This is a genomic window from Thalassotalea litorea (assembly GCF_005843925.1).
Classification (GTDB): domain Bacteria; phylum Pseudomonadota; class Gammaproteobacteria; order Enterobacterales; family Alteromonadaceae; genus Thalassotalea_A; species Thalassotalea_A litorea_A.
The window spans coordinates 1-57,671 of sequence record NZ_VCBC01000001.1 but is presented as its reverse complement, the minus strand read 5'-3'; the positions used below and the strand labels follow the sequence as shown (position 1 = coordinate 57,671).

The following is a 57,671-nucleotide window of genomic DNA, read 5'->3' as shown; positions in this document are numbered from 1 at the left end:
CATCGTTGCAGGCTTTTATATATGCGTTTCGGTATTGTCGTCTTTGATAACGAGTCACCTGCTTATAAAACCGACCAATCGCCTGACGATTGCGAAACAGAACAATTAGTAACGAAATGATTAAAGCAACGCCAAATACTCGTTCCCAGGGAATTGTCGGTATCGGTGTTATTTGCTCATTTTTTCGGGGTTTGGCCTGCTGATTTGGATCACTTTCAATATGAATTGTGAAGCCCCTGAGTTTTCGGGTCTTAAGTCGTTTTTGGCTCGGATCCCAAAAGAAAAACTTCTGCTCTGGGATTTTATAATCGCCGGCTTGCTCGAAAATATACGTACGGGTTTGCTGACGACTACTGTTAAATTCGCCGCGTGATTGTTGATCGTTTAATACTGGCTCTTCGTCGAAAACACTGATCCCTTTGATGTCCACGTCTGTCAATTCGGGTAGCATCATTGCTGGCACCCGTTCGGCGTGCAATTCAACGTTTAGAGTGACACTGTCACCAATCTGGTAATTATTATTCTTGTTAAAGTCACTACGTTTCTTTATGCGAAACGTGTCCGTTACGACATAATGATCGACCAGCGCAAGTTGCTTTGGTTGGGACACAGAAAATTTAATGGGATCCAATTGCCAGTAACCTTCTACGGCCCCGGAATGTTCCGTATTAACGGATATAAACACGCGAATCTGCGATGATACGTATTCGCCTTCATCAAGCGGATAAATGGTGATATCTCTGGATTGTGTGGTCCAGGTAGCGCCATCAATCATCCGTGATGAATTAAATGCGAGGCCTTCAAAAGGTAAGATAATGGTATTTTCTAAATCAAATTCTTCGATGCGGGTTCCACGGGAAAACCAGCGATTCGTAGCCACTTCCACCTCAAATGTAATGGCTTGTCGGGCAATGGTTTGCGCGTCGTTCACTCGTTTTATGGTGATTTGTAGTTGGTTGGAAGCAACTAACGATTCGATGGTTTGAGTCGTGTTTTGATGATTGTCTTGCGCATCATCCTGCGCCATTGCGGTGAATGTCAACAAGGTAATAATGCATAAAACTGGCTTAATCTTCATCATCAAGACGCTCTTGATTTTCAGGTTTTGGCGGACGGTCAGTGGCATTGCCTTGCTGTAATTGCACCGCGAATTTTATTGCCAGAAATTTTGCTGGATCTTTTTGTACCTGTCGCAACCACATATTCGCCAGCTCCGGATCCTGAAGAATATCTTCAGCGCTGTATTGCTCGAGTTGCTCCACGGAAACGTTTCGTTCAGCGCCTTCTGCCGTCTGCGGGTCGTCCCCCAACTCCTTCGGGGCATCGCTATTTTCCTGTTGCTGACTTTCAGAAATCCGGTTCACCTCATCAATTATGCTTTGTACGATTTGCAGGTTTTTTTGCGCGGCTTCATTGTTGGGATATTGTTCTAGCAAAGCCTGATATACCCCTTTGGCTTTTACATACCTGCGGCCATGTGCATAGGCGTTTCCCCGGGCAAGCAAGTCCTGTGGTGAATTAAACTGGCTAAACAAATTGGCGGCGCTATCAAATTCTTCAGCACCGTAATAGCTGTAGGCTTGCCAGCGGCTATCGTTAAACTGCTCACCAGCTTTTTGATACTTTCCCATGCTGAATAGAATGGCACCTTGCTGGTCCTGGGTGAGCCATAGACTGACAAATTGTTGTGGTTTGACGCTAATATAGATGACCAATACCACCAAAAAGGCGATTAACAGGGTCTTACGCTTACTCACGATTTGTTGTTTACACCAAAGCCAATAGCGTTGCAGTCGGTGTAATAACCAACCCAGACCTTGCTCGGAATGGCTTTGAGGATCAATTACCATTGTAATGTCCACCCACGACGAAACCAGAATAAATAGCTAAATGCGATAACAAACACCAATGGGTAACCGGCATCTAGCCACGGGCGAGTGCCATCTTCAACAATCACCAGATTGTTTTCAATATAATCATTGACGGTACCGACATCCTCTTTGTTGTGACTAAATCGCACTACACGACCATTACTGGCTTTTGCGAGCTGCTCTAAAGAGTTGATCTGAAGAGGGAGGAAATTCGAGCCCGGTTTGGCTTTGACCTTGTCGTCGCCAATTGCCCAGATGATCAATTGATGCTGCTGTACCTCGAAAAAAGCCTGAAAATTTTGCTGAGCTTCACTGGAACTGCCATCCGTCATTAACAACAAAGTACCTGGAACATTTGTCGGGTTGAGTATTTGTGAGGTTAAGGGCAGAATATTGTCCGGCATTTTTCCCGCCCTGGGCATCATTTTCGGACTTAATGGTTTCATAAACTGGCGGATCATATTTCCGTCGTTAGTCAGTGGCATGACAATGTGGGCACTACCGGCATAGGCAATCAGGGCGGTATTGCTGTCGCCACGAATATCCAGTAGATCATTGACCTTTTGTTTGGCCCGTAACAATCGATTTGGTGCAAGATCACTTTGCTGCATGGTTTCAGAGACATCCACGGCAATCACAAGGCCGGCTTTGTCTTCATTAAACGGCGAGGGTACTTGCGTAAACGTCGGACCGGCTGCGACGATAATCGCCATCGTACCGACAACTGGCATAATTTTTGACGGTGAGAACCATTCAAAGTTACTGCCTTTAATCGTTAAGTGCTCCAGCACTTCGATTGACATGACTTGCTGCCAAAAATGTAAAGAATTATCCCTTTGACGCAAGGCAAAATAGAGGAAAATCAGCACCAGAAAGAGCAGTAAATATGCTGGTCGAATAAAATGAAAATTTTGCAGACTCACCCAGTCAATCATTCGCAAACTCCCGTTCTACTTTGCGCCGGTGATATAGATTGCGAATCGCGACGATGGTGAGAACCCCCATATACAATGCCAGTAAAATCACTATTGGAACAAAATGGATGCTGGTCTTTGGTCGATAGGAACGAGATGAGAATTTTTGTGGTTCCAGGGTATTTATTTGTTCATAGATGGCGTCCAACTGTTCGGCATTTACCGCTTCAAACATCTGTCCTTTGGTGGTATCTGCGATGTATTGTAGGACTTTCAAATCGATCGCTTCTTCACCAACCGTTTTGGGATCGCCAATCGCGATGGTATAGATTTTTATCTGGTAACTTGCCGCAACCTGTGCAGCATCGCGCGGTGGCACTTTAGAGCCGGTATCGTTACCATCGGTCAGTAAAATCAGCACACGCTCTTTGGTTTGGCTGTGCTCAAACACACTAATTGCTAAGCCGATGGCATCTCCTAAGGCCGTGGATTGTCCCGCCATACCAACTTCAGATTCAAAGAGCAAAGTCAGCCAGGTGTCCAAGTCCTGAGTAAAGGGCGCCTGTAAATAAGGGGCATCAGCAAACAGGATCAGGCCGAGACGATCGGCTTCTCTTTGTTCGGCAAAATCGGCCAATAGTTGTTGGACTCCGGTAAATCGATCCGTGTTGTTACCTGCAAGTGTTTGAAAGTCTTCTGTCATCATTGAGCCAGACAAATCAACAGCTATCATTAGATCCCGAGCAGATTTATCAAGCGTTATTGGCTTGCCAATATATTGTGGTTTTGCAAGTGCCGTACAGATCAAAATCCAACCACTAAGCAACAACAACTTTTGCAAAACGTAGCGATTTAAAATCACGGAGCCACTCGCGGGTTTTTCCCCCGTTAACTCAACCAGTCTTGAAAAGAACGGGACTTTCACCGAACTTTTTCGTTCTTTGTAGGCAGGCCAGAAGTAGTAGACTGCCAATGGCAATATCAATAGCGCGAAATTCCAAGGGTAAACAAACTCAATCATGACACTCACCAGAATGGAATTGTATCCATAATTGGATTTCCTGAAGCAGCTTGGTCAGTTGATGCGGATTTAAACTGTCAGCAGGGCCATACGCCAGCGCTTGCAGGTAATTTGGGCAATTGCCCAAAAAGTCTGATTGCTTACAATGATTGTCTAACCAACCCTCCCAACGCTTACTGGTGAGTCCTGCAACTTCGCTCCGGCCATAACCATGAATCGCAGTTGAGCGCAGCAACGCTGGCAGCTGTTGATAAATTTGATAGCGACTATTTACGGTATCGCGGGGAAGTGATTTGATAAAACGTAATGCTTCACGGCGATAAGCATTGCGTTTATAGTGAAGATATTGTCGATAAAGCCAGCGGCCCAACCAAATCACGATAACTCCAAAAAGCAAGTACCAGCCTGGCGTTTGCGGCCAATAATCAATCGCTGCTGGCGGTGGTGCTTCTGCTAAGTCTTTGAGAAGATAGTTGCCCCAGGGCATTTCAAATGGTGTCAATATACCCTCCCTAACGCTCGTCTGAGCTGTTGAACGGGGTCTTCAAGGGTATTAATCGGGATCAGTGGGATCCGGTATTTATTGGTAAAGTTACGATATTGGTCTAATTGACGTTGTAAATTTTCTCGAAAACGTCGTTGAGTGGTCGGGTTTTGTGAGGAAAATTGAATTTGCCATTTACCATCTGAGACAATCATTTGCGGCATGCGGGGCAAGTCTTGCTCAAGCGGGTCCGACACATGACAGGCGATAACTTCATTATGTTGGCGCAGAGTTTTTACGTAGCGTGTCGTTCTGGGATCCCAACCGTAACCATCGCTCACTAAAATTATCAACGCGTTATGTTGATTGAGAGCCGTCAATTTTTTCAACATATTGTTTAAAGAATCAAACTGACCCGCATCAGTATTGCCGGTGTTCAATTCATTATTGATTTTGCTTAGTTGATGTAAAAGTTGCGAGACATGGAGGTTACCGCGTTTGGCAGGGATCGCTTTGACCATCGAATCATTAAATATAAATGCACCGACACGATCACCACTACCGGTGATTTGCCAGGCGATAAGCGCCGATACTTCAGCGGCGATAACAGACTTCATTTTTCCTTTACTGCCGAAAAACATGGAGCTGCGTTGATCTATTGCAAGGTAGGTATTGCGCTCTTTCTCTTCAGTAAAAACTTTAACATGGGCCTTTCCGGTACGTTGCGTGACTTTCCAGTCGAGGGTACGAATATCATCGCCGGGACGGTAGTGGCGCAGTTCCTCAAAATTCAGACCACGGCCGCGCAGTCGGGATGAGTTTTTTCCGGACAATACGCTATTTACCGGCTGTTGTTCCGTGAAAGAGAAATATCTTGCCTGATATTTCAGTTTTTCAAGTTGTTGTAACGTGACGTGGATATTACTGCTGGTCATGATCACCCTCAGGCGCTCGCCACTTGTTTGAGTAATTCATTAATCACCTGATCGGCAGTAATGCCTTCCGCTAACGCTTCGTAGCTTAGTATCAAGCGATGTCGGAGCACGGAATACGCCATCGCTCGCACATGATCTGGTTCGACAAAGTCATTTTGATTTAACCAGGCGTAGGCTCGCGCGCACTTATCCAAGGCAATACTGGCACGAGGGCTCGAACCCACGTGTATCCAATCTTGCAATGGTGATTCCCGATAGCGCTCTGGGTGTCTTGTTGCCATTACCAAAGCGACAATATATTTGATCACTTCGTCGCTGACATGAAGTCGATTAATTTCCTGGCGGGCATTGAATATATGGTCGGGATCGACTCTGGAAAGCTGCTTGTCATCAGATATTTCTTCCGAGCGAACCAATGAAATAATGCTCGCTTCAGCCTCGTCATCCGGGTATTCAATATTGATTTTCATGATAAACCGATCCATCTGCGCCTCAGGAAGAGGGTAGGTGCCTTCTTGCTCAATCGGGTTTTGTGTCGCCAGAACCATAAATAGTCTAGGAAGTATGTGCGATTTGCCAGCAACGGTCACCTGGCGCTCTTCCATCGCCTCAAGCAGCGCCGCCTGAACTTTGGCTGGAGAGCGGTTGATTTCATCGGCAAGCAAAAGGTTATTGAAAATCGGGCCTTGTTGAAACGTCAGGGTAGGTTTGGAATCGACTTCCTGATAAATTTCGGTTCCAGTGATGTCAGACGGCAATAAATCTGGGGTAAACTGAACCCTGCCGAGACTCACTTGTAAGGTTTTCGCCAACGCTTTAATCGAGCGGGTTTTTGCGGTTCCAGGAAGCCCCTCTAACAGCACATTGCCATTAGTCAGAAGCGCTGTGATCAAGGTGTCAATGACATTTTCTTGACCGATTACTACCGTTTGCATTTGTTGCTTGAGCAACATAATTGCCTCGTGGGCCTGGCTCATAGGGGCACCTTTACAATGTTTAAATACAAGACCTTGTATTCGGGAACATCGCATGCCATTGCAACCCGGTTTTTTTCAGTATAAACCAAAGGTTGAATTTTTTTAGTGAAACAAATCAGTATATCGCGATATCGTCAATTTATTGTGCGCTTTGGCTGCCCGATTTTGTTAGTTTTTAGAAAAACACTCCACCCATAATTGGGTTAGCGGTTCATCTGTTGTTCCAACTGTTGAATCACTTCTGGCGTTACTAACGGGCGGAGTTGTTCAACGCATTGTTTTGCCGAATATTCCTGTTGCTGAATTTGAAACTCACAAAGTGCATATAAGTATTGAGGGTTCTGACTCAGAGTGTAGGCTTTGGACATTGCCTGTTGCGCTTGTTTCGGCTTAGTGTCTTTTAGGCTCAGGCCATATACAAATTGATATTGGGGGTTTTCGGGTTCGTCTGTCACCGCCTGGGCGAAATTATTTTGCGCGGCCAACGGTTGTTGTTGGCGGATATACGACAATCCTAGCTGATAGGAGAGGGCGGATGACGACGATACTTTGTTTTTACCTTGTTCTAATATGTTGATTACCTTAGTTTCATCACGCAGTTGTCGATAGACTTCAGACAGGTTCAAATAACTATTCGCATAATTGGGTTCGGTCTGGATCGCCTGTTGGTAGGTTTGTTCCGCTTTCGATAAATTTCCCTGATAAGCGTATAGGTTGGCAAGGTTGGTTAATGCAAAACCGCGGTCGGCATTATAGGACTGTACCTGAACATAATCATCAAGTGCTGCCTGCATTTTGGTTTGCTGATCCTTTGTCAATTGCTGCCAGTTGGAAAGCAACGCTCGGGCTACTTCTATCCGTACCACCAACACCGGGTCATCAATCAATGGCGACAGTAATCGCCAGCGTGCGTTAATCGGTAGGTTTTCAGTACCTCTGACGGCTCCTGTGCGAACCCAGGTATTTTTGGACTTTAAGCCACGGGATATCGCAACCAGAGTATTATTATCGGCAACAGTAGCACTACGTTGTAAGGCCGATGCTCGAATGATAGCGGGATAATTCACATCTTGAGCGATTTTTGATAGCCAGGTCGCCGATTGTGGATAGCCAATCTCCGCCCCTAAAAAGGCAGGGCCAAATTCCTGAGCCTGTTGCGATTGATTTTCGCCCCATGTCGCAACCTGAGAAATACTCCATTCACTCGATTTTTCATTATGGCAAGAAAGACAGACATCAGGGGTTTGCAGGTTTGCCGATTGTTGCGGGTTTGGCACATGCCATCGGTGGTCGCGTCGGGGATCAATTTGCATATACGTCGTTTGCGGCATATGACAATCAACACACTGACTGCCTTCGAGAGAATCAGGATGATTGTGATGAGTTGGCGTATCATAACTTTCCGCCAGATGACATTGATTGCACAGCGCATTGCCTTCGACCAGTAATTCACCGCTATGGGGTTGATGGCAATTGGTACAAACCACGCCTTGTTGATGCATTTTCGATTGCAGGTAGGAGCCATACACATAGACTTCATCATAAATCTGTCCATCGGGATGGTACGCACCGGGTTCAACCAGATTGAGTAGGTATTTATCACCAAGCTCATTGGTCTGAATGTGATCCTTATCCCCTAATTGTAATCGGCGACTATGGCATTGTGCACATACTAATGTTTGCTTACTGGAATCTGCATTGTCAGCCCTAACCGGTTGTAAAATTGCTGAATTTTCTCTTGGCTTCCATTGGCTTACTAACTTGTGCAAACTTCTGTCAAAGCCTTTAAATTGTTTGTGGGTGATGTTCGCCGATGCAGATTTGTTGCTGACAAACTGGACATGTTCAGCCCCAGGACCGTGGCAGGCTTCGCAGCCAACGCTGATTTCCGCAAAAGACGTGTTGTAACTGTCAGTTTCAGCTTGATAATTTTTTTTGATATCGGTTGAATGACAATCGGCGCACATGTAGTTCCAGTTCTGACCCTGATTGGTCCAGAAAAACTCATGTTTGGGATCTAGAGCCTGCGGGTACAGGTGAAACCAGCGCTTGCCACCGGTATCTTTTTCCCGGCTATCCCAAGCAAAAGGGATAAGTTGAATCTTGCCCTGACCAATATCAACCATGTATTGCTGCAAGGGGTACACACCAAATGTGTAAAGTATTTGATAACTTTGAAATTTACCTTCGGCATCTTTGATCCGGGCATAATAGTTATCGTCCTGCTGATAAAAACGATAAGTCTCATCGTTAAATTCAATTTTTGCATCGGCAAAGTCCCCTAATACCGATGTGCTATCCGCGTGGGCCATTGCTTTAGCATGGTGCGAGCCTTGCCAATCGGTAAAGGCTTGTTTATGACAGTTTTGACAGGCTTCAGAGCCAATGTATTGGTCTGATTTGGCGGCAACGATGCCAGAGAATAGGACGTTTAACAGGCAAGCTAATATAAGTACCCGCATCAGGGGCTGACGATTGATATTGTTTAAACGGGCTTGCAAGATTGTAAGGTTCGCGATATCCATAATGCCAATGCGCAGTTTGTCTCACGCATCGAATGTCCTGTTAACTTGTTGTTTTCAATAAAGCTTAGAACAAAAACACAGTCAAAGTAAGACCTAATGAGTAATTTTTAATCGATTGTGTTTTGTCCTGTGTCGTGAAAAGGGTATGCAACTGTGTACTTAGCTCAACGGCTCGCAAGCAAATATAAAGGCGGTTAGGGAATGTCGGAATATCGAGTGGCATATTGCGACGAAGTACTTCGAATTACACACGTGCATCAAACCGTCCATGTGATGCAGTGTACCTACATCCTTTCAGGCAAAAAAAAGGCCCGATACGATAAACGTTTCGGGCTCAGGGGAATGGCTCATCAGGAATGAGCCTGCGCTAATAAATCTTTACTTAACTGTTAGAGAAACGATGTTTAGCACGACCATTTCTCAAGTAATTTGTTACATGAATTAATAAGCATAGTGTAATTTTTAATAAATGCTAATATTTTGTTAAAAAAATATCCACAAGGTGTTACCGGCTGAAAATGCAGGAAACAAAGACCTGCAGTATATCCTTGCAAAAATAAACGTCGCATCTATTGATCTAGATCACAATATGTTCACAATTTATTCACAACTTTTGTGTGAAAATTCATTTTATCGACGTCCTGGTATTTACCATTCATGACAATGACACTTTCAATCTAGACATTTAATCCGCGGTAATGATCGCCTGTTGTATTTCGAAACCGTGAAGTACGTGCGTTTGCTGGCGGCATTTGGCACAGCGATTGTTGTTCATTACCCCCTCACTATTGTTCATTCGTGCTCTGGTAGGATTGTCGACACCTAGTGTCGACAATCCTGACGACATCTAGTTGACAACCGCTAAATATTAGTCGAGAATCAACTCTGCTTTATAAATTGTCGACAATTGGAGTGATTTTGACTCAGGAAAGCATACAGTCTTTGGTAAATAACCCCACCAAAACTCAAGCCGTAACTACGGCAGACAAAGTTTTTGAACAAATCCAGTACGCTATCGTTGAAGGTCATATTGCCGCAGGTAGCAAAATTAGTGAGCCGGAACTCGCCAAACAATATCAGGTTTCTCGTTCTACCCTTAGAGAGGCTCTGAATCGACTTGAAAAATGTCATTTGATTCATCGCAAGGCAAATGTCGGCAGTCGGGTCGTTGAATGCACGGTTCAAGGATTGTTGGAAATTTATCTGGTTCGAGAGGCGCTTGAAGGCATGGCCTGTCGGCTTGCCGCTGCAAGTATGACGGATCAGGAAATATCCGATCTTCAGGATGTGTTAACGACGCATGGTAATAGCCAGTCCGTGCAACAAGGTGTGGCCTATTATCAGGAAGAAGGGGATTTAGACTTTCACTATCGAGTGATTCAAGGATCGCATAATCAACAACTGATTAATATTTTATGTGGTGAGCTCTACCATTTAGTCCGCATGTATCGTTGCCAGTTTGGGATGAATTCGCCACGAGCCAGTCGCGCGTTTATTGAACATCAGGCCATATTAACGGCCATCGCTGATCGGGATGGTGAGTTGGCCGAAATGCTGATGCGACGCCATATTGCGGCATCAAGAAAAAACATCGAGAACAAATTACAGCTAGAAGGAAAATTATAATGGCAAATCGACTTTCGCCGGGCGCGAAATTTAGACAAGCATTAGCCGCCAATCAACCGCTGCAAATCGTAGGGACGATTAACGCCTACTGCGCAATGATGGCACAACAATTAGGCCATCAGGCGATTTATTTATCGGGTGGTGGGGTTGCTAATGCATCTTATGGTTTACCGGATCTTGGTATGACCTCGCTCAATGATGTGGTCGCCGACGTTCAGCGCATCACCAGTGCATGCGATTTACCTTTGATGGTTGATATTGATACGGGTTGGGGCGGTGCATTTAATATCGCCAAAACCATTCGCGATATGGAAAAGGCTGGCGCCGCTGCGGTGCATTTGGAAGATCAGGTTGCGCAAAAACGCTGTGGCCATCGTCCTAATAAAGAAATCGTGTCAACCGCTGAGATGGTTGATCGCATTAAAGCGGCAGTCGATGCACGTAGCGATCGTGACTTTTTTATTATGGCCCGCACTGACTCTTTTGCTCAGGAAGGTCTGGAAGCGGCAATAGAACGTGCTAAGGCCTATGTTGCTGCTGGTGCCGATGGTATTTTTGCAGAAGCGGTACAAACAGAAGAACACTACCGAGCGTTTTCCGAAGCACTGAATGTGCCAATTTTGGCCAATATTACCGAGTTTGGAAAAACCGAGTTGTGGAACAAAGAGCAACTTGGCGAATGGGGGTGCGCGATGGTGCTTTATCCATTGTCTGCGTTTCGCGCCATGAACAAGGCTGCGGAATTGGTTTACAAGACGCTGCTGGCGGACGGTGACCAAAAAGCGGTAATCGACACCATGCAAACGCGCATGGATTTATATGATTACCTCGGGTACCACGATTACGAACAGAAATTGGATTCACTCTTTGCTAAAGGCAAAAATAAATAAAAACAAAGTCAGCAACAGAGTCCAATTTTTGATTAATTATCCCGCTTTTTAGCAGGCGGGCTTCGATAAGTGATAACAACAAGATACAAAAACGGGAAGATAATTATGGTCGACAAGAAATTAGCTGGCGCAGGATTACGCGGTCAAAGTGCCGGAGAAACAAAACTGTGTACAGTCGGTAAATCCGGTACAGGGTTAACCTACGGTGGTTACGATGTTTCCGATTTGGCTGAGAATGCTACGTTTGAAGAAGTGGCTTTCCTATTGTTTAATGGCGAATTGCCGAATAAGAGTCAACTACAAGCATACAAATCTGAGCTGCAACCTATGCGCGATCTGCCGCAGGCATTAAAAGAAGTGCTGCAACGGATCCCAAAAGACACGCATCCGATGGATGTGATGCGCACCGGTTGTTCTTTTTTAGGGAACCTGGAGCCGGAACTTGATTTTAGTGAGCAAAATCGCGCCGCTAACCGTCTCTTGGCGGCATTTCCTGCGATCATGACCTACTGGTATCGATATTCACATCAAGGTGTGGAAATCGACTGTGTAACGGATGAAGACACGATAGGCGGTCACTTCCTTAAATTATTGACTGGCAAAACCCCCTCTGAGCTGCACCGTCGTGTTATCGATGTTTCATTAATTCTCTATGCTGAGCATGAATTTAACGCTTCGACCTTTACCGCTCGAGTCTGTGCCTCAACGCTATCGGATATGTTTTCCTGTGTCACCGGTGCGATTGGCTCGTTACGTGGGCCATTGCATGGCGGCGCCAATGAAGCGGCGATGGATATGATCCAAACCTTTAAATCGCCAGCAGATGCCAAGATTCAAATGGCGGGTATGCTTGAACGCAAAGAAAAGATCATGGGCTTTGGTCACGCGGTTTATCGCACCAGCGATCCACGAAATGTGATTATCAAGCAGTGGTCAGAAAAACTGGCGGAAGAATATGGTGACAGTAGCCTTTATGATATTTCCGTGGCCTGCGAAGAATATATGTGGGATAGCAAAAAGCTGTTTTGCAATGCCGATTTTTTCCATGCATCGGCCTATCACTTTATGGGAATTCCAACCAAGTTGTTTACGCCGATATTTGTCTGCTCAAGATTAACCGGTTGGGCAGCTCATGTGATGGAACAACGGGACAATAATCGCATTATTCGCCCAAGTGCCGATTATATTGGCCCAGAGCCTCGTACAGTCACGCCAATCGATGAACGATAACGCTGCGATCAAGCTTGATTTTGCGTAATTAAACGCAGTATCAAGCAACACCTGTCTGGGGAAGCGGTTGTTTCCCCAACATTTCTAATTTCTTGTGGATATTGATATGAATTACCAATTCCGAAAACCTTTACCCAATGCCAATATTGACTTTTTTGATAGCAAAGAAGCGATTGAAACGTTAAAACCCGGCAGTTATGCCACTTTACCGTATACCTCAAAAATACTTGCAGAGCAGTTGGTTCGTAAATGCGATCCAGACATTCTGAACGATTGTTTGTTACAGATCATCGAAAGAAAACGCGATTTGGACTTTCCCTGGTACCCGGCACGTGTCGTTTGTCACGATATCTTAGGGCAAACCGCGCTGGTCGATCTTGCTGGGTTGCGAGATGCGATTGCATTAAAAGGCGGTGATCCGGCCAAGGTAAACCCTGTGGTCCCCACCCAGTTGATCGTCGATCACTCGTTGGCGGTAGAAGCACCGGGGTTTGACCCCCAGGCGTTTGATAAAAACCGGGCAATTGAAGATAGACGTAATGAAGATAGATTTCACTTTATCGAATGGACAAAAACCGCCTTTGAAAATGTCGATGTGATCCCCGCAGGCAATGGCATCATGCACCAGATCAATCTGGAAAAAATGTCGCCGGTTATTCAAGCCCGAGATGGTGTCGCTTTCCCGGATACCTGTGTTGGTACCGACTCCCATACCCCCCACGTAGATGCCTTAGGGGTTATTGCGATTGGTGTTGGTGGTCTGGAAGCTGAAACGGTGATGTTAGGGCGTCCTTCGATGATGCGTTTACCGGACATTGTCGGGGTGAAGCTTACCGGAAAGCGCCAACCAGGCATTACGGCAACCGATATTGTTTTGGCCATTACCGAGTTTTTGCGCAACGAACGAGTCGTTTCCACCTATCTGGAGTTTTTCGGTGACGGCGCTCGTCAACTTACCATTGGCGATCGTGCGACGATTTCGAATATGACCCCGGAGTTTGGTGCATCGGCTGGCATGTTCTATATCGATGAGCAAACCATCGATTATCTAACCCTGACCGGTCGTGAACCCGAGCAGATCGCACTGGTCGAAAACTATGCCAAAACCATGGGGTTATGGGCCGATGATATGACCGGCGCCCAATACGAGCGGGTGCTTGAGTTTGACTTGTCCAGTGTTGTTCGCAATATGGCAGGTCCTTCTAACCCACATCGTCGCCTGCCAACCTCGGCGTTGGCAGAACGGCAGATCGCCTGCGAATGGCAACAACCGGATCTCGATAACTGGCAAGGGAATATGCCAGATGGCGCTTGTATTATTGCGGCAATTACCAGTTGTACCAATACCTCAAACCCTCGCAATGTCATTGCCGCGGCGCTTGTCGCCAAACGCGCCAATGAGTTGGGGTTGGTGCGCAAACCTTGGGTTAAAACCTCATTTGCTCCGGGCTCTAAAGTCATAAAATTGTATCTGGAAGAAGCGGGCTTACTCACAGAATTAGAACAGCTCGGCTTCGGTATTGTTGGCTATGCCTGTACAACCTGTAATGGTATGTCCGGTGCCCTAGATCCAAAAATACAACAGGAAGTGATTGAACGGGACTTATATTCCACCGCAGTCTTATCGGGGAATCGTAATTTTGATGGTCGTATTCACCCTTATGCGAAACAGGCCTTTTTGGCGTCTCCGCCGCTGGTCGTCGCCTATGCAATTGCCGGAACCATTCGATTTGATATTGAGCAGGATGTATTAGGGACTGATGATGCTGGCAACGACATACGCTTAAAAGACATCTGGCCAAGTGATGCAGAGATTGATGCCATTGTCTGCCGTGCGGTGAAACCCGAGCAGTTCAAAAAAGTGTACCAGCCTATGTTCGAAATTCGCAATGTCGACAGTGCCGAAAGCCCCTTATACGATTGGCGAGACATGAGTACTTATATTCGCCGTCCACCCTATTGGCAAGGGGCATTAGCCAAAGAACGCATGATGCGAGGTATGCGTCCGTTGGCGGTGTTGGGGGATAATATTACCACCGATCACTTGTCGCCATCCAACGCGATTCTGGCGTCATCTGCGGCGGGCGAGTACCTGGCGAAAATGGGCTTGCCGGAAGAAGATTTTAATTCCTATGCAACTCACCGAGGCGATCACTTAACGGCGCAGCGTGCAACCTTTGCCAACCCAAAACTGCTAAATGAAATGGTGCGCGATAACAACGGTGAAATCATACAGGGGTCGTTGGCACGTATTGAACCTGAAGGGCGACAATTACGAATGTGGGAAGCCATCGAAACCTATATGGAACGTGCGCAGCCGTTAATTATCATCGCAGGCGCGGATTATGGTCAGGGATCTTCTCGTGACTGGGCCGCGAAAGGCGTTCGGCTTGCTGGCGTAGAGGTGATTGTCGCCGAAGGGTTTGAGCGAATTCATCGCACGAATTTGGTGGGAATGGGGGTGTTACCGCTGGAATTTACAGCCCATGAGACTCGCCATACTTATGGCATTGATGGCAGTGAAACTTTTGATGTGACAGGTACACCAGCACCAGGCGCACGGATGACGGTACTTATGACCCGCAATAATGGCGAAACAGTTGAGATCCCTGTGACATGTCGGCTTGATACTGCAGAAGAAGTCTCGGTGTATGGTGCCGGCGGGGTATTACAAAAGTTTGCCGATGATTTTTTGAGCTCTAATACCTAGAGGTTCGTCAAGCGTGGCACTGCGAATGCTATATCTATCGTAATTGGCAAGGGTCACGCTGACAATAATTACAGGAGAGATTGATGACTCATCTTCCACAAATAAAAATTCCAGCCACCTATATGCGCGGCGGTACCAGTAAAGGTGTATTTTTCAATTTGAAAGATTTACCGCAAGCGGCACAACAGGCAGGCGCGGCCCGCGACGCGTTATTGCTGCGGGTAATTGGCAGCCCAGATCCTTACCAGAAACAGACTGACGGAATGGGGGGCGCGACGTCAAGTACCAGTAAAACCGTGATCCTCTCGCCGAGTGCTAAACCGGATCATGACGTTGACTATCTATTTGGCCAGGTGGCCATTGATAAACCTTTCGTTGACTGGAGTGGCAATTGCGGTAATTTGACCGCAGCGGTTGGCGCTTTTGCCATTGAACAAGGCATGTTGAGCGCATCCGCAATTCCCGAGAATGGCGTCGTTAAAGTCCGTATTTGGCAGGTAAATATAGAAAAAACCATCATTGCTCATGTGCCAGTGAGTAATTATCAGGTTCAGGAAACCGGTGATTTTGAACTCGATGGTGTAACGTTTGCTGCAGCGGAAGTCGTGATCGATTTTATTGACCCTGCGGCGAAAGACGGTTCTTTATTTCCAACCGATAATCTCGCAGACACCTTGTCGGTTCCTGATATTGGCAGCTTTGATGCGACGTTTATTAATGCCGGTATTCCGACCATTTTCATTCCGGCAGAGCAATTGGGTTTTTTGGGCACAGAACTCCAAGATGATATTAATAATGATGACGCGTTATTAGCACGGCTAGAAACCATCAGAGCACATGGTGCCATGAAAATGGGGTTAATTTCATCACTCGATGAAGCCAAAGTCAGACAGCATACGCCAAAACTGGCATTTGTGGCATCGCCTGCAACGTATGTTGCCTCCAGCGGTAAAACCATTACCGCTCAATCCATTGATATTTTGGTTCGTGCATTGTCGATGGGAAAACTACATCATGCAATGATGGGTACAGCGGCGGTCGCGATCGGTACCGCAGCGGCCATTCCAGGTACGATTGTCGCCAACGCATTATCGCAAAATAGTGCCGATTCCGTGGTGTTTGGACATCCGTCAGGCACACTTAAGGTTGGCGCTAGTACCTCCGTAAATGAGGGGGACTGGCAAGTTCACGCAGTTTCCATGAGTCGCAGCGCTCGAGTTCTTATGGAAGGGCAGGTTCGGATCCCCGGGCAAGTCATGACAAGCATAACCGACTGAGCGTGGCTAAACGCAGAACCTAATGGCAGGAATTATCCTGCCTTTTAATTTTATAAGTTAATGATTTTTTAACGGATTACCTTGTCTAAGGCGGCAATTGTCAGCTAAATTAAAAGGATACAGTAATAAAAAATCAATCGAGTATGAAAGCAATTCTTGGCAGCCTGTTTGTGCTGTTTTCTTTGGCAACACAGGCCGCACAACTAACCATCCCTGATACCTTTGAAGTTCTGTCTGTCGATGGCGAAGAACAAAGCAAATCCTATTTTACTAAGGAAACGACACTGGACTTAGCGTCTGGTAAGCATGCGGTACAAATTCAATATCGCGAAATGTTTGAGCATGATACCGAAGATCATCATGAAACGGTTCGCTCTGCGCCATTTGTGTTGATATTTACCGTTAATGGCAATGATGCGCTGCAGTTAAATCACCCGCAACAGTTAGGGATAGAGGCTGCCAGAGCGTATGCGAAATCGCCACAGGTTAAGTTGGTTGATGCCAATGGGGATCCGGTAAGGGCTGAGCAATTGTCACAAAAACAATATCAACAAGACCTGATGTCATTGCAACAACAAAAGCGTCAACAAGTGGTTAAGCAGAGCTTAAGTGATGATCCTGGGGAGTTTCGACCGCACGGGCCAGATACGGTCGAAATGCTTGAATACTGGTGGGAGCTCGCCACCGATAGTGAACGCCAGGAGTTTATCCGATATCTACAGGAGGAGCACAAATGAAACAAATTCTGATATTCATCATTGTCGCAACCTTGTTTTCAAGTCTTGTCCATGGTCAGTCTAACCAAGGCGCAAATCTTGGTGGTATTGAGGTGATTGGTAAAGGGGAGGTCGTCGTTAAACCCGATACGTTTATTTTTACGATCACCATTAGTGAGCGCTCCAAAACGGCGAATGAAGCGAAAAGTATCGTTGATAAAAAATCCCGAGAACTTTTGTCTCTGGCCGATACATTGTACATCGCCGATAAAGACATAGAATCATCTCAACTGCGAATTCGACCGATATTTGCTTCGGAAACGCCTCACCCGGTCGCTGCTACTGCCGAGGGAGAGCAAAATCCTCAACAACAACCCGGTTTGATTGAAGTCGCCCGCAATATAACCTTTACTCTGTTAAACTTTAATCACTATGATCAATTGTTAGAAAAAGGGATCCAGCTTGGTGTCTCAAGTGTTTCTCGATTGCGCTACGAAGTCAGCCGTGCGGACTATTTTTACCAGCAGGCTCTGGATGCCGCCATCGATGATGCCAAAATTAAGGCGCGTCGTATTGCCAAACAAGCGAATATATCCTTAGGGCCGGTGGTCTATTTGAAAGAGTCTGAAAGCTTTGCACCACGGCGCGTGTATGGCATGACAGCAGACGCGCCAAACTATCAGTCAATCCCCGCGGAGCAACAAATATCGGCGCAGGTGCGATTGATATTTGAGATAAACTAAGCTTTATTCGATAATTTACAACTAATGCTTTAACTTGGCTGAGTTACAGGGTATGTTATGCGCTTTTCTACTGGGCTGTTTACCCTTTACGACAATATCTGTGCAATTCGCTCAATATTTGACTCAAAGGACAAACTTACCCTGACAACGCAGCAATGTAGTGACCTTTAGCAAATATGGATAAACGCGAATTTTATCAGACCCTCGTCCAGCAGGTAGATGCTATCACTGCCGGAGAAACCGACGTTATTGCCAATATGGCCAATATTAGTGCCATCCTTTTCAATGCGCTGGATGATGTTAACTGGGTAGGCTTTTACCGTTTGGATAATAATGAACTGATCCTTGGCCCTTTTCAGGGGCAGGTAGCCTGTATTCGTATCCCTGTCGGCAAAGGTGTTTGCGGCAGTGCGGTAAGCGAAGGCAAAATTCAGGTGGTAGAAGATGTTCATCAGTTTAGCGGACATATCGCCTGTGATGCCGCGAGTAATTCGGAAATCGTCTTACCGGTTTATGTCGCCGACCAATGTATTGCGGTGTTAGATATCGATAGTACAGCGTTTGCGAAATTTGATCAGCACGACGCACAAGGTTTACAACAGATAGTGGATATTCTGCAAGAGCGTTGTCAGTCATGAAAGAGTTAGTCGTGATCCACGATTTTCTGGTATCAGAGGAAGTCGTTGGCGATTGGGATGGACAGGAAGAAGTCGCCGCAGAAAAATTAAATCTTATTTATCATACCGTTTATCAAATGGCGGAAGAGGATATTGATCCTCAACAATTAACTTTCTTGCTTGAATTAGTCTGGGATACCTGGATTGGGCAAGAACATCTGGCTGAAGTTGAAGAAGATGAAATCATCGATTGGTGTTACCACTTGTTGACGAATCGCGATCAATATCTGCAGTCTCAGCAAAATTAAATTACGAAGTAATATTATGGAAACCAAAAAAATCTCAAGCAAAGAAATCATTCAGCATTTGGCCGAGAAATTCCCGGCTTGCTTTACCTCTCAAGGTACGGTAAAACCCTTAAAGGTTGGTATTTTTCAAGAACTTGCTGAAGCCCTTCAAGAAGACGAAAAAGTGAGCAAAACACAACTTCGTCAAGCGTTACGTCACTACACTTCAAGCTGGCGTTATCTTAAGGCTATCAAGAAAGGTAGTCAGCGCGTTAACTTGCAAGGAGAAGCCGTTGCTGAGATAGATGAGGCGCAAGCTGAGTTTGCCGCAAATGCGCTGAAAGAGAGTCAGGAAAAATTTGCTAACAAAAAAGAAGCTGAAAATAAGCAAAATAAGTCCTATAAAGGAACTAAAGCAGCTGAAAAACGCTCTACTATACCGGGTCGTAATAAAAATACGCCGGTAAAAGCGAAGAAAGCGCCGAAAAAAGAACCCGTTAAATTAGTCCAAGCTGAAGCTAACACATTGAAAACTGGAATGAAGGTGTTAGTGCAAGTTGGGAATTCACCAATTGATGCTACTATTACAGAAGTAGCGGGTAAAGATGTCAGTGTGCAGTTGTTCTCCGGCATGGTAGTCAAAACTCGAGCGGATAAAATCTTTACCAAATAAACCAATGGAGTAGTTTTATGCAGAATATATCTCGAATAGCCCTGGCGGTAGCCTTTTCTTTTTCCTTATCGTCCTATGCCGTATTCGCAGAAGAACCTAAGATTGATCTGGATGATTTACCGCAGCTATCTCAAGAAATGCAGCATAAAACTGCCAGTAAACGCATTACCGCGACATACTCTCGTTCCCATTACAAACAGTTTGAACTCAATGATGAACTGTCGTCGCAAATTTTTGATTTGTATTTGAAGCAACTCGATTACAATCGCGCGGTATTTTTGCAGTCTGACATCGATGAGTTGGATAAATACCGCAATAAGTTTGATGACATGATTATGTCAGGCAAGCTTGATGATGCTTTTGATATTTATAATTTAAATGTTCAGCGTCGCTACGAACGCTATCAATATGCCTTAACCTTATTGGAAAAGGAATTTGATTTTGAGGCGGATGAAAGTTACGACTTCGACCGAGAAGAAGCCCCATATGCGACTTCTACCGAAGAATTAGACGAAATCTGGCGTAAGCGCGTAAAGTATGATGCGCTGAATTTGAAATTGGCCAAAAAAGAATGGCCGAAAATCCAAGAAATTCTGTCAAAACGTTATAACTATGCCATCAAACGCCTCAGTCAAGGCGAAAGCGAAGATGTTTTTCAGGTGGTGATGAATTCCTTTTCCCGCACTGTGGAACCTCACACGTCGTATTTATCGCCAAGAAATGCCGAACGTTTTCAAATGGAGATGAACTTGTCTCTGGAAGGCATTGGTGCAGTGCTGCGTGCGGAAGATGACTTTACTGTGATCCAAAGTGTGGTGACCGGTGGCCCTGCGGACAAGAGTAAGAAACTTAAGCCCAAAGATAAGGTCGTTGCGGTTGCTCAAGGTGATGAAGAGTTCGTCGATGTAGTTGGCTGGCGTCTTGATGATGTCGTTGATCTCATCAAAGGCCCAAAAGGTACGACGGTTCGCTTGCAGGTTCAAAAAGGCGAAGATGACCCACGTATGGTGGTGATTTCCATTGTTCGCGACAAAATCAAGCTGGAAGACAGAGCCGCGAAATCTGAAGTCTATATTGAAAAAGATGCGGATGGCGAGGTTGCCAATAATCCCAAGAAGCTTGGGGTGATCACGATTCCGAGTTTCTACAACAAGCTCTCCCGAGATGTTGCCAAAGAAATTGCCAAGCTTAAGGAAGATAAAGTTCAGGGCATTATTGTTGATTTGCGTGGCAATGGTGGTGGTTCACTAACGGAAGCAACGTTATTGACCGGCCTGTTTATCGATAAAGGCCCGGTTGTTCAGGTACGTGGCATCGATGATCGAATTGAGATCAACAAAGATACCGATGGTTTAAGCTATTACGATGGCCCGTTAACCGTTATTGTTGACCGATACAGTGCGTCAGCATCGGAAATTTTCGCGGCGGCGCTGCAAGATTACGGGCGTGCGTTGATAATCGGTGAGAATACATTTGGTAAAGGCACCGTGCAGCAACATCGTGGTTTAGGCCGAGTCTACGATTTATATGAAAATCCATTGGGTAGCATTCAGTTTACGATTGCGAAATTTTATCGCATTGATGGCGGCAGTACGCAACACAAAGGCGTTCAACCTGACATCGCATTCCCGTCGGCAATTGAGCCTGAAGAATGGGGTGAAAGCCAGGAAGATCACGCTTTAGTCTGGGACAAAATTAAAAAAGCCCCATATCGTCCGCTTTACGATTTCACTCAGGATATTTCTTACTTGCAGTCAATGCATGATGAGCGCATCAAGAAAAATGATGAATTCAAATACCTGCAAGAAGATATCGTTGAATATCAGCAGAAAAAGGACGACAAATCTATCTCGCTAAATTACGCCCAGCGTAAAAACGAGCGCGAAGAGAATAAAGCGAAACGTCTGGAAAGAGCCAATCTTCGTTTAAAAGCGATGGACAAAGAGCTAGTCACGTCGATAGACGATATTCCTGAAGAGCTGTCGGAATTGGATCCGTTTTTAGATGAGTCCGCTAATATCACCTTTGATTTAGTGGCGATTGGCAAACTTGCCAAAAAATAGCCGCTAAAATTCAACTGACTAATAAACCGCCATATTTGGCGGTTTTTTTATATCATCTCTCACAAAAGTGCCGCTTTATGCCTGTTTCAAAGGGGTAATTTAATTTTTTTTCCTTTATACTGCGTGGTAATTCCGGTTCGAAAAACTGACTGCATTCATTTTTCAAACCCTTGCAAAAAATAAAATAACAAACGCAATTAAATCTATACACGGATAAATGTTTTTATGACCACTCAACACTCTCCTAGGGATCCCAACGCTGTTGATGCGGCGATCCCCTTACTGGTAATGATTGGCTTACTGGTAGCTGCCGTACTTTATTTTGGCGAAGATTCCTCCTGGGGGCCAAACCAAATTGCACTATTAATGGCCACGGGCGTTGCCATTGGCATCGGCTTTAAAAATGGCCATAGCTGGCTTGATATGGAAAGGGCAATCGTTAAAGGGATCTCTATTTCTCTTGGCGCCGTGTTGATCCTGCTTGCGGTGGGGTCTCTGATTGGCACATGGTTGTTATCTGGTACCGTACCAACGATGATTTATTATGGCCTCAATATTCTTAACCCTTCCTGGTTTTACGCCGCGACATGTTTGATATGTGGCTTAGTGTCCATGTCTATAGGTAGTTCCTGGACCACAGCGGCAACGATCGGTGTCGCACTGATAGCCGTCGCCAATGGCCTTGACTTATCGGCTTCAATTACCGCAGGCGCCGTTATTTCCGGCGCGTATTTCGGCGATAAAATTTCACCATTATCGGAAACTACAAACCTGGCTCCTGCTGTTGCGGGTAGCGAATTGTTTGAACACATTCGTTACATGCTGTGGACGACCGTGCCATCGATAGTGACAGCGCTTTTACTATTTACTATTCTCGGCTTAACGGAAGATGTGGGAGCGATAGGCTCGAAGGGCACTGAGCTGAATCAGCTTATGACCGAGCATTTTGATATTTCCATCATTAATTTAGTGCCTTTGCTTGTATTACTGGTGTTAGCCATTAAAAAAGTACCGGCGTTTTTGTCCGTTTCTATTGGTGCAATTGTCGGGGCGATATGGGCGATTTTATTTCAACAAGACTTTATCATGTCGATTGCCAGTGAAGGTTTAAACACTGTCGATAGCAATGTAACGGTCGTTTGGACCGCCTTTTTTGACGGGGTGCGTGTTGACACCGGCAATGAAAACCTCGATAGCCTGTTGTCTCGAGGCGGTATGTCGAGCATGCTCAATACTGTATGGCTGATTGTCTGTGCATTAACCTTTGGTGCGGTACTCGAACATTTAGGCATGCTGAAGAAAATTATCAATGCCATTCTTAGCTTTGCTAAATCAACCGGCGCGTTGATTTCTGCAACCGTGGCGACATGTATCAGCACCAATATCGTGACCGCTGACCAATATATGTCGATTGTGATGCCCGGTCGTATGTTTAAAGAAGAGTATGAACGTCGTAATTTACACCCAGTTGTACTGAGCCGAACGTTAGAAGATTCAGGCACCATCACATCCCCGTTAATTCCCTGGAATACTTGCGGTGCCTATATGGCAAGCGTATTGGCGGTAAATCCGCTGGAATACATCTTTTATTGTTTCTTTAATCTAATAAATCCGGTACTGGCGGTAGTGTACGGATTTCTTGGGTTTCAAATTAAGACGTTGGCCGAAAAAGTAAAAGACGGCGTAACAACCACAGTAACAATGGAAAAGTAATAGCAAGCCATGACAGATCTTACTCCAATGTATTTGCGTGACTATCAGGAGTCTGTTTATCAGATCCCGAAGGTCGATTTAACAATTGAATTAGATGATGAACGCACTTTAGTGCGCAGTTCGATGACGGTTGAACGAAATACCAATCGCGTCGAACAAGACGTTTTGGTACTTGATGGTCATGATATGGAATTGGTCACGATACACATCGATGGCGTGTTATTGTCTACGGACCAATATCAGGTCAGTCAAGAATCGCTGATCATTAATCACTGTCCTGGGAATTTTGTTTTAACCATCGAGACAATGATTAACCCGAAAGCCAATACTGCGCTAGAAGGGATCTATAAATCCGGCGGTGCTTTTTGTTCTCAATGCGAAGCAGAAGGTTTTCGAAGAATTACGTATTTCCTTGATCGCCCAGATGTCATGTCGATATACACGACAACGATAATTGCCGATAAAGACAAATATCCATTCTTGCTGTCCAATGGTAATTGCATTGAACGCAAAGATCTTGAACACGGTAAGCATTTGGTAAGCTGGCATGATCCATTCCATAAACCTTGCTATTTGTTCGCGCTAGTCGCCGGTGACTTTGATCTGCTTGAGGATGCCTTTACCACGAAATCTGGCCGCAATGTTGATTTGCAACTGTTTGTGGATAAGGGAAATCTATTTAAAGCACATTATGCGATGCAAGCGTTAAAAGATTCGATGGCTTGGGATGAACAAGTCTTTGATCTTGAATATGACCTTGATATCTACATGATAGTCGCGGTGGATTTTTTCAATATGGGAGCAATGGAAAATAAAGGTCTAAATGTCTTTAATTCCAAATATGTTCTAGCCGATGAACGCAGTGCCACTGACGATGATTTTTTCAATATACAAGCGGTTATCGGCCATGAATACTTTCATAACTGGACCGGTAATCGAGTTACGTGCAGAGACTGGTTTCAATTAAGCCTAAAAGAAGGTTTAACGGTGTTTCGAGATCAGCAGTTTAGTGCCGATATGCATCAAAAAGATGTGACTCGAATTAATAATGTTCGCGTGCTTCGCGCCCACCAGTTTGCTGAAGATGCCGGTCCGATGGCGCATCCTATTCGCCCAGAAAAAGTCGTGGAAATGAATAATTTCTATACCTTGACGGTGTATGAAAAGGGTTCGGAAGTCATTCGAATGTTGCACACCTTGTTGGGTGAAACAGGCTTTCAGCGTGGCATAAAAGAATATATCGCCCGTCATGATGGTCAGGCGGTAACCTGTGATGACTTTATTAATGCCATGGCGGATGCCAATGACCGGGATTTAAGCCAGTTTTCCCTTTGGTATTCACAGGTCGGTACGCCTCAGGTACACGCGAATGCAACCTATGATCTGCAGTCAAAATCATTAAGTTTACGATTGAGCCAGACTCCGGGGGCAGGGCAGCAACATCCGCCATTATTGATCCCCATTGGTTTTGAATTGTTAAACCCAAAAACCGGTGAAACAATGAGACAGGGCGTATTGTCATTGTCTGATGCGGCGCAGACGTTTGAGTTTGAAGAGCTCGCTTTGCAACCGGTCATTGCTTTACTAACCGGGTTCTCGGCACCGGTAAAGCTGGACTTTCCTCAAAGCAACGATGACCTGCTGAGGATTATGACCTCGGCAAATGACGGTTTCTCCCGTTGGGAAGCCAGCCAAAGCTTATTCAGACAATGTATCGCCAACTATTATAAAGATACTGGCTATCGCTTACCGGATTCGTTGCAACAGGCTTTTGCAAACATCCTTGATGCAGACATTGAACCCGCATTCAAAGCGTTACAGATCACCCTGCCAGGTTTTGCTGAGATGACCGAGTTTTTGCAGGATGTCGAGCCACAGAGATTACTGGCTGCCTTGGAGCAATTCGAACAGGATCTGCTCAATAGTCAAACGGCGAAATTAACGTCAATATACCAACAATGCACAGAGCGCCTGTTTGGTGATAGCGAACAGGCGTCGGGCTTACGCGCATTGAAAAATGCCTGTTTACATTATTTGGCCGGTGATGAAGATTTTGACGGCGAGGTTGTTAGCCAGTTTCGCCAAGCTCGAAATATGACCGAGCAAATAGCCGCCCTGAATGCCGCCGCGCAATACAACCTGCCAAGCTTTGAAAACATCAACAACGCCTTTGCCGAACAATGGCAAGAGGATACGTTGGTAATGGACAAGTGGTTTGCTATCCAGGCCAAAGTGCAAGACGGCAATATTTTTGAACGGTTACAATCCTTATTAAGCCATCCCAAATTTTCAATGGAAAACCCAAATCGGGTGCGATCTTTGGTGGGCAGTTTTGCAAACAGCAATCCGAAATATTTTCATGATCCTAGCGGCAAGGGCTACGAATGGTTGGCGACACAAATTGCCATACTGGATAAAATTAACCCACAAGTTGCCTCTCGATTAATCACCGGATTAATACAGGGTCAGGGATTTTGCCAAGAAGTACAATCCCGCTTAAGAAAACAACTTGCTGGTTTGCAAAAATTGGAAAATATTAGCGCCGATATTGGCGAAAAAATCTCCGCAGCGCTTGCCAAGTAGCGCATTGAGAAAAATAATTTAAAGAAAGTTTAACGATTCTAGAGTTTCTACTTTAAACGTGGTCGGACCATTGTAATTAAAGTAGAGGCGCTTGAATTAACCAATACTATGCGCACCATTTACAATTTTACAGGTTTTAAACAAGCGTTTTAAACTGCGTTAGGTTGGTAGGTGATAAAAGCGTAATAATCATTAATTTAGAGTCAAGTAGTAATTTGTTTTAACGGTTGCCACGTTGAAAAAATGATGTAATCATTGTTTAACTGCTATACGTAGAAAGAAAAATAAAATTACTCGCGTATTTATTTGGGGAGAAATCATGAAGCAGAATGCTCTGGTTAAATTTTGCAAGAGTTCAGTAGCTAAAGGTATCGCTGCAGGACTGTTATCTTTAACTGCCACACAAGCACATGCCGTTAATTTTGATCTGGGAGATTTTGAAATCAGTTTTGATTCAACATTTTCTTATGGTGAAAGCTGGCGTACCGAAAACCGAAACTGGGATGACCATATCGGCAAATCAAACAATCTGAAAAATAATTTGGATTGGATCAACAATGATTACTCGCAGGAACAAATCTGGGCCTTGCCTGGTAGTTACTCTACCAATGGTGATATGGGTAACCTTAATTTTGATGCCGGTGAAGCCTTTTCACGGGTCTTTAAAGGTTCTCACGAGCTAGACATACGTTACGGTGATTTTGGTTTTTTCGCCCGTGGCTTGTATTTTTATGATTTCGAATTAATGGATGGTGCTCGCCCTTTCAATAATGTATTGGATGGCAGCACGTATCACCCTTGTGATGATAAAGACGCGAAAGAAGAAGTGTGTGCCGACGTGCGTTTGCTTGACGCATTTGTGTATGCCGATTTTGACATCGGTGATACCCCGGTTTCTGTCCGTGTCGGTCAGCAAGTCATCAGCTGGGGTGAATCAACCCTGATTTCTCATGGTATCAGTGAGATTAACCCGGTGGATATCGCCAGACTTCGTGCCCCAGGCGCAGAGTTAAAAGAAGCGTTTATTCCGTTTGGTGCCGTTTGGGCATCATTTGGTGTAACCGAAAACTTCAATGTCGAAGCGTATTACCAGTACCAGTGGGAAAATTCCATTCTGCCAGCTCCGGGCACCTATTTTTCAACCAATGATTTTGCCGGCTCTGGCGGTTATACCAATAACATTCAGCTAGGTTTCGGTTCTGCTCCGGATATGAACTTAGATACCCTATATGGCATGTTGCAACAGGCTGGTGAACTCGCACGAGCTGGCGATGCCGCTAACGCCGGTAATATGCTGGTTGGTTTGAGTCGTGCTGTTACGCTCCGTGCAACGGGCGATGGCGACCAAGCAGTCAACGCGGATGGTAGCCTTAATGGTAATGTATTACCGGAAGATGGCGGTCAGTACGGTCTGCGTTTGTCTTATTTTTTCCCAGAGCTTAATGATATGGAATTAAGCTTGTACTACATGAATTATCATTCTCGTCGACCGGTGATCTCGGGTGTAACCGCTAACTATACTATGTTAGGTCAGGATATTATGACCGTGGCAAATCCTGAATTTGGCATCGGTAACGTAACCGACTTAAATGTATTTTCTAAAGCTCAGCTTTTCTATCCCGAAGACATTAACCTTTATGGTTTGAGTTTCAATACCACAGTTGGCATTACTTCGGTTGCTGGTGAAGTGAGTTATCGTCAGGATGAGCCTCTGCAAATTGATGACGTGGAGCTATTGTTTGCTGCGGTTCCTCAACAATTGGCAAATGCCGGTTTAGCACCATTTTTAGATGGTATCTCGCAAATGAAGAAAGCCGATGGCAGCGAGTTCCAACAAGGTGAGACAGCGCAAGGTTGGGTTGAGTCCGATACGTTGCAGGCACAGGTTACCCTAACGCATTTATTTGGTCCTTCATTTGGCGCAAGTCAGATGACGGGTCTGATTGAGGTTGGTGGTATCAATATTATGGATATGCCAGACGAAGATGTTTTACGTTTGAACGGTCCTAATACCAGTCGCTCAGGAACATCTAGCGAAGATAACCCGTTTATCGGCCCATTATTCGGTGGCACAGAAACCAATATGTTCCCGACGGAATTTGCTTGGGGCTACCGTGTCGTTGGTAAACTGGATTATAACGATGTATTTGCCGGTGTGAACGTTTCACCGCGCGTGGTGTTCTCTCACGACGTGAAAGGGGTGACGCCAGATCCATTGTTCTTGTTTGTTGAAGACAGAAAATCAGTTGCTTTGACGGTTGCATTTGATTACCAAAGCCGTTGGTCTGCCGACATTAGCTATAATGCATTCTTCGGTGGTGCTGGTACGATAAACCAGGTTGAAGATCGTGACTTCGTGTCGTTTAACGTCAAGTATTCAATATAAGGTCAATAACATGAAAAAAATTGCATTTATTTCTATGGCAGTGACGCTGGCGTTAACGTCAGTCGGGGCTGCAGCGAAAGTAAGCGAAGCTGACGTCAAGAAACTTGGCACCGAACTTACACCTATGGGCGCTGAGAAAGCCGCCAATGCCGATGGCTCTATTCCAGCGTGGACGGGTGGAATCACTCAAGCGCCGGCGGGTTATAAGGTTGGAGATCATCATCCCGACCCTTTCCCTGAAGACAAAGTGCTTTACACCATCACCGCGAGCAATTACAGCGACTATGCCGATATATTGACGCCGGGTCAGCAAAAACTGTTTCAAACTTACCCTGAAACCTTCAAAATGAGTGTTTATCAAACTCGTCGTAGTGCTTCCTACCCTCAGCACGTTTATGATGAAACGATAAAAAATGCGACGCGTTCTGAACTTATTGAAGGCGGTAATGGTATCTCCAAGGCAGCGGTTGGTGTTCCATTTCCAATGCCAGCGACAGGTCTTGAAGTGATTTGGAATCACACGCTTCGTTATCGTGGCGAGCAGGTAACCCGTGAAGGTGGTCAGGCAGCACCTACCGCGCGTGGCGATTATACCTATCTGGGTTTTGATGAGTCACTTATCTTACCTTATGGTATAAAAGGTGCGTCGTATGAAGATCTGGAAAAGACTAATATCCTGTTTAAATTCAAACAGAAAGTCACGTCTCCAGCACGTCTTGCCGGTACTGCATTGCTCGTTCATGAAACCATGGACCAGATCAAAACGCCACGTCAGGCATGGACATACAATACTGGTCAACGCCGTGTTCGTCGTGCGCCTAATGTCGCCTATGATGCACCAGGTACAGCGTCTGATGGCTTACGTACAACCGATGATTTCGATATGTTTAACGGCGCTCCGGATCGTTACAATTGGAATCTGGTTGGTAAGCAGGAATTGCTGATCCCATACAATGACTACAAATTGCATTCCGATGCAGTCAAATATAAAGACATCTTGCAGCCAGGTCACATCAACCCTGATTTAGTGCGCTATGAAAAGCACCGTGTCTGGGTTGTTGAAGCAACATTGAAATCTGGCACCAGCCATATTTACAAGAAGCGTACCTTCTTTATTGATGAAGATTCGTGGCAGGTTTCTGTTGTCGATATCTATGATAACCGTAATGAGCTGTACCGAGTAGGTATGGCGCACGCAATCAACTACTACGAGTTACCAGCGCAATGGTCTACACTTGAAGTGTTCCATGATGTCCAGTCTCGCCGTTATATTGCGATGGGCTTGGATAACGAACATAAAATGTATGACTTCCAGACACCATTACGGGAGAAAGACTTTACCGCGTCAGCACTAAGACGTGAAGGTCGCCGCTAACCGTTATTTTCGACGTATACAACGGTTGGCTTAGGCCAACCGTTTTCATTTTTACCCATTGGAAACTGCATGTTGCGAACTATACTAATCTTATTCTCTATGCTGGTGTTTTCTTTCCAAAGCACCGCACAATCGGCTTCAACAAGCCAATCTGAGTCCACTCAATTCTCTGAACTTTCACCCTTAGCGAAAAATTCACTAATGCTTGATATCACCTCGGTGGGCGAACAAAAATTAATTGCCGTAGGTGAACGCGGTCATATATTAACGTCTGTTGACGGACTTGACTGGCAGCAAAAAACGGTTCCGACAGTGTCGACTCTGACCCGGGTGTTTTTTCTTGATGACAAGCTCGGTTGGGCGGTCGGACACGATTCGGTCATTTTAAAAACAGAAGATGGCGGTGAAAGTTGGGCAATACAGATGTATGCTCCAGAGTTAGAACGTCCGCTATTTGATGTGATTTTCACAAGCCCGAAACAGGGGGTTGCTGTTGGTGCCTATGGCCGATTTTTACGAACCGAAGATGGTGGTGAAAGCTGGCAAGAAGAGTTCCATGGCGAATTATTGATTGAAGATGATCAGCTGTATCTGCAAGAACTCAAAGACGAAGATGAAGAGCTGTACTTAGATGAAATTCGTAGCATCCTGCCACACTTCAATCGCATCAAGGTTGTTGGTGAACAGTGGTATCTGGTCGGCGAACTCGGATTAATGGCCAAAAGCGATGACCAAGGTCAGCAATGGCAACTTCTTGATGAAATTTATGCCGGTTCATTTTTTGATATCAACGCGACCGAAAAACAACATCTGATTGTTTCTGGTCTGCGTGGTAATTTATTTGTCTCTGATACCGCAGGGGATAACTGGCAACGTATTGCTTTGAGTACCAAAGCCTTATTAAACGGAGTCATTGTTGCTCCCAATGGTACTGTTTATGTGGTGGCAAACTCCGGCGTTATCTTAACCAGTAACGATCAAGGTAAAACCTTTACCAAGTCGACTCAATCCGATGGTAAGGCCATCTTGGCGGGCGTGTGGTTTAACGAACAATTAATACTGGCAACAGAAGTCGGACTTAAAGTCGTACAAGGTCAATAATACTAATGAGCAGATTATTTAATAAATTAGAAAGAAATATATTTCGATTCCGGTTTTTGGTTATCGGTGTATTTCTTGCGATCACAAGTTATTTGTTTGTGTATGCAACCCAGATTCGTCTGGATGCCTCATTCGAAAAGAATATCCCTCTGCAACATGAGTACATGCAGACCTATCTTAAGCACCAGAAAAACTTCGGTGGTGCCAATAATGTCCTGATTTCGGTGTGTAACAATGATGGGGAAATATTTACCTCGGACTTTTTCACGACGTTACGGGGTGTCCATGACCAATTGTTTTTCATTCCAGGCGTCGACCGAATTCAGGTCAATTCATTATTTTCACCTTCGACGCGTTTTGTCGAAGTGGTTGAGGATGGATTTGCCGGGGGACCGGTAATACCAGCAGATTTCGGTGGTAGCCAGGAAGATTTGCAAACGGTTAAAAGTAATATCGAAAAAGCCGGTATCGTCGGTAGTATTGTGTCTGACGATTACACCTGTTCGATGGTAAAAACCTCGTTACTGGAAATTGACCCACAAACCGGAGAAAAGCTTGATACGTTAAAGTTGGCAAAACAGTTAGAAGAAGAAATTCGCAGCAAGTATGAAAAAGATGGCATCAGCATTCATATTATCGGTTTTGCGAAAATGGTCGGTGATATCGCCGATGGCGCCAAAGGCGTGGTTACCTTCTTTGCTATCGCGATTGCCATTACGGCGTTGATGGTTTACCTGTTTTGTCGTTCTTTTACTTTAACTATTTTACCAATCGCAACATCATTAGTGGCGGTTGTCTGGCAAATGGGGGTCCTTTCTTGGTTAGGCTTTGGCCTTGATCCCATGTCAATTTTGGTACCATTTCTGGTCTTTGCTATCGGTGTCAGTCATGGCGTACAGATGATTAACTCGGTTTCCAGAGAAGTCGCCAAAGGCAATAATCCGAAACAGGCCGCACAGCTGAGTTTCAGGCGCTTATTGGTTCCCGGCGGCATTGCCTTGCTCTCGGATACCGTTGGCTTTTTAACCTTACTGGCAATCGATATCGGCATTATTCGGGAATTGGCAATTGCCGCCTCGTTAGGTGTTGCGTTAATTATCTTTACCAATTTGTTCCTGTTACCGGTGTTGGTTTCTTTCGTGCGCTTTGATCAGGAAGAGCAAAAACAAATTGTTGAGACGTCTGAGCATAAATTCATGGCACGTATGCTGTGGAAGAAAGCAGAAATTGTTACCGCACAAAAACCTGCGGCGATTATCATTGCGATTGCAGCATTATTGTTTTTCTGGGGCCAATATCAAGGTCAAAAACTGAAAATCGGTGAATTGCATGCCGGTGCTCCTTCCTTGCATGAAGATTCCCGTTACAATCAGGATACCTTCTTGATCACCGATAAATATGCCATCAGTGTTGATTATATGTCGGTGGTTGTCGAAACGTATGAGGATTCGTGTATTTATCACGAAGTGCTGGACGTCGTTGATACTATGCAATGGCGCATGGAAAATATTCCAGGGGTGCAATCGGCGGTTTCACTGGCCAGTATCGCCAAAGTCGTGAACTCGGGTTATAACGAAGGCAATAAAAAGTGGAAGGTGTTGTCACGAAATCAACAGTCATTAGTACAGTCTATTGCTCGGGTACCAACCACCAGTGGCTTGCTGAATCGCGATTGCTCGGCAATGCCGATCATTCTCTTTCTGGAAGATCACAAAGCCGAGACAATTGACCGGGTTGTGAGTGCAGTTAAAGCATACCGCGAAGAACTGGGTACCGATAAAATTCAGTTTAAACTGGCGTCAGGTCCTGTTGGGGTCATGGCGGCAACCAACGAAGCCGTTGCAGAAGCACAAACGCCGATGATGTTCTACGTCTATGGTGCAGTGATTTTACTTTGTTTAATCTCATTTCGTTCAATTAAAGCAACGATAGCGGTGATTGTACCTCTGTACGTGGTATCGACGTTAGCTCAGGCGCTGATGACCTTCCTGGATATCGGCCTTACGGTGTCGACCTTGCCTGTTATCGCACTCGGGGTTGGTATTGGTGTCGACTATGGTATATATATTCTGTCAACTATGAGTCAGCGCATTCGGGCGGGCGATAATGTACCACAAGCGTATCTTGCCGCACTCAAAGAGCGTGGTTCAGCGGTATTAATCACCGGTTTAACCTTGGCAATTGGTGTTTCGACCTGGTTTTTCTCGGCCCTTAAGTTCCAAGTGGATATGGGGATCATGTTAACCTTTATGTTCCTGGTCAACATGTTAGCGGCGATTATTTTATTGCCGGCGATTTCCGCATACCTATGGCGGGACGAGTTAAAGAAGTAAAATAACTGCAATTGCTTAAATTGCATAATTAATCAAGAAAATGGCCTCAGGGCCATTTTCTATTTAAGGCAGCTGAATAATTGCCTGATTTCCTCTCCAACCCCCGTCTAAATTGGTATTTTTACTCTAAAAAAGTGCTCGCAATCCCTTATTTTTCCTAATAGAATTCGCGCAATAGACTATTCTAAATACAAAAATAAGAAGAAAATTGACTTGCTAGCTGTAAGTTTTTGTAGTCAATTTCATTCGCGAACCAGAGGGTACTTAAGCATGGCGTCATTAGATAATAAATCTTCTGTGCTTTTTAAAAATGTGTCAGCGTTAATTCATGACAAAGTTCCATCCCACACCGCCCCGTTGCTCGATAAATTTACGAGCCTGTTGTATGCCAATATTTCCAAAGAAGATTTAGCTGGCCGTAACGAAAGCGACGTTTATGGCGCAACATTGAGCCTTTGGAAAGCGTTGAATGCCCAGGTCGATGATCAGGCGTTTATTCGGGTATTAAATCCACAAGTTTCGCAACATGGTTGGAAATCCAGCCATACGGTCATTGAAGTGATCATCAAAGATATGCCGTTTTTGGTCGATTCTACGCGCATCGCACTAAACCGCCTGAATATGTTTCCGCATCTAGTCCTCAATTGTCCGATGAATATCGTTCGTGATGAAAAAGGTCAGGTAACGGATATTGACGCCAGTGCCAAAAATCTTGCTAACAGCATTACTGAAACCGTGTTTTTTATTGAAATCGATCGCCTTACCGAACAGGCACAAGTTGATCAGCTTACCCAAGAGTTGCACTCCGTGTTTCAGGACGTTTCGGTAACGGTTGACGACTGGTTGCCGATGAAAAATCGTTTCGATGCCTGCATCCAGGAAATGGCAGAGTCGAAATCTGTTGTACAAGCTCAGGACTACCGTGAGTCGAAAGCCTTACTGTCGTGGCTTGCCAATGATAATTTCACCTTTATGGGCTATCGCGCCTATGACATTCACCGAGTTAAAGGCAATGTCTCTATAGAAGGGGATTTTGATTCGTCATTAGGTTTGTTGAGAAAGACAAAGTCCACGAAACCCATGCTCCTGTCCGATTTGAGCGAAACCGCGCGTGAAGTGGCAGTCGGAAAAAGTCTGTTAATTTTAACCAAGACCAATTCTCGCTCTCGCGTACACCGACCTGCGCACCTTGATTACATCGGCATCAAAAAATTTGATAAAGAAGGTAAAATCATTAAGGAAGAGCGCTTTCTCGGTTTATTTGGCTCGGCGTTTTACAATGACAGCGCATTAAATTTGCCTTTTATCGGTGACAAGGTGAAGCGTGTTTGTGATAAATCCGGCTATGCGCCGAGTTCGCACGCCTACAAAACGTTAATCAATATCCTTGAAACGTACCCTCGGGATGAAATTTTACAATCGAGTGAAGAGGAATTACTGCAAACGGTGCGTGGCGTTCTGCAAATGCAGGAGCGGGATTTAACTGGGCTGTTTTTGCGTCGTGATGCCTTTAATCGGTTCTATTCCTGTATGGTCTACGTACCCAGAGATCGTTACAACACTAAGCTTAGAGTTGAAACCCAACAGATATTAAAACAAGCCTTTGGTAGCGATGAAGAAGTTGAGTTTACGACGTTCTTTTCAGAGTCGGTACAGGCACGTACGCATTACATTGTCAGAGTTAAAAATACAAAAGCGGATATTGATGTGAAGGAAATAGAGCGTAATTTAAACGCCGCAGCACGCGGTTGGGACGACAAGTTGGCCAATGCACTAAATTTAAATAAGGGTGAAGCCAAAGGAAAAATGTTACGTCGCAAATATGCCGATTTTCCGCAAGCCTACAAAGACGAAGTGTTACCGGGTACTGCGATTGTCGATATTGATAAGTTAGAGAAAGTCACCGCAGATAATCCTCTGGAGATGTTGTTTTATCAGCCGTTAGAAGAAAAAGCGGATAGTCGTTTTGTTAAGCTTAAGCTTTTTCACAAGGGTGAACCTCTGCATTTATCCGATGTGTTGCCGATGTTGGAAAACTTTGGTTTACGGATTATTGGCGAGAGTCCATATTCGGTGATCAATACCGATGGTGAGATGTGCTGGATCCTCGATTTTTCGATGTTGCTAACCTCTGAAAAAGCGTTCGATCTGGAGCAGGTGCAAAACCTGTTTCAGGATGCGTTTGCCAAGGTTTGGCACGGTGAGCTCGAAGATGATGGTTTTAATCGTTTGATTCTTGGTGCGGGCCTGGCGGGTCGGGAAGTGTCAATTTTGCGAGCGCTGGCAAAATACCAGCAACAAATTGGCTCCACTTTCAGTCAGAGTTATATTGAAGATGCGTTTTCACGCTATCCTAGCTTTGCAGAATTATTGATCGAATTGTTTGAACTTAAGTTCACGCCGACCGATAAATCTAAGCAACGCGCGATGAATAAAGTACTGGAAACCATTGAATCGTCTCTGGATAATGTTGCCAGCCTTGATGACGATCGAATCATTCGCCGTTATGTGGAAATTATTAATGCTACTGTGCGCACCAACTATTTCCAACCAGATAGTGAAGGCAACACCAAGTCTTATATCTCATTTAAGCTCTTGCCTGAGCTGATCCCAGAGATGCCAAAACCATTACCTAAATTTGAAATTTTTGTTTATTCTCCGGATGTTGAAGGTGTGCACCTACGCGGCGGAAAGGTCGCCCGTGGTGGCTTGCGCTGGTCCGATCGTCGAGAAGATTTTCGCACCGAAGTGTTGGGGTTAGTAAAAGCCCAACAGGTAAAAAATACGGTTATCGTTCCTGTTGGTGCCAAAGGTGGCTTTTATTGTAAACGCTTGCCGGTCGGCGGTACCAGAGCAGAAATATTTGAGGCGGGTAAACAGTGTTACCGTACCTTTATCCGTGGCTTGCTCGATATAACCGACAATATTGTCGGGGGAGAAATCGTCCATCCTGAACAGGTGTTTCGTCATGATGAAGACGATACCTATTTGGTGGTTGCAGCCGATAAAGGCACGGCAACGTTTTCGGATATCGCCAATGCTATTTCCGAAGATTATAACTTCTGGTTAGGGGATGCGTTTGCCTCAGGCGGCAGTGTTGGTTATGACCACAAACAGATGGGGATCACCGCGAAAGGTGCATGGGAGTCGGTAAAACGTCATTTCCGTGAAATTGGTATCGACTGCCAAAGTACGGACTTTACCTGCCTTGCGGTTGGCGATATGGCTGGTGATGTCTTTGGTAACGGTATGTTGCTCTCCAAGCACACTGGTTTGCAGGTCGCATTTAACCATATGCATATTTTCATCGATCCGACCCCGGATGCAGCGAGCAGTTATGTCGAACGTCAGCGCTTATTTGACTTGCCGGGTTCCAGTTGGGATGACTACAATCGCGATTTGATTTCTGAGGGGGGAGGGATTTTTTCTCGGGCGGCTAAGTCGATTAAATTGACCCCGCAAATTAAGAAACTGCTCGGCACCAAAAAAGCGTCGATGGCACCGAATGAATTGATTCAAACCGCGTTGAAAATGCAGGTCGATCTATTCTGGAATGGTGGTATCGGAACCTACATTAAAGGTAGCGATGAAAGTCATCTCGAAGTTGGCGACAGAGCCAATGATGTGTTGCGCGTTAACGGGAATGAAGTCAAAGCCCGGATTATTGGCGAAGGTGGTAACTTAGGCTGTACTCAACTTGGACGCATCGAATATACCGCCAATGGCGGTCGAATGAATACCGACTTTGTTGATAACGTTGGTGGTGTGGATTGCTCCGATAACGAAGTTAACATTAAGATTTTACTTAATGGTTTGGTCACCAATGGTGATTTGACCTTGAAGCAACGGAATCAGTTGTTGTATGACATGACCGATGATGTTGAAGAGATTGTGCTGGAAGATTGTTATCGTCAAACCAATTCGATATCGATTTCTGAGTCTCGTGGTGGCAGCAAATTAAAAGAGCATCAGCGTTTCATCCAGTATCTTGAGCGTGAAGACAAGCTAGACCGGGCATTGGAGTTTATGCCCTCAGATGAAGAAATTAATGAACGTCTGGCCCAGGGTAAAGGCTTAACCCGTCCGGAACTGTCCGTGCTGGTTGCCTATGGCAAAATGGTGTTAAAAGAGCAATTGGTACATCCTGACATTACCAATGATCCATATTTAGGCCAGCTATTAACCGCTGCGTTCCCGCAACAGTTGCAGGCACGTTATGCAGAGCAAATGCAAAATCACCCACTAAAAGCAGAGATCATTGCCACCCAGTTGGCAAACCTGTTGTGTAACTTTATGGGGGCGAACTTTGTCTACCGGATGCAGGAAGAGACCGGCTCTGGCGTTGAAGAGATTGCCAAGTGCTTTGCCATGGCCAGTGCGGTTTTCGAAATGGAAGCGACCTGGGAACAAATCGAAGCGATGGACAACAAGGTGTCGGCCAAAGTTCAAAGCGAAATGCTATTTGAGTTACGTCGCACAATACGCCGCGCGACCCGTTGGTTCTTACGTCATCGCAATAAGTCGTTGAGCATTGAACAAGCCCTGGATTTCTATCAACCTACCTTTAAGGTGTTGAGCAATAAGCTGGAAGATTTCCTGGTCGATAAGGAAGCTCGTGAGTTAAATGACTTACAGTCTAAATTGTTAAAAGAGCATGTTCCAGGTGATTTGGCCACCCGAATATCGCAATTGAGTACCTTGTTCTCGACTATGGATATTGCTCAGGTAGCCTGTCAGGACGCCAGAGACATCGAATTGGTCGCGCAATTGTATTTCTCAATTGGAGTGCGCCTGCATCTGCATTGGTTCTTAGAGCAGATCACCATGCAACCGGTGGACAACCACTGGCAAGCGTTAGCACGGGCATCATTTAGAGAAGAGCTTGACTGGCAACAGCGTTCATTAACTTCAGTAGTGCTGCGCATGAACCCGGAAACGTCGGATATTGAACCGATGATAGATATTTGGGAACAACGCTCTGAACAACCGTTAGAACGCTGGCATCAGATTTTAGCCGATTTTCGAACCAGTAAAGTTCATGAGTTTGCAAAATTCTCGGTCGGTCTTCGGGAGTTAATGTTGTTGTCACATCATTGCGACCCGAATTTATAAGCCATTTTTACCATTTTTTACCGCTGGTAAAAGGCTGTCGAATGGGTGCAAATACTTGTACCCATTGGATTTAGTGTTAAACTCACCTCTTTAAGGTGAGTTTTTTGTATCTGAGGAATTATGTTTTACTCCATCGCCCGAAAATTACTATTCAAACTCGACGCTGAACAGGCCCATGATGTGGCAATTAACATGTTCAAATCGCCCGCCGCCAATGCCTTAAAGGGGTTATATGGTGCCAAAGTCGCCGATAAACCGGTTACGGTTATGGGGATTGAATTTCCCAATCCAGTCGGACTGGCAGCAGGGCTGGATAAAAATGGCCAATGTATTCGCGGTTTCTCGGCACTAGGGTTTGGTTTTGTTGAAGTCGGCACCGTAACGCCAAGGCCACAACCGGGCAATGAAAAACCGCGTATTTTCCGTATTACTGAGGCCGATGCCATTATTAACCGCATGGGATTTAACAACCATGGCGTCGATTATTTGGTTGATCAGGTTCGCAAAGCCAAACAAGCGGGTTTTGATGGTGTGTTAGGGATAAATATTGGCAAAAACAAAGATACCGAAGAAGACAATGCCAAAGATGACTACATTCATTGTATGCGCAAGGTTTATGAACACGCAGACTACATTACGGTCAATATTTCTTCGCCCAATACGCCAGGTTTACGTGCTTTGCAATATGGTGATGCATTAAATGAACTATTAGCGGCGCTCAAGGTTGAACAAGCGCAACTTGCCGAGACCCATGGTAAATATATTCCCCTGGCCGTGAAAATCGCCCCCGATCTCGATGAACAAGAAGTGCAGGGCATTGCTGACTGCCTGCTTAGCAATGATATCGACGCGGTGATTGCCACCAATACAACGTTAAGCCGGGAAGGGGTTGAACAATTGGCCCATGGTGATGAAATGGGCGGATTGAGCGGCGTGCCGGTTCAGGAAAAAAGTCTGCAGGTGATCAAACTCCTTGCTGACCGACTGGATGGGAAAATGCCGATAATCGGTGTTGGTGGTATCAATAGCGCTGCCGCCGCCAAAGAAAAACTGGCCGCGGGAGCATCTCTTGTTCAGGTGTACACCGGTTTTATCTATGAAGGTCCTGAACTAATTAAACGTATTGTTGACGAGCTTTAATCCAGAACAAACGGCTTACGCAATTGCTAAGCCGTTTTTGTTGATGGGCACCAGGGAAAGGAATCATGAAATTAGTTTCAATTACGGTATCCATTTTATTGCTAGTAGCTGGTATTGGCTGGTATGTGCTGCATGGCGATGAATGTTCTGCTCCGGGATATATTGGCGCTGGCACCACCGTATTTAAAAAGGATGACGAGGGAAGAGTCTTTTTATTATTAGCCTATGAGAGGGGACGAGGTTGGAGCACCTTTGGTGGTGGCCCCAAGAAACTGGATTTAAGTCAATCGGCGTCAGGTTGTGAAACCCCGGATCAGACCGCCGTTCGGGAAAGTGTGGAAGAGTCACGTACGTTATTGTCAGCAAAGCTTTTATCAGACGCGATTAATGATGCCAAATTCTACGCGAACCCAACATCACGGGGTGACTACATCACCTTTTTGATTGAATTAGACCAACCTATAGAGCTCAATCAATATTATTCCGCGCAACTACCCAATGATCCCGGATATTATGAAACCAGCGAAATTACCTGGATTGCATTAGATGACATCCTAACCCGAGGACGCTTTGTTGAAACCCCAAACGGTCAACCTTTGTGGGATGTATTTCATCAGCAGTTTGATGCCATGTTACAAAGCCAACCCGAACACTATTGGTTTAATCAGCAATAATCCTGGAGCCTTGCTGTTGCTCAGATAATCCCTGTTTGGCCTGGTAATGTTTGGCAAGGACTCGTAATTGCGCTTGATTGATATCCGGGAAATCAACACGGTATCGATAGTGTCGATGTAATGCGCTGAAGATGCTAGTTTTGCTTAGCTTATCTAATGTTGCTACAAGCTCACCGCCGGACATCGTTTTGCGAAGGCAGCAGTGGCTAAACCTTGCAATGATCTCGGTTAAATCTTTCCCTTTTTCAATCAGCTGCAAATCTGCTTCCATAAAGTATGCCGCGCCGCTCCAGTAAACTCGTTTAAATGCCCGTTGTTGCCACATATCAGCACTCACCTCATTTAATTTTCCGGGCTTTTCCTGAGTTTTATTCTTACCTCGCAACAACCCTTGTTCGATGCGTTCGACAAACTGACTTGAATTAATGATTTCGCCGCGGAACATGACAAGATATTGCATGTATGTAGCAAAGCCTTCACTTAGCCAGAAATTTTGATAATCCAGATAGGGGAAATACAAATGCGAAAGTTCGTGGTAGAGGGTCCAGTCATTGACAAAACTGCTCAATGGCATATTCGGATTTACATACAATAGCACTTCAATGGGGTGTTCCCGTAATATTTGCCCCCAGGGAACCGGCTCCATGGCATCTGGGTATCCCTTGACGGTGATTTTCAATTGAGCATGGGGGATCGGAGTAAGTGTCGACTCCACTACATTGACACCTGTGTTCAGCCAACTAGCGACTTTTTGCGACTGCTGCGCGTCGATATTTTGCGTGGTCAGGGAAATATTTTCAGCACAACTAGCCCAGGATATTAGTACGCTGACTAGCAATAATAAGATTTTCAAAACAAGGATCCGGTAATAGGGCATCTATACATCACTAGGGGGTAAGTATGGCTTGAGATCACAATTGCCTCCAATTTATCCTGCGTTGTATGGTTCATATTCCACAATTAATTTTTGAAATATAACATGGCGAAAATTTGCTGAGTGATCAGAAATTAATGTTGATTGGTATCAGACTTTTCAATTCTGCCTTTTGCTTACTAAGCTTATACCAGACTTTTCCATGAGAACGTAAATATGATATTGAGACTAATCTCGATTTTTCTAATTTGTTTATGTACTACCTTCTCCGCGGTTTCAAAACAAGCATCAATGTCCATATCCGCAGATGCCAAGGTAACAATCTTCACCGCAAAAAAAGTGATAACTATGGAGCCAGCATCACCTGAAGCTTACGCGATTGCGGTATCGGGTGATAAAATCGTTGGCATTGGTGATAAAGAAAGTCTCGAAGTCTGGAAGAAAAACTATAACGCCAAAATTGATGATCGATTTAAAGATAAAGTGATTATGCCGGGTTTGATAGACCCCCATGTGCATCCATCATTGCCTGCAGTACTGACTCAATTTGTGTTTCTTGCGCCCGATGACTGGGAGCTTCCGACAGGAACGTTTCCTGGCGCTAAAACGCCACAAGACTATAAAGCTATGCTCAGCAAACAGGTTGAGGCCTATTTTGACGATGCCAATCGTGACCCAAACGTGCCGTTTATTTCCTGGGGCTATCACGGTTTGTGGCACGGTGACGTGTATCGTCAGCAACTTAATGATTGGTTTGGCGACAAGCCAGTCATGATTTGGCACCGTTCTTTTCACGAAATCATCGGCAATGATGCTGCATTTAAGCTTCTGGGCATCGATGAGAGCATCGCCAAAGGTGAGAAAGATGTAGACTGGCAAAAAGGCCATTTCTGGGAAAATGGCTTTGTAAAAATGATCCCGAAAATGACGTTTTTACTAGCTCCAGACAGATATAAACAAGGTATGGAAACCTTTGTAACTATGATGCGAGAAGCCGGCGTTACCTCGGCCATGGATATGGGCGTCGGAATATTCGGTGACCCGATTGGTGAGGCGAAACTGATTCATACTGTGATGGACAGTACAAAGGCACCGGCGAGATTGGTTTTGACGCCAATTATTACTGACTTTATTGCCCGCGGGAAGTCTCCAGAGCAAGCGCTACAGGAGGTAGAACAATGGAACGCCAATAACAGCGAACGGGTAATGTTCGACAAACATTTTAAGCTGATGATGGATGGTGCAATTTACTCCGGTTTGTCGCAATACAAATTTCCAGGCTATATCGATGGTCATCAGGGACAATGGATGGCGCCAATGGAAGTGACCTATCAATACGCAGAAACATTCTGGAATGCGGGTTATCAACTACACGCCCATACTAACGGTGATGCCAGTGCTGACGCCCTTATTGATATTGTTCGTAAATTACAGGCCCAAGGACCACGATTTGACCACCGGGCTACGCTAGAGCATTTTGCCTATGTCACCGATGAACAAATTGCACAGATGCACGAACTGGGGATGACAATTTCAGCTAACCCTTATTATCAATACATTCTATCGGATATCTACGCCGAACAATGGTTGGGAGAAGATAGGGCACGTAATATGGTTCCTCTGGGAACCGCGAGAAAATATGGTATGAAAGTCGCGCTGCATTCTGATTGCCCAATGGCACCTTTAAGTCCATTGACATTGGCTTGGGCGGCGGTGAATCGTACTACCATTAATGACAATGAAAATAACCAATATCAGGCTTTATCCGTTGATGAAGCATTGCGAGCCATTACCATTGACGCCGCCTGGATGATGCGTAAAGAGTCACAAATTGGTTCTATTCGTACTGGTAAACAAGCCGATTTCACGATTCTTGAGGATGATCCATACAAAGTGGATCCAATGAAAATCAAAGATATTAATATATGGGGCGTGGTATTTTCCGGACAGGTATACCCGAATCAAAAACAGTAATAATTTAAAGAGACGCAGTAAACTATGAAACAAGCAATCGTCGGCTTTTTGCTTGATGAAGAAGAGCATTGGGTAGCTAAGCTATCCTGCGGTCATAATCAGCATGTAAGGCACAATCCGCCTTGGCAAAATCGCTCCTGGGTCGTGACGGAAGAGGGGCGCAAACGAAAAATCGGGTTTCGCATCAATTGTAAAAAGTGTGATTTAAATGCACCCAAAGATTGGCGCTAAATCGCTTATTAGTCACACTCTTATAAAGAAAAGTGATTTGAATTAAAGCGTTATCATTAAATTCTGCTAAGGTTTTATCAGGGCTGTAAATTTTGATACATGATAAGTAGTACATTTCGAAATTGAACAGTGGTTAACCGTGATGGCGAAACGTCAAATTGAGATACAGGGTTTTTTTATGAAAAAGATTTTATTAGCATTAGTAGCTGGCTTGTTTATCGTAGGCTGTCAGCCCAAAGTTGGCTCGGACGAGTGGTGTGCGAGTATGAAAGAAAAGCCGAAAGCAGACTGGAGCGCGAGTGAGGCAGCTGATTACGCAGAGCATTGCGTATTGGATCAGAAACCGGATGATGATGAATAAACTCAACGCGTTGCGGTATTGATATATCGCTGAGTGATGATAGATATAAAAAAGCCTGCTTTATGCAGGCTTTTTTGATGATGGGTTACGAATGTTGGTGTTAGTAACTTTCGTTATGAACACTCAATACGGCGCGACCGGAAGGATCGGCGTTATTTTGAAAGCTCTCATCCCAGGCCAATGCGGCTTCTGTTGAACAAGCGACCGACTTACCACCAGGAACACATTTTACTGCGGACTCCAGCGGGAAATGATCTTCAAAAATACTCCGGTAAAAATACGCTTCTTTGGTATCCGGGGTATTGTGCGCGAATTTAAAACGCGCATTTTCTAATTGCTGATCGCTGACTAACGCCTCAACATGGGTTTTTAAGCTATCAATCCAGGAATATCCAACACCATCGGAAAATTGTTCTTTTTGACGCCACAGTATTTCTTCCGGCAAATAGCCCTCAAAGGCAGAGCGCAATACATGCTTCTCAATTTTACCGTCGACACACATTTTCGCTTGTGGGTTTAAACGCATTGCTGTGTCCATAAAGTCTTTGTCTAAAAACGGGACTCTGGCTTCAACCCCCCAGGCTGACATGGCTTTGTTTGCTCGCAAGCAGTCAAACATATGCAGCTTACTGAGTTTACGTACGGTTTCTTCATGGAATTCCTGAGCATTTGGCGCCTTGTGGAAATATAAGTAGCCACCGAATATTTCATCCGCACCTTCACCGGACAATACCATCTTAATGCCCATGGCTTTGATTTTTCGAGCCATCAGGTACATCGGGGTAGACGCTCGGATGGTCGTCACGTCATAGGTTTCTAGGTGATATATCACTTCCTTAAGGGCATCAATGCCTTCTTGCACCGTAAAATGCATGGAGTGATGCACGGTGCCGATAGCATCTGCGACCTTTTGTGCTGCAATCAGATCGGGTGAGCCTTCAAGGCCTACGGCAAAAGAATGGACTTTAGGCCACCAAGCATCGCTTAAGCCATTTTCTTCGATTCGTCGCGCTGCAAATTTTTGGGTGATCGCCGAGATCAGTGACGAATCCAGTCCACCAGACAACAATACACCGTATGGGACATCGGTCATCAAATGAGATTTTACCGATTGCTCAAGGCTATTGCGTAGCTCATCAATATCCGCAGGATTGTCGGCAACGGTTTGGTATTCCTGCCAATCTCTTTGGTAATACGGCTTAATTTCCCCATCGGTAGAATCTAAATAATGACCCGGAGGGAATTCACTGACGGTTTTACATACCGGCACCAGAGCTTTCATTTCTGATGCGACATAAAAGTTACCGTGCTCGTCGACACCAGTGTACAAAGGAATAATACCAATGTGGTCACGGGCCACTAAGTAACGTTGCTTTTCAACGTCATACAGGACAAAAGCGAACATGCCCTGTAACTGATCGATAAAATCGCAACCATGCTCTTGGTAAAGCGGCAGAATGACTTCACAGTCCGATTTGGTTTGAAATTGATAATCACTGGTCAGTTCCTGCTCGAGCTGTTTGTGATTGTAAATTTCGCCATTAACCGCTAACACGTGATTTCGATTCGAATTATATAGAGGTTGGGCGCCATTTTCAGTATCAACAATCGCTAGACGTTCATGAACCAAAATAGCCTGTTCATTGGCATATACACCGGACCAGTCAGGACCGCGGTGTCTTAATAAACGGGACATTTGCAAGGCTTGTTCACGCAACAGCGTTGCGTCACCTTGAATATCCAACACACAAAAAATTGAACACATGGTGGTGTTACTCCTTTTACCATAATTTCGAAATCACGTTGTTTTATTCATTCACGAATTAGCAGGGTTATTTGCGGATCACACCGGAAGTGAGCTTCACGAAACAAGTTACTGCTTTGTTTTCAAGAATAAAAAAGGCAGCCTGTGGTAGGGCTGCCTTTGAGAGTCTAATATTTACACATAAAAATCAATAGCAGTTCGCTATAAATTAGAATAAATATTCAACTTTTTTTTTACATCTCTTTTATCTTGTTCTATTTGCCCCGCAAACGGTAATTATTTGCGTTGGAATTCACTGGTTTTCGACCATTTCGGCCAATCGTTTGAATTCGCGACATGAAACATCGCATCAAAGGTCAGTTGCAGGTCTTCAATTGCGCCGCGCAAATCCCACTCAGGGTTATACTCGTCACACAGTTGATGGTAGCAACGACGCATATCCGGCAATACTTTGGCACGATACGCTTCGACTTCAGCATTTAACGGTATGCTACCACCACCAGCAAATACTGCCGGAACACCTTCTTTAGCGAAGTTAAAGTGATCGGAACGATAGTAGCTTCCCGCAGCAGGGTTGGTTTCTTTGACAAGATGACGACCTTGCTTTTCAGCGGCATTTGCCAAATAGTCTTCAACTTGCGATTTACCTTTACCACGAACAATCATGTCTTTGGTTTGACCAAGAATATTCAGGCTGTCGAGGTTAAATACCGCAACCGTCTTATCCAAAGGGTACGCCGGGTTTTGTGCATAATAGCGAGAACCGAGTAAACCTTGTTCTTCCGCCGTCGTTGCGACAACGGTAATGGAACGCTGAGGCGCTTTATCTAAAGAGCCAAAGGCTTTAGCGATTTCAATCATACCGCCGATACCACTGGCATTATCATGGGCACCGTTATAAATCTGGTCGCCTTCTAGTGAGGTGTCGGTACCAATATGATCCCAGTGACCGGTTAACAGGATGTGTTCACCCGGATTTTCAGTACCGGGCAAGGTGGCTATGAAGTTGTGCGAGGTGGAACGTTTGAGGGTACTTTTTACGGTGGCACTTGCGCTCAGGTCTAACGATTTTGCGATCGGACCTTGCAATGCTTTTTGTTTGTACTCGTCAAAGTCCAAACCCGCTTGTTTAAATAACGATACTGCGGTTTCGCGGGTTAACCAGCCTTCTAGCCCCACTCGCTGCATGTTTTTGTCTTCACGATACAAACCATATTGTGGTCCAGTCCAGCCATTGGTGACAACAGACCAGGGGTATGACGCTGGTGCGGTTTCATGGACAATGATCGCGGCGGCCGCGCCCTGACGGCTCGCTTCTTCATATTTATAGGTCCAGCGGCCATAGTAGGTCATTGCGCTGCCGGTGAATAAATCCGGGTTTTGCGTTTCAAAGCCAGGGTCATTCACTAACATGACCACGGTTTTGCCTTTTACGTCCAATCCTTGATAATCATTCCATTGGTATTCTGGGGCATTGATACCGTAGCCGACAAAAACAATTTGCGAGTCTTTAATTGATTCTGTTTCGCTGACTCGCGATGTGCCTAGCACCATATCTTCGACATAGCGAAAGGTACTTGTCTGGCCTTGACCTTTTATCGTCAATGCCATATCCGCATCGGCAGTGATTTCGGTCAATTCAACGGGTTGTAAAAAGCTACCTTTATAACCGCCCTGAAACCCGGCCGCTTTAAAATGCTTGGTCAGGTAATCTATGGTTTTGGTTTCGCCATCACTGGTCGGTAGGCGGCCACCAAAGTCATCGGCGGATAAAATTTTAACGTGTTGATGCAGTTCGGTTTCGGAAAAGTCCTGATACGCCTGATCAACCGTTTTCGCATAAGCTGTGGCCATAACACCTGCGGTCAAAGCAGTGCCAACTAAGCCGTAAAAATTACGTTTCATAGAAATTTACTTCCTTAAAAAATTCACGGTTAAATTAGCCTGTTGTTTTAAAAATTGAAAGAAAAATTCGTCGAAGTGAGTGCCTGAACTGACAGATGACCATGGTTGGCAACGATGAAAAATCATTGCAATGTTTGATAACAGGTTTAAACTTGCATGATAACAATGGGTTAGGTTTGCTGTCTAAATGGTTAAATTGTTCCCATCTTAATTACCCCAGTGACGACTTCGTGCATACAAAGGAACACTATGATTTGTGTAGAGAATCTAACCAAGACCTTTACTCTTAATACCCGCAGTAAAAAGGACCGCAGTCATAAAGTGGATCCGCGACAACATGACGGGGTATTCAACGCCTTAACGGACGTCAGTTTTCACTGCGAACGTGGTGAAGTGCTGGGCCTGCTCGGTCCCAATGGCGCCGGTAAAACGACGGCTTTACGTATCTTATCTTCGGCTCTGAAACCCGACAGTGGCGCGGTGCGGATAAATGAAGTCGATGTGGTGCGATCGCCTTTGCTTGCCAAACAAAAAATTGGTTTTTTGTCGGGTAAAACCGGACTCTATGGTCGATTAACAGCACGCGAAAATATTGAGTTTTTTGCTCGTTTACATGGCGTCAATGATGAATACCTGGCGACCGAGGCAGAAACCATTTATCGCAATCTTGGTATTGTTCATTACCTTGACCGAAGGGTTGAACATCTGTCGACCGGCATGCAACAAAAAGTATCCATTGCCCGGGCCGTGATCCATAAGCCTGATGTACTCGTGCTTGATGAACCCACCACAGGTCTGGATATTATGGCCACGGAAATTATCTTAGAATTTATTCAATTGATGAAAGAGCAGGGCACTGCGGTTATTTTTTCCACCCATCATTTGGATGAAGTGGCAATGCTGGCGGACAGAGTGACGGTCATTGACCAGGGCAAAAGTGCATTTTCTGATTCTTTGCAAGCGTTCCGGGAATTAAGTGCGGATAGAGATTTGCGACGTTCCTTTATGCATGTGTTAAACCTGGAGAAAGCGTATGTGGCAAGTATTTAATAAAGAGCTGATAGAGCTGTTAAGAGACACCAAAACCTTATTTTTTATTATTGCCTTGCCGATGGTGGTATTTCCGGTTTTATTCGGACTGATTGGCTTTTTAGGTTCCAGCGCTGCATTAAAAGAGCACCAGAAAATGGTGCGCTATGTGCTCGTCAACCCTGATGCCTCAGAGCGCTTCGCCAATACCATGTTCTACCACAGCGATTTTGAAAAAGTCGACTTGGAGCTGACCACGGAAGACGAATACATTGATGCGATCAAAAATGATAAAGCCGATCTCGTCATTGTCCTGAATCCGGATTTTGAAAAGCATTTAGCCGCCGGCGAATCCAGCCCCTGGCAGGTGTATTATAATGGCGCCAATGTGATCTCCGGCATAGGCATCAAAGTGAAAGAGGCCTTTGAAGAATTTACAACGGCGATCCAGGATAAAATGCTCGCCGAAAAAGGCTTTAGCGCCAGTGAATTACTGGCCTTTAAAGATCCGGTTATTTTTGAACAGCATGATACCGCCGATGAACGGGAAAGCTTTGGTGAGACCCTTGGCGGGTTTATCCCGTATATCTTGATCCCACTTTGCTTAACCGGCGCCATGTATCCCGCAATTGATTTAGGCGCGGGTGAAAAAGAGCGGGGCACTATCGAAACCTTGTTGCTGACGCCGGTTTCACGCTTTGCCATTGTTATAGGAAAATTTCTGACCATTACAGCAACGGCCATGATGACCGCACTGATCACCATATTTTCGATGGTGTTCTGGTCATTTATTATCGGTAGCTTATTTGATGTCTCTCAGGTTTCGAACATTCTTTCGTCGGTAAGCTGGTTTGATTATGTGCTGATGGTGTTATTACTGGTGCCGGTTTCGGCTATCTTTTCGGCAATTTTGCTGGCGATTTCGATTTATGCCAGTTCTTACAAAGAAGCACAAAATTATATGGGACCGTTAACCATTTTGGTGATCTTTCCAATCATCGCGCCGATGCTGCCGGGCATCAAACTAAATTTCGCCTGGGCGCTGGTACCCATTTCCAATGTTGCATTAGCGATCAAAGAATTGTTAAAAGGGACAATTGATTACAATTATTTAGTACCTATCTTCCTGTCAACTGGGTTCTTTGCATTCGTGTCCATTGCGTTTTGTGTGTATTGGTTTAATCGCGAGTCGGTTTTGTTTCGATAATCGCGATTTCGAGATTTACACTTTCGAGAATCATGATTTCAACAACCGGATTTCGCTTGCCGCCATTTTCTTAGCGGCTATTTCCTTGTGACGGGCAGAGTCAGAGATAATTTCCAAGTCTTTGACTCCGCTTATCGCCAAGACATTCCTTGATATTCCCGATCCCGACCTTAGTGGGTAAAAAAAATGCTAAAAACTGCACTTTTCACTATGTTAGCGCTTTTTTTCGTGTAAAATTATCGGTTTTGAAAATAGCCACCGCTGTGCGTCGGGAAGTTTCGTTTCTGGTGTGAGGGTAAACCATATTCATTCGCGAAGTATCGCCTGAGGAATATATGAATTTAGAAGAAATAATCTTGCAGGCTGAAGAAGCCGTTGCGAGTGCGACAGAAGTAGCCGGCCTTGATCAGGTTCGGGTCGAATTTCTGGGTAAAAAAGGTAAGTTGACTGAGCAATTAAAATCTCTCGGTAAATTGAGCGCAGAAGAGCGCCCGAAAGCTGGTCAGCTTATCAATCAAGCCAAACAACAAGTGCAGGCTTTGATCCATCAACGTGGCGAGCTATTGCGCGCCGAACAAATCAAACAAAAGCTGGCCGCCGAATCAATCGATGTGACCTTACCCGGTCGTACCTCGGAAGCTGGCGGTTTGCATCCGGTTAGCCGCACCATTGCCCGCATTGAAACGTTTTTCTCTGAGCTGGGCTTTGCGGTGAAATCTGGTCCTGAAGTGGAAGACGATTTTCATAACTTTGATGCGTTAAATATCCCTGTGCACCATCCCGCACGTGCCGATCATGATACGTTCTACTTCAATCCTAAGTTGGTATTGCGTACGCAAACCTCAGGTGTGCAAATCCGTACCATGGAAGTGGAAAAACCACCGTTAAGAATTATCTCTCCGGGTCGTGTTTACCGTAACGATTATGATCAAACTCATACCCCGATGTTCCATCAGGTCGAAGGTTTGATGGTCGATAAAGACGTGAGCTTCACTCATCTGAAAGGGATATTGCACGACTTTCTCCATAACTTTTTTGAAGAAGATCTGGAAATCCGTTTCCGTCCGTCTTATTTCCCGTTTACTGAACCTTCAGCAGAAGTGGATGTGAAAGGTAAGAACGGTAAATGGTTGGAAGTGCTTGGCTGTGGCATGGTGCATCCGAATGTACTGCGCAGTGTTGGTATTGACCCAGAAGTTTACACCGGCTTTGCCTTCGGTATGGGTGTTGAGCGTTTAACGATGTTGCGTTATGGCGTTAATGATCTTCGCGCATTTTTTGAAAATGATCTTCGATTCTTGAAGCAGTTTAAGTAGGAAAGCCGATAATGAAATTTAGTGAATCCTGGTTAAGAGAATGGGTTAATCCGGCGAATACTTCTGAGCAATTGACCCACCAGATTACCATGGCGGGCCTTGAAGTTGACGGCATTGATGCGGTCGCGGGTGAGTTTAGCAATGTTGTCGTTGGTGAAGTTATCGAATGTGGTCAGCACCCAGATGCCGACAAGTTACAAGTGACCAAAGTGAATGTTGGTGACGAAGTTGTTGATATCGTCTGTGGCGCCAAAAATTGTCGACTAGGCTTGAAAGTTGCCGTTGCCAAAGTCGGTGCAGTATTGCCCGGAAATTTCAAGATTAAGAAAGCCAAGTTACGTGGTCAACCGTCGCACGGTATGCTGTGTTCTGAATCGGAACTTGGTATGGCAGAAAGCGCCGATGGCATTCTTGAATTACCGAATGACGCACCAATCGGTACCGATGTCCGTGATTATCTCAAATTAGACGACGTGACCATTGATGTTGATTTAACATCAAACCGCGGTGATTGCCTCGGTATTCGAGGCCTTGCCCGTGAAGTTGGCGTATTGAACAATCAATCGGTGAATGAAGTGAGTTGCGAAGCGCATACTCCGACAATCGATGATGCGTTACCGATTGAGATTACTGCCGGTGAAGCGTGTCCACGTTACTTAGGTCGTGTCATTAAAGGCATTGATGTGAATGCCACCACACCGTTGTGGATGGTTGAAAAACTGCGTCGTTGTGGTGTTCGCGCCATCGATCCTGTGGTTGATGTCACCAATTACGTGTTGCTAGAACTCGGTCACCCAATGCATGCGTTTGATTTGGCGAAAATTGATGGCGGCATTAATGTTCGTTTCGCAAAAGCGAATGAGCCTTTAACCTTGTTAGACGGTCAGGAAGTCAAACTTAACGAGCAAACCTTGGTTATTGCCGATCACAGTAAACCACTCGCCATGGCGGGTATTTTCGGTGGTCAAGACTCCGGAGTATCGGGTGCAACCCAGGATATCTTGCTTGAAAGTGCATTTTTTGCACCATTAGCGATTTTAGGAAAAGCGCGTCAGTACGGTTTACATACCGATGCTTCGCACCGTTATGAGCGTGGTGTCGATCCACAGTTGCAATTTGCAGCAATGGAACGTGCAACCGCTTTATTGGTGGAGATTGTTGGCGGGCAAGCCGGTCCAATCGTTGAAGCTAAATCTGAGCAGCATTTACCAAAAGCGAATGAAGTGACTTTGCGTCGCGTTAAGCTAGACAGCCGTATTGGCATTCATATCGAAACTGAGCAAGTAACCGAAATATTAACCCGTCTTGGCTTTGCCGTTGATTACAATAACGAGCAGTGGTTGGTTACCGTGCCACCGTATCGTTTTGATATCAAAATTGAAGAAGATTTGACCGAAGAAGTGGCTCGCGTATACGGCTACAACAATATTCCGAACGTTGCGCCAGAAGCAAAACTGACCATGCGTCAGCATCAAGAAGCGACGCTTACGATCGGAAAGTTTAAAGATGTGCTGGTAAATCGTGGCTATCAGGAAGCGATCACATATAGCTTCGTTGACCCCAAAATTCAGGAACAACTGTTTCCAGCCCAGGAAGTGTTAACACTACCACACCCAATTTCTTCGGAAATGTCGGTAATGCGAGTGAGTTTATGGCCGGGCTTATTGCAATCTGTGGTTTATAACCAGAACCGACAACAAAGTCGCGTGCGTTTGTTTGAAAGTGGTTTGAGTTTTATTCCTGATGCAGAAGCAGAAAACGGAGTTCGTCAAGAACCCATGTTTGCCGGCGTTATTACCGGACTTCGCAGTGGTGAACACTGGCAACTGGAAAAATCAGGCGTAGATTTTTTTGATGCCAAAGGCGATGTCGAAGCTTTATTGGCTTTGACCGCGAACAGCCAAGCTTATGAGTTCCGAGTCGCTGAGCATAGCGCCTTGCACCCAGGCCAAACAGCAGCGATTTATCGCGGTGAAGAGTTCGTTGGTTACGTTGGTACCGTTCATCCGGAATTAGAGCGTAAATTGGGCTTAAATGGCCGTACAGTGGTATTTGAACTGCGTCAGAGCGAAATTTTGCGCCAGGCAATTCCATTAGCACAGGAAATTTCCAAATTTCCAGGCAATCGACGCGATATTGCGGTAATCGTCAAAGATGAAATCAGTGCAAATTCTGTATTACAACTCATTGAAAAGGTTGGCACAAATCATTTAGTTAGCCTAGAATTGTTTGATGTATATCAGGGCAAAGGAATTGAGCCGGGCTATAAAAGCTTGGCAATCGCATTAACCTTGCAAGACAAGGAACGTACTCTGGAAGAGAAAGACATCAATAATGTTGTGCAAATCGTTGTGCAGGCCCTGACCACTGAACTTGATGCATCATTGAGAGATTAAGAGTATGGCGCTAACTAAAGCAGAAGTATCTGAACACTTGTACGAAAAACTCGGATTGAGTAAACGCGACGCAAAAATGATGGTGGAGGAATTCTTTGAAGAGATCCGAACCTGTCTTGAAAAAGGCGAGCAGGTAAAACTTTCCGGTTTTGGTAATTTTGATCTGCGAGTGAAAAACGAGCGCCCAGGTCGAAATCCAAAAACAGGTGAAGACATTCCAATTTCAGCACGTAAAGTAGTGACGTTCCGCCCGGGACAAAAACTTAAAGCTCGTGTTGAAGAATCGAATAACGATTAATTTTTGCTTAGTACTTAAAAAAAAGGTGCCTTTTGGCACCTTTTTTATATCCCAATCTTTTGTGTTGGCGAGCTGATTTCATTGCTAATATCGACGGCGTTGTCGTACATAAACCTTTTAATAATGCACAGAGCAACAAATAATGATACAGGTTAACCCTGCTTAGATATTACTGAGGCTTCTTAGTCATACCCACTCTCCAACCGTTTTCTAACTCTTAACTATATGAATTGATTTAATAAAGCCACTTTTCGAAAGCGGTTTTAGTGAGGTTTCTCAGTAATATCCAATCGCTAACCGTTTTCTAGCGCTTAACTATATGAATTAATTTGAAAAAGCCACTGTTCGAGAGCGGTTTTAGTGAGATTTCTCAGGAATATCCAATCGCTAACCATTTTCTAGATCTAACCGTTTGAATTACGGATACAAAATTAATAATTTCATATTAGGGTTTACTGAGACTACTCAGTAATATCCAAAGTTATTGAGAAAAGGTGCTTGAACGATGGTTTATTTTATTGAATTATCGGTCTTTTCTGTTAATTTATGAGGACATTCGTAGGTAGCGATTACTGAGCTGTCTACATAATAAGCTGTTAGAAGCCTTTAGGAAATTATGCCTCGTCGTCGAGAGTTGAAAGGAATCACAATCAATTTTGCCAAACTTTTAAGTGGGCGAAATAATGATTATTTAGGATACTGGGCAGTAGGTCAGTTATCCTTGTTGGCACAAGAAAAGAATGTTGAATCCATAACTTTCGATTTATTAAACTTAAGTAATTGTCTTGGTTCGCCTCAGGCTTTGGAAATGTACCTGCAAATGAAAACTGAGCTAAATAGATTACTTGAGGCACAAAAGATCCCATGCGTATGGGTTAAATCTGTTGCAGTTAAGTTTAGTTTCAATCAAGAGTACCAAGAAAAGTACCATTACTGGCGCTCTGCATTAGGTAAACAATATTTGGTCTCGGTCATAATTGAAAGTGACTTGGGTTATATAAATAAGGCTTTAGAAGGTGGCAATGTAAATCCACACGATCCAACCAAAGAACATCGGAGTAATCGGCTTCTAACAAGTAACTAAAGCGGGACAAATAAAGCTTGGCTTTTGTCGCTGCGCTCAAAATTTTAGCCAAGCTAATTATTTGCTCCTTAGTTGGGCGTTATATTTACCACCAGCGATTTATCGCAGAAACCAGGAATGGTTGAAATGTCAGGGAATGGCGCAGGAAAGTAAGTAAATTCACTCCGCACATCAATTCCCAGGCAACGTAAATATTCAGCGTAAATCTTACGACATAGCGTATAAAAATCGGGATAGCGGAAGTCGAAAATAGTACACAGAACAGGGCAGCGTAAATTCCAAAATGTGGAAATATAACAAGTGCCTTAAAATCGGACGTAAAACGCTTGGCTACGTTCGACAAAAATTATAGCCAAGCATTTTCCGCCGTTTAGGCGGGCGTTATATTTACCACCAGCGATTTATCGCAGAAACCAGAAATGGTTGAAACGTCAGGGAATGGCGCAGGAAAGTAAGTAAATTCACTCCGCACATCAATTCCCAGGCAACGTAAATATTCAAGCGTAAATCTACCGATATAGCGTATAAAAATCGAGATAGCGGAAGTCGAAAATTGCGCATAGAATGGGGCAGCGCAAATTCCCAATAAGTGGAAATATAACAAGTGCCTTAAAATCGGACGTAAAACGCTTGGCTACGTTCGGTGAATATTATAGCCAAGCATTTTACGCCGTTTAGGCGGGCGTTATGTTTACTATGAATACTGTTGAATGTTCTGAACATTGTGAACCACCAAACAATTGGCCTTTTTCCTTTCCTGCCAATACTTGTGCTGTCACAACTAAATTCGTCATGAGTGGCGAGCAACCAATTGTCGAGGTATTACACTGGGACGATGAAGGTTGGCAATTTATGTGCAACACAACTGATAATGCAGATGACGGAATGGTTGTTTGCATGGGCTGTTTATATAAAAAGTTCCCATGGATATCTGAGTTCAAAGATCTTCAGCCAAATCATTCGGCTTTTTTAGAAAATGGAAACTGGCACATTGAAGAGATAGAGTAAACATAACAAGCTGTTTAAAATGGACGCCTTACTGCTTGGCTGGCGTTCGTTCCTCACTAATTTTAGCCAAGCGTAATCCGCCCCTTAACACGGCGTTAGGCATTCAAAATATGACGATGCGTTTTCTCACATTTTTGCTTATGTTTTTCTCGACGCAGGTGTTCGCATGTTTTGCACCTATTCAAGGTGAAGAATATGACGCGTTAGTAGTAATAACCAAAATAGGGAAAAATCGCTACTCATATGAATTTCCGTTAGAAGTTCACGGGTATAAAAACGATGGAACTGTAATTTTGGCACTCTCTCAAGAAGAAAGAGGCTCAATCATGGCTGATAGTCCTCATATGGAAATATTCCCTAAAGAAGTGAGTGGAAAAATGAAGGGGGAATTTACTATCCCAGAGAACGAGACAAATGCCTTTTTAATCGTTTCATGGCCTCCAGAAGAGGATTGTTGCCTGTGCTCATTTTTGGCATATTCAAAACTGGTAAACAGAGAATGAATGCCTAACAAGCTGTTTAAAGTGGACAAAATTACGTTGGCTTGGTATCGCTCCGCTTCACGTTTTAGCCAACATAATTTTGCCCATTAACAGGGCGTTAGGTTTACTAAAAGGAATTTGTATAAATGGTAATTTACCCAAGTCTAGTTGTTGCTTGTGTAGTTGCTTCGACAATAATTTGTTGGCCGCTATATAGGTATATGTTTAGAGCTATCTACAATTCCAATAATGATTTTGATAAAGGCGCCAAATCACTTAATTACACAAGGTACACAATTAGTAAAACAAAAGAAGGTTTCTGGTATGCGGCCATTGCAGCATTATTGCTCCCAACTATGCCAAATGCCATTTTAACGTTCATCTTGTATCTTGTTTTAAGCCTAGTAATCATGTGAATCGCAAACCTAACAAGATGATTAATACGCCTCTTATCAGGGCGTTTTACGGCAAACGGAGTATGGATGAAGCCGATAGTTTTAGTTACAGGCGGTAGTCGAGGGATCGGTGCTGCAACATCTAAATATTTAGCAAAACAGAATTATGCTGTTTGTGTTAATTACATTTCGAATAAGACTGAGGCAACTAAGGTTGTATCGGATATCGAACAAGACGGTGGCACAGCTATCGCTGTACAAGCTGATGTATCTCAAGAAAATGATGTTATTCGTCTATTTGGTACTATTGATAAATCGTTAGGTCAAATAACCCACTTAGTAAATAACGCAGGTATATTATTACCGCAAATGCGAGTGTCAGAAATGACAGCTGAAAGAATTAATAAAGTTCTCACGACAAATGTCACCAGTTATTTCTTGTGTTGTCGAGAAGCAATCAACAGAATGAAAAATGGCGGCTCAATTGTTAATGTATCTTCGGCTGCATCACGGTTAGGATCTGCAGGAGAGTATGTTGATTATGCTTCATCAAAAGGAGCAATTGATACATTAACAATTGGTTTGTCTCTTGAAGTTGCCAATCAAAATATCAGGGTCAACTGTGTTCGACCAGGTTTTATATATACTGATATGCATGGCGATGGTGGTGAGCCTAATAGAGTTGAACGCGTTAAACCATTAATACCTTTACAACGTGGTGGCACACCTAAAGAAGTAGCTGCTTCTATTGCGTTTCTTTTATCAAATGAAGCATCATTTATTACAGGTACGTTCGTCGATATTGCTGGTGGTAAATAGCCGTATAACAAGCCATTGAAGAGGGAAAATTTACAGTTTGCTGTTTCGCTCCGCTCACATTTTCGCAAACTATAAATTTCCCCTTAATGGGGCGTTATGTTTTAAAATTTGGTTGAGTGTAAATGTCTAAATATGAGATTTCAATGGACGTGATTAACCGTTTTGGTCCATTTAAAGAGTTTAAACAGGATGGTTCAATTGTCAGTGTAGAACTTGTTAACGGTAAAGTTATTGAAAGAGTACTACTCATATATCCGAATCAAGTTTTTTCTGTGCAAGGTGAAACTCAAATGCCGTTCAATCCCAAAGAGGTTGTAAGGGTCTTTCAAACTGAAGTGGATTTAGCTACTCGTACATCAAGTAGTTGGTCATTTTTTGGTGTGTAATTAAAACATAACAAGTCATTAAAGCAGGACAAAAAACAGTTGGTTTTGCTCCTTCGTCGCTAATTTTAACCAACGAAATTTTGCTTGTTAACAGGGCGTTATATGCAAAGGATGCACATGTTCAAACTGATAGTTTTGTTTTCTTTCCTTATAGTTTCAATCTTT

The 57,671-nt window shown here is 44.6% G+C and carries 44 protein-coding genes (1 of these 44 running past the window's edge); 33 read left to right on the top strand and 11 right to left on the bottom strand.

Translation table 11 applies throughout. The features are described from left to right. The 8 genes from FE810_RS00220 to FE810_RS00185 form a co-directional block, all read right to left on the bottom strand. Nucleotides 1-1,081: the 5' portion of a BatD family protein gene (locus FE810_RS00220; protein WP_171022163.1), read on the bottom strand. Its footprint begins 296 nt before the window's first position; only the first 1,081 of its 1,377 coding nucleotides appear in the window; the start codon lies at nt 1,079-1,081; its stop codon lies beyond the left edge, outside the window. Continuing rightward, on the bottom strand, nt 1,068-1,850 hold the full coding sequence (locus FE810_RS00215) for a tetratricopeptide repeat protein (protein WP_138318020.1): 783 nt from the start codon (nt 1,848-1,850) through the stop codon (nt 1,068-1,070). The genes FE810_RS00220 and FE810_RS00215 overlap by 14 nt, the downstream gene beginning before the upstream one ends. Beyond that, entirely contained in the window at nt 1,844-2,806 is a 963-nt protein-coding gene (locus FE810_RS00210) for a VWA domain-containing protein (RefSeq protein ID WP_138318019.1), read from the bottom strand. The genes FE810_RS00215 and FE810_RS00210 overlap by 7 nt, the downstream gene beginning before the upstream one ends. Further along, the gene (locus FE810_RS00205) at nt 2,799-3,806 is read right to left on the bottom strand and encodes a vWA domain-containing protein (RefSeq protein WP_138318018.1); all 1,008 of its coding nucleotides are present in this window, start codon (nt 3,804-3,806) and stop codon (nt 2,799-2,801) included. Before FE810_RS00205 ends, FE810_RS00210 begins: the two co-directional genes overlap by 8 nt. After that, a complete protein-coding gene (locus FE810_RS00200) occupies nt 3,799-4,308 on the bottom strand; it encodes a DUF4381 domain-containing protein (RefSeq protein ID WP_138318017.1) in 510 nt (169 codons plus the stop codon). Before FE810_RS00200 ends, FE810_RS00205 begins: the two co-directional genes overlap by 8 nt. Further along, the gene (locus tag FE810_RS00195) at nt 4,305-5,225 is read right to left on the bottom strand and encodes a DUF58 domain-containing protein (RefSeq protein WP_138318016.1); all 921 of its coding nucleotides are present in this window, start codon (nt 5,223-5,225) and stop codon (nt 4,305-4,307) included. Before FE810_RS00195 ends, FE810_RS00200 begins: the two co-directional genes overlap by 4 nt. 8 nt (nt 5,226-5,233) lie before the next feature. Next, on the bottom strand, nt 5,234-6,202 hold the full coding sequence (locus FE810_RS00190) for an AAA family ATPase (protein WP_138318015.1): 969 nt from the start codon (nt 6,200-6,202) through the stop codon (nt 5,234-5,236). A 203-nt stretch (nt 6,203-6,405) separates the two neighbouring features. Further along, complete coding sequence (locus FE810_RS00185; protein ID WP_138318014.1) at nt 6,406-8,727, bottom strand: multiheme c-type cytochrome; 2,322 nt, start codon at nt 8,725-8,727, stop codon at nt 6,406-6,408. A gap of 918 nt (nt 8,728-9,645) precedes the next feature. Between FE810_RS00185 and FE810_RS00180 the strand changes: the two genes are divergently transcribed. The 20 genes from FE810_RS00180 (at nt 9,646) to FE810_RS00085 (ending at nt 39,976) form a co-directional block, all read left to right on the top strand. Next, nucleotides 9,646-10,353: a GntR family transcriptional regulator gene (locus FE810_RS00180; protein ID WP_246036815.1), complete on the top strand. Its 708-nt coding sequence runs from the start codon at nt 9,646-9,648 to the stop codon at nt 10,351-10,353. Further along, nucleotides 10,353-11,243: a methylisocitrate lyase gene (prpB, locus tag FE810_RS00175; RefSeq protein ID WP_138318013.1), complete on the top strand. Its 891-nt coding sequence runs from the start codon at nt 10,353-10,355 to the stop codon at nt 11,241-11,243. The genes FE810_RS00180 and prpB overlap by 1 nt, the downstream gene beginning before the upstream one ends. A gap of 105 nt (nt 11,244-11,348) precedes the next feature. Beyond that, on the top strand, nt 11,349-12,473 hold the full coding sequence (gene prpC, locus FE810_RS00170) for a bifunctional 2-methylcitrate synthase/citrate synthase (RefSeq protein WP_138318012.1): 1,125 nt from the start codon (nt 11,349-11,351) through the stop codon (nt 12,471-12,473). Between the two features lie 106 nt (nt 12,474-12,579). Further along, nucleotides 12,580-15,183, top strand: a complete 2,604-nt coding sequence (acnD, locus tag FE810_RS00165) for a Fe/S-dependent 2-methylisocitrate dehydratase AcnD (RefSeq protein ID WP_138318011.1) — start codon at nt 12,580-12,582, stop codon at nt 15,181-15,183. An 83-nt stretch (nt 15,184-15,266) separates the two neighbouring features. Further along, nucleotides 15,267-16,460 carry a 2-methylaconitate cis-trans isomerase PrpF gene (gene prpF, locus FE810_RS00160; RefSeq protein WP_138318010.1) on the top strand — a complete coding sequence of 398 codons (1,194 nt, stop codon included), beginning with the start codon at nt 15,267-15,269 and terminating at the stop codon, nt 16,458-16,460. A gap of 143 nt (nt 16,461-16,603) precedes the next feature. After that, the gene (locus FE810_RS00155; RefSeq protein ID WP_138318009.1) at nt 16,604-17,197 is read left to right on the top strand and encodes a DUF2057 domain-containing protein; all 594 of its coding nucleotides are present in this window, start codon (nt 16,604-16,606) and stop codon (nt 17,195-17,197) included. Continuing rightward, nucleotides 17,194-17,919, top strand: coding sequence for an SIMPL domain-containing protein (locus FE810_RS00150; RefSeq protein WP_138318008.1), 726 nt, complete (start codon nt 17,194-17,196; stop codon nt 17,917-17,919). The genes FE810_RS00155 and FE810_RS00150 overlap by 4 nt, the downstream gene beginning before the upstream one ends. A gap of 176 nt (nt 17,920-18,095) precedes the next feature. Next, complete coding sequence (gene msrC / locus FE810_RS00145; RefSeq protein ID WP_138318007.1) at nt 18,096-18,557, top strand: free L-methionine (R)-S-oxide reductase MsrC; 462 nt, start codon at nt 18,096-18,098, stop codon at nt 18,555-18,557. Then, nucleotides 18,554-18,844 (top strand): hypothetical protein, encoded by a 291-nt coding sequence (locus tag FE810_RS00140; RefSeq protein WP_138318006.1) that lies wholly within the window; start codon nt 18,554-18,556, stop codon nt 18,842-18,844. Before msrC ends, FE810_RS00140 begins: the two co-directional genes overlap by 4 nt. 16 nt (nt 18,845-18,860) lie before the next feature. Beyond that, entirely contained in the window at nt 18,861-19,496 is a 636-nt protein-coding gene (proQ, locus tag FE810_RS00135; RefSeq protein ID WP_138318005.1) for an RNA chaperone ProQ, read from the top strand. A 17-nt stretch (nt 19,497-19,513) separates the two neighbouring features. After that, on the top strand, nt 19,514-21,559 hold the full coding sequence (prc, locus tag FE810_RS00130; RefSeq protein WP_138318004.1) for a carboxy terminal-processing peptidase: 2,046 nt from the start codon (nt 19,514-19,516) through the stop codon (nt 21,557-21,559). Between the two features lie 225 nt (nt 21,560-21,784). Then, nucleotides 21,785-23,272, top strand: coding sequence for a Na+/H+ antiporter NhaC (nhaC, locus tag FE810_RS00125; protein ID WP_138318003.1), 1,488 nt, complete (start codon nt 21,785-21,787; stop codon nt 23,270-23,272). 9 nt (nt 23,273-23,281) lie between these two features. After that, nucleotides 23,282-25,855 (top strand): aminopeptidase N, encoded by a 2,574-nt coding sequence (gene pepN / locus FE810_RS00120; RefSeq protein ID WP_138318002.1) that lies wholly within the window; start codon nt 23,282-23,284, stop codon nt 25,853-25,855. Nucleotides 25,856-26,174: 319 nt separating this feature from the next. Further along, on the top strand, nt 26,175-28,241 hold the full coding sequence (locus FE810_RS00115) for a DUF1302 domain-containing protein (protein WP_138318001.1): 2,067 nt from the start codon (nt 26,175-26,177) through the stop codon (nt 28,239-28,241). A gap of 10 nt (nt 28,242-28,251) precedes the next feature. Further along, the gene (locus tag FE810_RS00110; RefSeq protein WP_138318000.1) at nt 28,252-29,616 is read left to right on the top strand and encodes a DUF1329 domain-containing protein; all 1,365 of its coding nucleotides are present in this window, start codon (nt 28,252-28,254) and stop codon (nt 29,614-29,616) included. 69 nt (nt 29,617-29,685) lie between these two features. Further along, a complete protein-coding gene (locus FE810_RS00105; RefSeq protein ID WP_138317999.1) occupies nt 29,686-30,717 on the top strand; it encodes a WD40/YVTN/BNR-like repeat-containing protein in 1,032 nt (343 codons plus the stop codon). A 5-nt stretch (nt 30,718-30,722) separates the two neighbouring features. Further along, on the top strand, nt 30,723-33,050 hold the full coding sequence (locus tag FE810_RS00100) for an efflux RND transporter permease subunit (protein ID WP_138317998.1): 2,328 nt from the start codon (nt 30,723-30,725) through the stop codon (nt 33,048-33,050). 270 nt (nt 33,051-33,320) lie between these two features. Continuing rightward, nucleotides 33,321-38,162 (top strand): NAD-glutamate dehydrogenase, encoded by a 4,842-nt coding sequence (locus FE810_RS00095; protein WP_138317997.1) that lies wholly within the window; start codon nt 33,321-33,323, stop codon nt 38,160-38,162. Nucleotides 38,163-38,282: 120 nt separating this feature from the next. Further along, a complete protein-coding gene (pyrD, locus tag FE810_RS00090; RefSeq protein ID WP_138317996.1) occupies nt 38,283-39,302 on the top strand; it encodes a quinone-dependent dihydroorotate dehydrogenase in 1,020 nt (339 codons plus the stop codon). Between the two features lie 65 nt (nt 39,303-39,367). After that, nucleotides 39,368-39,976 carry an NUDIX hydrolase gene (locus tag FE810_RS00085; protein ID WP_138317995.1) on the top strand — a complete coding sequence of 203 codons (609 nt, stop codon included), beginning with the start codon at nt 39,368-39,370 and terminating at the stop codon, nt 39,974-39,976. Here FE810_RS00085 and FE810_RS00080 read toward each other — a convergent pair. After that, nucleotides 39,963-40,829, bottom strand: coding sequence for a M61 family metallopeptidase (locus FE810_RS00080; RefSeq protein WP_171022161.1), 867 nt, complete (start codon nt 40,827-40,829; stop codon nt 39,963-39,965). The two genes, FE810_RS00085 and FE810_RS00080, sit on opposite strands and share 14 nt — an antisense overlap. A gap of 312 nt (nt 40,830-41,141) precedes the next feature. On the opposite strand from FE810_RS00080, the gene FE810_RS00075 reads away from it, so the two are divergent. The 3 genes from FE810_RS00075 (at nt 41,142) to FE810_RS00065 (ending at nt 43,416) form a co-directional block, all read left to right on the top strand. Beyond that, a complete protein-coding gene (locus tag FE810_RS00075; RefSeq protein ID WP_138317993.1) occupies nt 41,142-42,824 on the top strand; it encodes an amidohydrolase in 1,683 nt (560 codons plus the stop codon). A 24-nt stretch (nt 42,825-42,848) separates the two neighbouring features. Continuing rightward, nucleotides 42,849-43,055 (top strand): DUF3565 domain-containing protein, encoded by a 207-nt coding sequence (locus FE810_RS00070; RefSeq protein WP_138317992.1) that lies wholly within the window; start codon nt 42,849-42,851, stop codon nt 43,053-43,055. Nucleotides 43,056-43,233: 178 nt separating this feature from the next. Next, entirely contained in the window at nt 43,234-43,416 is a 183-nt protein-coding gene (locus tag FE810_RS00065) for a DUF3012 domain-containing protein (RefSeq protein ID WP_138317991.1), read from the top strand. 100 nt (nt 43,417-43,516) lie between these two features. On the opposite strand, the gene asnB is transcribed toward FE810_RS00065, so the two are convergent. Beyond that, nucleotides 43,517-45,181, bottom strand: a complete 1,665-nt coding sequence (gene asnB / locus FE810_RS00060) for an asparagine synthase B (protein ID WP_138317990.1) — start codon at nt 45,179-45,181, stop codon at nt 43,517-43,519. A gap of 276 nt (nt 45,182-45,457) precedes the next feature. After that, complete coding sequence (locus tag FE810_RS00055; RefSeq protein WP_138317989.1) at nt 45,458-47,086, bottom strand: M28 family metallopeptidase; 1,629 nt, start codon at nt 47,084-47,086, stop codon at nt 45,458-45,460. Nucleotides 47,087-47,335: 249 nt separating this feature from the next. Between FE810_RS00055 and FE810_RS00050 the strand changes: the two genes are divergently transcribed. The 10 genes from FE810_RS00050 (at nt 47,336) to FE810_RS00005 (ending at nt 57,506) form a co-directional block, all read left to right on the top strand. Then, nucleotides 47,336-48,136 (top strand): ABC transporter ATP-binding protein, encoded by an 801-nt coding sequence (locus FE810_RS00050; RefSeq protein WP_138317988.1) that lies wholly within the window; start codon nt 47,336-47,338, stop codon nt 48,134-48,136. Next, on the top strand, nt 48,120-49,322 hold the full coding sequence (locus FE810_RS00045; RefSeq protein WP_138317987.1) for an ABC transporter permease: 1,203 nt from the start codon (nt 48,120-48,122) through the stop codon (nt 49,320-49,322). Before FE810_RS00050 ends, FE810_RS00045 begins: the two co-directional genes overlap by 17 nt. Nucleotides 49,323-49,657: 335 nt before the next feature. Continuing rightward, complete coding sequence (pheS, locus tag FE810_RS00040) at nt 49,658-50,638, top strand: phenylalanine--tRNA ligase subunit alpha (protein WP_138317986.1); 981 nt, start codon at nt 49,658-49,660, stop codon at nt 50,636-50,638. 11 nt (nt 50,639-50,649) lie between these two features. After that, nucleotides 50,650-53,034 (top strand): phenylalanine--tRNA ligase subunit beta, encoded by a 2,385-nt coding sequence (gene pheT / locus FE810_RS00035; protein ID WP_138317985.1) that lies wholly within the window; start codon nt 50,650-50,652, stop codon nt 53,032-53,034. 4 nt (nt 53,035-53,038) lie between these two features. Further along, nucleotides 53,039-53,332 (top strand): integration host factor subunit alpha, encoded by a 294-nt coding sequence (gene ihfA, locus FE810_RS00030; protein WP_138317984.1) that lies wholly within the window; start codon nt 53,039-53,041, stop codon nt 53,330-53,332. 616 nt (nt 53,333-53,948) lie between these two features. Next, on the top strand, nt 53,949-54,416 hold the full coding sequence (locus tag FE810_RS00025; protein WP_138317983.1) for a hypothetical protein: 468 nt from the start codon (nt 53,949-53,951) through the stop codon (nt 54,414-54,416). Between the two features lie 687 nt (nt 54,417-55,103). Then, entirely contained in the window at nt 55,104-55,424 is a 321-nt protein-coding gene (locus FE810_RS00020) for a hypothetical protein (RefSeq protein ID WP_246036814.1), read from the top strand. Between the two features lie 35 nt (nt 55,425-55,459). Then, complete coding sequence (locus tag FE810_RS00015; RefSeq protein ID WP_138317982.1) at nt 55,460-55,927, top strand: hypothetical protein; 468 nt, start codon at nt 55,460-55,462, stop codon at nt 55,925-55,927. Between the two features lie 461 nt (nt 55,928-56,388). Next, the gene (locus FE810_RS00010) at nt 56,389-57,120 is read left to right on the top strand and encodes an SDR family oxidoreductase (protein WP_138317981.1); all 732 of its coding nucleotides are present in this window, start codon (nt 56,389-56,391) and stop codon (nt 57,118-57,120) included. A gap of 122 nt (nt 57,121-57,242) precedes the next feature. Continuing rightward, the gene (locus FE810_RS00005) at nt 57,243-57,506 is read left to right on the top strand and encodes a hypothetical protein (RefSeq protein WP_138317980.1); all 264 of its coding nucleotides are present in this window, start codon (nt 57,243-57,245) and stop codon (nt 57,504-57,506) included. Nucleotides 57,507-57,671 lie beyond the last annotated feature (165 nt).

Coding starts and splice junctions, on each gene's coding strand:
- nhaC (WP_138318003.1), top strand. CDS start 21,785: ATGACCACTCAACACTCTCCTAGGGATCCCAACGCTGTTGATGCGGCG.
- FE810_RS00110 (WP_138318000.1), top strand. CDS start 28,252: ATGAAAAAAATTGCATTTATTTCTATGGCAGTGACGCTGGCGTTAACG.
- FE810_RS00105 (WP_138317999.1), top strand. CDS start 29,686: ATGTTGCGAACTATACTAATCTTATTCTCTATGCTGGTGTTTTCTTTC.
- msrC (WP_138318007.1), top strand. CDS start 18,096: ATGGATAAACGCGAATTTTATCAGACCCTCGTCCAGCAGGTAGATGCT.
- FE810_RS00140 (WP_138318006.1), top strand. CDS start 18,554: ATGAAAGAGTTAGTCGTGATCCACGATTTTCTGGTATCAGAGGAAGTC.
- prpB (WP_138318013.1), top strand. CDS start 10,353: ATGGCAAATCGACTTTCGCCGGGCGCGAAATTTAGACAAGCATTAGCC.
- FE810_RS00210 (WP_138318019.1), bottom strand. CDS start 2,806: ATGATTGACTGGGTGAGTCTGCAAAATTTTCATTTTATTCGACCAGCA.
- FE810_RS00095 (WP_138317997.1), top strand. CDS start 33,321: ATGGCGTCATTAGATAATAAATCTTCTGTGCTTTTTAAAAATGTGTCA.
- FE810_RS00050 (WP_138317988.1), top strand. CDS start 47,336: ATGATTTGTGTAGAGAATCTAACCAAGACCTTTACTCTTAATACCCGC.
- FE810_RS00115 (WP_138318001.1), top strand. CDS start 26,175: ATGAAGCAGAATGCTCTGGTTAAATTTTGCAAGAGTTCAGTAGCTAAA.
- FE810_RS00005 (WP_138317980.1), top strand. CDS start 57,243: ATGTCTAAATATGAGATTTCAATGGACGTGATTAACCGTTTTGGTCCA.
- asnB (WP_138317990.1), bottom strand. CDS start 45,181: ATGTGTTCAATTTTTTGTGTGTTGGATATTCAAGGTGACGCAACGCTG.
- prc (WP_138318004.1), top strand. CDS start 19,514: ATGCAGAATATATCTCGAATAGCCCTGGCGGTAGCCTTTTCTTTTTCC.
- FE810_RS00185 (WP_138318014.1), bottom strand. CDS start 8,727: ATGGATATCGCGAACCTTACAATCTTGCAAGCCCGTTTAAACAATATC.
- pepN (WP_138318002.1), top strand. CDS start 23,282: ATGACAGATCTTACTCCAATGTATTTGCGTGACTATCAGGAGTCTGTT.
- FE810_RS00215 (WP_138318020.1), bottom strand. CDS start 1,850: ATGGTAATTGATCCTCAAAGCCATTCCGAGCAAGGTCTGGGTTGGTTA.
- FE810_RS00195 (WP_138318016.1), bottom strand. CDS start 5,225: ATGACCAGCAGTAATATCCACGTCACGTTACAACAACTTGAAAAACTG.
- FE810_RS00190 (WP_138318015.1), bottom strand. CDS start 6,202: ATGAGCCAGGCCCACGAGGCAATTATGTTGCTCAAGCAACAAATGCAA.
- pheS (WP_138317986.1), top strand. CDS start 49,658: ATGAATTTAGAAGAAATAATCTTGCAGGCTGAAGAAGCCGTTGCGAGT.
- FE810_RS00205 (WP_138318018.1), bottom strand. CDS start 3,806: ATGATTGAGTTTGTTTACCCTTGGAATTTCGCGCTATTGATATTGCCA.
- FE810_RS00075 (WP_138317993.1), top strand. CDS start 41,142: ATGTCCATATCCGCAGATGCCAAGGTAACAATCTTCACCGCAAAAAAA.
- ihfA (WP_138317984.1), top strand. CDS start 53,039: ATGGCGCTAACTAAAGCAGAAGTATCTGAACACTTGTACGAAAAACTC.
- FE810_RS00055 (WP_138317989.1), bottom strand. CDS start 47,086: ATGAAACGTAATTTTTACGGCTTAGTTGGCACTGCTTTGACCGCAGGT.
- proQ (WP_138318005.1), top strand. CDS start 18,861: ATGGAAACCAAAAAAATCTCAAGCAAAGAAATCATTCAGCATTTGGCC.
- FE810_RS00150 (WP_138318008.1), top strand. CDS start 17,194: ATGAAACAAATTCTGATATTCATCATTGTCGCAACCTTGTTTTCAAGT.
- prpF (WP_138318010.1), top strand. CDS start 15,267: ATGACTCATCTTCCACAAATAAAAATTCCAGCCACCTATATGCGCGGC.
- pheT (WP_138317985.1), top strand. CDS start 50,650: ATGAAATTTAGTGAATCCTGGTTAAGAGAATGGGTTAATCCGGCGAAT.
- FE810_RS00065 (WP_138317991.1), top strand. CDS start 43,234: ATGAAAAAGATTTTATTAGCATTAGTAGCTGGCTTGTTTATCGTAGGC.
- FE810_RS00070 (WP_138317992.1), top strand. CDS start 42,849: ATGAAACAAGCAATCGTCGGCTTTTTGCTTGATGAAGAAGAGCATTGG.
- prpC (WP_138318012.1), top strand. CDS start 11,349: ATGGTCGACAAGAAATTAGCTGGCGCAGGATTACGCGGTCAAAGTGCC.
- pyrD (WP_138317996.1), top strand. CDS start 38,283: ATGTTTTACTCCATCGCCCGAAAATTACTATTCAAACTCGACGCTGAA.
- FE810_RS00155 (WP_138318009.1), top strand. CDS start 16,604: ATGAAAGCAATTCTTGGCAGCCTGTTTGTGCTGTTTTCTTTGGCAACA.
- acnD (WP_138318011.1), top strand. CDS start 12,580: ATGAATTACCAATTCCGAAAACCTTTACCCAATGCCAATATTGACTTT.
- FE810_RS00100 (WP_138317998.1), top strand. CDS start 30,723: ATGAGCAGATTATTTAATAAATTAGAAAGAAATATATTTCGATTCCGG.
- FE810_RS00010 (WP_138317981.1), top strand. CDS start 56,389: ATGAAGCCGATAGTTTTAGTTACAGGCGGTAGTCGAGGGATCGGTGCT.
- FE810_RS00020 (WP_246036814.1), top strand. CDS start 55,104: ATGTTTACTATGAATACTGTTGAATGTTCTGAACATTGTGAACCACCA.
- FE810_RS00025 (WP_138317983.1), top strand. CDS start 53,949: ATGCCTCGTCGTCGAGAGTTGAAAGGAATCACAATCAATTTTGCCAAA.
- FE810_RS00085 (WP_138317995.1), top strand. CDS start 39,368: ATGAAATTAGTTTCAATTACGGTATCCATTTTATTGCTAGTAGCTGGT.
- FE810_RS00045 (WP_138317987.1), top strand. CDS start 48,120: ATGTGGCAAGTATTTAATAAAGAGCTGATAGAGCTGTTAAGAGACACC.